At 60.0% G+C, this 57,671-nt stretch carries 47 protein-coding genes, 2 tRNA genes and 1 pseudogene (2 of these 50 only partly in view); 46 read left to right on the top strand and 4 right to left on the bottom strand.

Translation table 11 applies throughout. The features are described 5' to 3' along the window. The 4 genes from GJT30_03355 to GJT30_03340 form a co-directional block, all read left to right on the top strand. Positions 1-217, top strand: the 3' portion of a protein-coding gene (locus GJT30_03355; protein MSM38646.1) for a hypothetical protein. Its footprint begins 14 nt before the window's first position; the window shows 217 of its 231 coding nt (coding positions 15-231); its start codon lies off the left edge, out of view; the stop codon is at positions 215-217. After that, positions 214-870 carry an endonuclease III gene (locus GJT30_03350; protein MSM38645.1) on the top strand — a complete coding sequence of 219 codons (657 nt, stop codon included), beginning with the start codon at positions 214-216 and terminating at the stop codon, positions 868-870. Before GJT30_03355 ends, GJT30_03350 begins: the two co-directional genes overlap by 4 nt. A gap of 110 nt (positions 871-980) precedes the next feature. Then, positions 981-1,847 (top strand): NAD-binding protein, encoded by an 867-nt coding sequence (locus GJT30_03345; protein MSM38644.1) that lies wholly within the window; start codon positions 981-983, stop codon positions 1,845-1,847. Between the two features lie 77 nt (positions 1,848-1,924). Beyond that, positions 1,925-2,257 (top strand): HNH nuclease family protein, encoded by a 333-nt coding sequence (locus GJT30_03340; protein ID MSM38643.1) that lies wholly within the window; start codon positions 1,925-1,927, stop codon positions 2,255-2,257. A gap of 12 nt (positions 2,258-2,269) precedes the next feature. Here GJT30_03340 and rlmD read toward each other — a convergent pair whose 3' ends face one another. Next, positions 2,270-3,670 carry a 23S rRNA (uracil(1939)-C(5))-methyltransferase RlmD gene (gene rlmD / locus GJT30_03335; protein MSM38642.1) on the bottom strand — a complete coding sequence of 467 codons (1,401 nt, stop codon included), beginning with the start codon at positions 3,668-3,670 and terminating at the stop codon, positions 2,270-2,272. Between the two features lie 302 nt (positions 3,671-3,972). Here rlmD and GJT30_03330 point away from each other — a divergent pair, with 302 nt between their 5' ends. After that, on the top strand, positions 3,973-5,322 hold the full coding sequence (locus tag GJT30_03330) for an NADP-specific glutamate dehydrogenase (protein ID MSM38641.1): 1,350 nt from the start codon (positions 3,973-3,975) through the stop codon (positions 5,320-5,322). Between the two features lie 221 nt (positions 5,323-5,543). After that, positions 5,544-5,620, top strand: a tRNA-Met gene (locus GJT30_03325). A 197-nt stretch (positions 5,621-5,817) separates the two neighbouring features. Here the strand turns inward: GJT30_03325 and GJT30_03320 are convergent. Further along, positions 5,818-6,198: a response regulator gene (locus tag GJT30_03320; protein ID MSM38640.1), complete on the bottom strand. Its 381-nt coding sequence runs from the start codon at positions 6,196-6,198 to the stop codon at positions 5,818-5,820. Then, positions 6,188-7,627, bottom strand: a complete 1,440-nt coding sequence (locus tag GJT30_03315) for a sensor histidine kinase (GenBank protein MSM38639.1) — start codon at positions 7,625-7,627, stop codon at positions 6,188-6,190. Before GJT30_03315 ends, GJT30_03320 begins: the two co-directional genes overlap by 11 nt. A 59-nt stretch (positions 7,628-7,686) precedes the next feature. Between GJT30_03315 and GJT30_03310 the strand changes: the two genes are divergently transcribed. The 17 genes from GJT30_03310 (at position 7,687) to pepN (ending at position 35,364) form a co-directional block, all read left to right on the top strand. Next, positions 7,687-8,658: an AAA domain-containing protein gene (locus GJT30_03310; GenBank protein ID MSM38638.1), complete on the top strand. Its 972-nt coding sequence runs from the start codon at positions 7,687-7,689 to the stop codon at positions 8,656-8,658. Further along, on the top strand, positions 8,655-9,563 hold the full coding sequence (locus GJT30_03305) for a DUF58 domain-containing protein (protein MSM38637.1): 909 nt from the start codon (positions 8,655-8,657) through the stop codon (positions 9,561-9,563). Before GJT30_03310 ends, GJT30_03305 begins: the two co-directional genes overlap by 4 nt. Continuing rightward, on the top strand, positions 9,560-10,117 hold the full coding sequence (locus tag GJT30_03300; GenBank protein ID MSM38636.1) for a hypothetical protein: 558 nt from the start codon (positions 9,560-9,562) through the stop codon (positions 10,115-10,117). The genes GJT30_03305 and GJT30_03300 overlap by 4 nt, the downstream gene beginning before the upstream one ends. Then, positions 10,114-11,106, top strand: coding sequence for a VWA domain-containing protein (locus GJT30_03295; GenBank protein ID MSM38635.1), 993 nt, complete (start codon positions 10,114-10,116; stop codon positions 11,104-11,106). The genes GJT30_03300 and GJT30_03295 overlap by 4 nt, the downstream gene beginning before the upstream one ends. A gap of 1 nt (position 11,107) precedes the next feature. Beyond that, positions 11,108-12,085: a VWA domain-containing protein gene (locus GJT30_03290; GenBank protein ID MSM38634.1), complete on the top strand. Its 978-nt coding sequence runs from the start codon at positions 11,108-11,110 to the stop codon at positions 12,083-12,085. Between the two features lie 525 nt (positions 12,086-12,610). Continuing rightward, complete coding sequence (locus tag GJT30_03285; GenBank protein MSM38633.1) at positions 12,611-14,146, top strand: hypothetical protein; 1,536 nt, start codon at positions 12,611-12,613, stop codon at positions 14,144-14,146. A 244-nt stretch (positions 14,147-14,390) separates the two neighbouring features. Beyond that, positions 14,391-24,314: a PKD domain-containing protein gene (locus tag GJT30_03280; GenBank protein MSM38632.1), complete on the top strand. Its 9,924-nt coding sequence runs from the start codon at positions 14,391-14,393 to the stop codon at positions 24,312-24,314. Between the two features lie 54 nt (positions 24,315-24,368). Continuing rightward, positions 24,369-25,052, top strand: coding sequence for a PEP-CTERM sorting domain-containing protein (locus tag GJT30_03275; protein MSM38631.1), 684 nt, complete (start codon positions 24,369-24,371; stop codon positions 25,050-25,052). A gap of 153 nt (positions 25,053-25,205) precedes the next feature. Beyond that, positions 25,206-25,946 carry a hypothetical protein gene (locus GJT30_03270; protein ID MSM38630.1) on the top strand — a complete coding sequence of 247 codons (741 nt, stop codon included), beginning with the start codon at positions 25,206-25,208 and terminating at the stop codon, positions 25,944-25,946. Positions 25,947-25,963: 17 nt separating this feature from the next. Then, positions 25,964-27,133 (top strand): cycloartenol synthase, encoded by a 1,170-nt coding sequence (locus tag GJT30_03265; protein MSM38629.1) that lies wholly within the window; start codon positions 25,964-25,966, stop codon positions 27,131-27,133. Between the two features lie 8 nt (positions 27,134-27,141). Further along, positions 27,142-28,344 (top strand): 3-dehydroquinate synthase, encoded by a 1,203-nt coding sequence (locus GJT30_03260; GenBank protein MSM38628.1) that lies wholly within the window; start codon positions 27,142-27,144, stop codon positions 28,342-28,344. Further along, complete coding sequence (locus tag GJT30_03255) at positions 28,341-28,652, top strand: hypothetical protein (GenBank protein MSM38627.1); 312 nt, start codon at positions 28,341-28,343, stop codon at positions 28,650-28,652. Before GJT30_03260 ends, GJT30_03255 begins: the two co-directional genes overlap by 4 nt. After that, entirely contained in the window at positions 28,639-29,442 is an 804-nt protein-coding gene (locus tag GJT30_03250; protein ID MSM38626.1) for a metal-dependent hydrolase, read from the top strand. Before GJT30_03255 ends, GJT30_03250 begins: the two co-directional genes overlap by 14 nt. Further along, on the top strand, positions 29,418-30,530 hold the full coding sequence (eboE, locus tag GJT30_03245; protein ID MSM38625.1) for a metabolite traffic protein EboE: 1,113 nt from the start codon (positions 29,418-29,420) through the stop codon (positions 30,528-30,530). The genes GJT30_03250 and eboE overlap by 25 nt, the downstream gene beginning before the upstream one ends. Next, the gene (locus tag GJT30_03240) at positions 30,523-31,893 is read left to right on the top strand and encodes an alkaline phosphatase family protein (GenBank protein MSM38624.1); all 1,371 of its coding nucleotides are present in this window, start codon (positions 30,523-30,525) and stop codon (positions 31,891-31,893) included. The genes eboE and GJT30_03240 overlap by 8 nt, the downstream gene beginning before the upstream one ends. Beyond that, complete coding sequence (locus tag GJT30_03235; protein MSM38623.1) at positions 31,893-32,615, top strand: prenyltransferase; 723 nt, start codon at positions 31,893-31,895, stop codon at positions 32,613-32,615. The genes GJT30_03240 and GJT30_03235 overlap by 1 nt, the downstream gene beginning before the upstream one ends. Positions 32,616-32,724: 109 nt before the next feature. Next, positions 32,725-35,364: an aminopeptidase N gene (gene pepN, locus GJT30_03230; protein ID MSM38622.1), complete on the top strand. Its 2,640-nt coding sequence runs from the start codon at positions 32,725-32,727 to the stop codon at positions 35,362-35,364. A 32-nt stretch (positions 35,365-35,396) separates the two neighbouring features. Here the strand turns inward: pepN and GJT30_03225 are convergent, their stop codons facing one another. Next, the gene (locus tag GJT30_03225; protein MSM38621.1) at positions 35,397-36,221 is read right to left on the bottom strand and encodes an RMD1 family protein; all 825 of its coding nucleotides are present in this window, start codon (positions 36,219-36,221) and stop codon (positions 35,397-35,399) included. A gap of 156 nt (positions 36,222-36,377) precedes the next feature. Between GJT30_03225 and GJT30_03220 the strand changes: the two genes are divergently transcribed. The 23 genes and pseudogenes from GJT30_03220 to GJT30_03110 form a co-directional block, all read left to right on the top strand. Next, positions 36,378-36,566, top strand: coding sequence for a hypothetical protein (locus tag GJT30_03220; protein MSM38620.1), 189 nt, complete (start codon positions 36,378-36,380; stop codon positions 36,564-36,566). Between the two features lie 201 nt (positions 36,567-36,767). Continuing rightward, on the top strand, positions 36,768-37,724 hold the full coding sequence (gene corA / locus GJT30_03215; protein MSM38619.1) for a magnesium/cobalt transporter CorA: 957 nt from the start codon (positions 36,768-36,770) through the stop codon (positions 37,722-37,724). A 235-nt stretch (positions 37,725-37,959) separates the two neighbouring features. Beyond that, a complete protein-coding gene (locus GJT30_03210; GenBank protein MSM38618.1) occupies positions 37,960-40,464 on the top strand; it encodes a hypothetical protein in 2,505 nt (834 codons plus the stop codon). Then, the gene (locus GJT30_03205; protein MSM38617.1) at positions 40,415-41,437 is read left to right on the top strand and encodes a phosphatidylserine decarboxylase; all 1,023 of its coding nucleotides are present in this window, start codon (positions 40,415-40,417) and stop codon (positions 41,435-41,437) included. The genes GJT30_03210 and GJT30_03205 overlap by 50 nt, the downstream gene beginning before the upstream one ends. A gap of 48 nt (positions 41,438-41,485) precedes the next feature. Further along, positions 41,486-42,532 (top strand): prolipoprotein diacylglyceryl transferase, encoded by a 1,047-nt coding sequence (locus GJT30_03200; protein MSM38616.1) that lies wholly within the window; start codon positions 41,486-41,488, stop codon positions 42,530-42,532. Between the two features lie 126 nt (positions 42,533-42,658). Continuing rightward, positions 42,659-43,966 carry a YfdX family protein gene (locus GJT30_03195; GenBank protein MSM38615.1) on the top strand — a complete coding sequence of 436 codons (1,308 nt, stop codon included), beginning with the start codon at positions 42,659-42,661 and terminating at the stop codon, positions 43,964-43,966. A gap of 64 nt (positions 43,967-44,030) precedes the next feature. Continuing rightward, the gene (locus GJT30_03190; protein ID MSM38614.1) at positions 44,031-45,176 is read left to right on the top strand and encodes a hypothetical protein; all 1,146 of its coding nucleotides are present in this window, start codon (positions 44,031-44,033) and stop codon (positions 45,174-45,176) included. A 240-nt stretch (positions 45,177-45,416) separates the two neighbouring features. After that, a complete protein-coding gene (gene tilS, locus GJT30_03185) occupies positions 45,417-46,832 on the top strand; it encodes a tRNA lysidine(34) synthetase TilS (protein MSM38613.1) in 1,416 nt (471 codons plus the stop codon). Positions 46,833-46,945: 113 nt separating this feature from the next. After that, positions 46,946-48,796 (top strand): ATP-dependent zinc metalloprotease FtsH, encoded by a 1,851-nt coding sequence (gene hflB / locus GJT30_03180; GenBank protein ID MSM38612.1) that lies wholly within the window; start codon positions 46,946-46,948, stop codon positions 48,794-48,796. Further along, positions 48,796-49,662 (top strand): dihydropteroate synthase, encoded by an 867-nt coding sequence (gene folP / locus GJT30_03175; protein MSM38611.1) that lies wholly within the window; start codon positions 48,796-48,798, stop codon positions 49,660-49,662. Before hflB ends, folP begins: the two co-directional genes overlap by 1 nt. A 58-nt stretch (positions 49,663-49,720) precedes the next feature. Continuing rightward, entirely contained in the window at positions 49,721-50,491 is a 771-nt protein-coding gene (locus GJT30_03170; protein MSM38610.1) for a TIGR00159 family protein, read from the top strand. Next, positions 50,488-50,916 (top strand): hypothetical protein, encoded by a 429-nt coding sequence (locus tag GJT30_03165; protein ID MSM38609.1) that lies wholly within the window; start codon positions 50,488-50,490, stop codon positions 50,914-50,916. The genes GJT30_03170 and GJT30_03165 overlap by 4 nt, the downstream gene beginning before the upstream one ends. After that, the gene (locus GJT30_03160) at positions 50,913-52,268 is read left to right on the top strand and encodes a phosphoglucosamine mutase (GenBank protein ID MSM38608.1); all 1,356 of its coding nucleotides are present in this window, start codon (positions 50,913-50,915) and stop codon (positions 52,266-52,268) included. The genes GJT30_03165 and GJT30_03160 overlap by 4 nt, the downstream gene beginning before the upstream one ends. A 3-nt stretch (positions 52,269-52,271) precedes the next feature. Further along, positions 52,272-52,991, top strand: a complete 720-nt coding sequence (locus GJT30_03155) for a pyridoxine 5'-phosphate synthase (protein MSM38607.1) — start codon at positions 52,272-52,274, stop codon at positions 52,989-52,991. Positions 52,992-53,062: 71 nt separating this feature from the next. Next, entirely contained in the window at positions 53,063-53,809 is a 747-nt protein-coding gene (gene surE, locus GJT30_03150; protein MSM38606.1) for a 5'/3'-nucleotidase SurE, read from the top strand. 118 nt (positions 53,810-53,927) lie between these two features. Next, complete coding sequence (locus tag GJT30_03145) at positions 53,928-54,575, top strand: protein-L-isoaspartate(D-aspartate) O-methyltransferase (protein ID MSM38605.1); 648 nt, start codon at positions 53,928-53,930, stop codon at positions 54,573-54,575. 24 nt (positions 54,576-54,599) lie between these two features. Next, positions 54,600-55,574 (top strand): sigma-70 family RNA polymerase sigma factor, encoded by a 975-nt coding sequence (locus GJT30_03140; GenBank protein ID MSM38604.1) that lies wholly within the window; start codon positions 54,600-54,602, stop codon positions 55,572-55,574. Positions 55,575-55,602: 28 nt separating this feature from the next. After that, a complete protein-coding gene (locus GJT30_03135; protein MSM38603.1) occupies positions 55,603-56,118 on the top strand; it encodes an adenine phosphoribosyltransferase in 516 nt (171 codons plus the stop codon). A gap of 75 nt (positions 56,119-56,193) precedes the next feature. Further along, positions 56,194-56,270: transfer RNA gene (locus GJT30_03130), tRNA-Arg, on the top strand. A 168-nt stretch (positions 56,271-56,438) separates the two neighbouring features. Then, positions 56,439-56,774 (top strand): nucleotidyltransferase domain-containing protein, encoded by a 336-nt coding sequence (locus GJT30_03125; GenBank protein MSM38602.1) that lies wholly within the window; start codon positions 56,439-56,441, stop codon positions 56,772-56,774. 124 nt (positions 56,775-56,898) lie between these two features. Beyond that, a complete protein-coding gene (locus GJT30_03120) occupies positions 56,899-57,177 on the top strand; it encodes a hypothetical protein (GenBank protein MSM38601.1) in 279 nt (92 codons plus the stop codon). 8 nt (positions 57,178-57,185) lie between these two features. Further along, positions 57,186-57,374 (top strand): annotated as a pseudogene (locus GJT30_03115) (hypothetical protein). A 61-nt stretch (positions 57,375-57,435) separates the two neighbouring features. Further along, a protein-coding gene (locus GJT30_03110; GenBank protein ID MSM38600.1) for a hypothetical protein crosses the window boundary here: on the top strand, positions 57,436-57,671 show its 5' portion. 355 nt of this gene lie beyond the right edge of the window; the window shows 236 of its 591 coding nt (coding positions 1-236); the start codon lies at positions 57,436-57,438; its stop codon lies off the right edge, out of view.

Genomic DNA, 57,671 nt, shown 5'->3' with positions numbered 1-57,671 from the left:
GGGAATTGCATTGGCAGTGGTGGCTTTTGCCGTCTATATCCTGGGTGGTATCTCTGCTTTTGGCGGTCTTGCGTTGATTTTTCTCATGAAGGGACGTGACCTGTTCGGTTGGGGAGAAGGGCGGACCATCGGTTATCTCTTTCTCTGTGTCGGGGCCTGCCTGTCGGTGCTGGGTGTGCTGCTCATGAGGATATTCCGCAATAGAGGGCTTGCTTGAGGGATGACGATATCCACGAGGTGGTGAGAATCCTGCGGAGTGATGTGCTCGCTTGGCAGTCACCGGCAGTGACCATCGTTTCCCAGCGGGAAGGCAATCCGTTCAAGGTGCTCATCTCCTGTATCCTTTCTTTGCGCACTCAGGATCAGACAACCGGACCGGCCAGTGAACGGCTCTTTGCCCTGGCCGATACTCCTGAAAAGATGATGGTTCTTGCTCCGGAAGCAATCGAGACTGCTATCTACCCCGTTGGTTTCTATCGCAACAAGACCCGGCAGATCATAGAAATCTGCCGAACCCTGCTGGAGCGATATGGAGGGAAGGTCCCCGGAGATCTTGACGAACTTCTGACCCTGAAGGGAGTGGGGCGCAAAACAGCGAACCTGGTCGTGACATTGGGGTTCGGAAAGCCGGGAATCTGCGTCGATACGCATGTTCACCGCATCTGCAATCGATGGGGATACGTGAAGACAGGGACACCCGAAGCAACCGAAAGTGCCCTGCGACAGAAGCTGCCTACCGAATACTGGATCGAGATCAATGATCTGCTGGTTACCTTCGGCCAGAACCTCTGCCGACCGATCTCTCCGCACTGCAGCATCTGTCATCTGCTGGCCTTCTGCGATCGTTGCGGTGTCAAAACCTCTCGATAGGCGATACATGCGATTTTTTCTCATTCTACGCACTTGTCTTGTTTGAGCTGAGCATGTAATATGAAAAAAACATGGTTTGTTTTATTCTTGAATGATACAGGAGGTCGGGCATGCTGAAGAATATCGGTTTTCTCGGACTGGGTACGGTTGGCCGTCACATGGCTGCCAATCTTACGAAGGGACACTATGATCTGACGGTCTATGATTCAGACCCATCAGTGGTAGCCGAACTGGTGAAACAGGGTGCTTCCGGGGCCGCCACGCCCAGAGAGGCTGCCAAGGGACGGGATATGGTGGTGCTGATACGTCCTGAAAAGGAACGTCTCCGCCCTGATATCTACGGTCCCGATGGACTCTTTTCCGGCATCGACGCCGGTACGATCCTGGTGGATATGGGGACACATTCCCTGCAGAGCACGATGGAAATGGCCGAAGAGGCTGCGAACCATCGCGTGATGTTCCTCGATGCCCCGGTCTGGGGGACCAAAGAGCATGCCGCAAACGGACTCCTGACCATTCTCACCGGTGGGGACCCGGCGCTGGTTGGACGCTGCCGCGAGCTCTTCTCCTTCTTCGGCCTGAATATCATCCATGTCGGCGGCATCGGCGATGCTACCCGCATGAAGTTCATTGTCAACCTGGTCCAGGCCGAACTGATGCAGGCGCTTGCCGAAGGGCTCGTTTTCGGCGAGAAGATGGGCTTTTCCGCGGACAAGATCCTCGAGGTGCTGGATTGCGGCGGGGTAGCTTCTCCGCTCTTCCACTCCAAGGGGCGGACCATGGCACGCGGAGATTTTACCCGCAACCTGGCCCTCAAATACGTTCACGAGCAGTTGGAACTGGTGATGGAAAAGGCCAAAAAGCTGGGACTCACCCTGCCGGGGGCAGAAGCGGTCTGCAAGATCTACGAGCAGGCGGACAAGGATGGCCGCGGGGAAGAGGATTTTTCGGCAATCATCAAGGTGCTGCGCAAGTAGCCCGGTGAAAAATTGTGCATAAAAAGGGCGTCCCTCGTGGGGCGCCCTTTTCATTTCGCACTATCGGAGGAGTGACTATGTCTCCCGTCAACCGGTCGCGAAGACCGCGCCCCATGCCGGCTAAAAGCCAGGAAGAGCTGGACGAACTGGTCAGGCAGCTGAAATCGGAACAGAGGACAACAGGGAACTACCGGGATCGATCTCTCGAACTGCATGGCTGGATCTGCGCAAAGTGCGGGCGGGAGTTTGAACGGAACAACCTGCACCTGCTCACGGTCCATCACCGGGACGGAAACCATCACAACAACCCGTCGGATGGGAGCAATTGGGAGAATCTCTGCGTCTGGTGCCATGATGACGAGCACAGCCGTTCGATCCTTGCCGAGTATCTGCACAATGGCGGGAAGTGATGAGGGCTGAGGTTATTCCCTGATAAGGAGGGCAACGTTCTCCACGTGCGGTGTCTGGGGGAACATGTCCACCGGCTGTATCGTGTCGGTGCGGTAGCCAAGACCAGCGAGGATATCCAGATCGCGCGCCAGGGAGACGGGGGAGCAGGAGACATAGATCAGTTTCGCCGGCCCGAGCGCCGTTACCCGCTCCAGCACTGTCTGTTCGCACCCCTTGCGGGGCGGATTGAGCACTATCACGTCGACCCGTTCATGCTCGTTTTGCAGTTCTGCCAGTAACTCTGCAGCATCACCCGTTTCGAACCGGCAGTTCCGTATGCCGTTGAGGCGGGCATTCCGCACTGCATCCACAACAGCCGCTTCGACCACCTCGATGCCGATCACTTCACCTGCCTTGCCTGCAAGGTAGAGAGAGATCCCGCCAACGCCGCAGTACAGGTCAATAACCAGCTCATTACCGGTCAATCCGGCCCAATCCCTGACCGTATCGTAGAGGATGGCCGCACCGCCGCTGTTCACCTGGAAAAAGGAACGGGGGGAAAGGGTAAAGCGTGTCGTTCCTATGGTGGCAGTCAGAGACCGTTCCCTGGAGAGGAAACGGTCATGGTCGCCCAGGATGACATTTCCCTCCGAACTGTTGCTGTTCTGCGCCGTAACAACGACCTCGGGGACCGCTGACTGGACATGTTTCGCCAGGTGGTGGATCTCGTTGTAGTTTTTCCCGCTGGTAACGAACACCACCATGGCCTGGTTTGCCGTTTCCGAGACCCGTATCACCAGGTAACGGAGCAGACCGTTGCCTGTTCGCGGGCTGTAGATCTCGACCTTGCCCTTTTTTATCCCGGTTCGGACCGCAGCAATGATGCGATTGATGAGTGGGTGGTGCAGCGGGCAGTCTACCATGTCGATGACGTCATGGGTGTTGCGTCGATACATGCCGATGAGAGGCTGCGCATGCTTGCCGGCAACCACCAGTTTGGCCGTGTTCCGGTAGCCGAGCTGGGCGGGCGAGGCGATTACCGGCAGGATACGCGCGGTGGCAAGGGATTCGTAGCCGCTCATCTGCTTGGCTATGAAGGCGCCTTTCCAGGCCAGCTGGGCAGGATAGTTCATAGCAACGAGTGGGCATCCGTCGCAGTCGTGCATTGCGCAGGGCGATTTGACGAGCCGTGCCGGCGAATGCCTGAGGATTTTGACCGTTGTCGCAAAGGAGATACGTCGACCGGAATGGGTGACCCGGCTGCGTGCCGTTTCACCAGGAAACGCTCCGGATACGAGGAACTTTTTCCCCTCGTGATCTGCGATGCCGTAGCCTTCCTCGTCAAGATCCGAGATCACCAGGTCGAGCAGGGTTCCTGCCTTTATGGCTGCATGTGGCGGGGAAGGGTTTGCTGTTTGGGGAGTGCGTCGCATCCTGTCACTAAACAGGAATTCGGCATCCTTGTCAATGAAGAGTTGCGGGCCATCGCACCGCAGAGTTGTTTTGCGTATTAAGAGTGTAGAAATGATAGTCACTGTGGGTGCGGATATGATGAAATGCTGTGCATGCCCGCCCCTGTAACTGCACGTTATTTAACCGCTAGTGCATAAAATAACGGCAGCTGCCTAATTGTGGCGCATATGATGCATTTCAGCTGCTCAATTCTGTGGCCTGTCAAGAGTGATGCCGCATCGCTCAAAATATTGTGCCACTATATTAAGCAATGGAGGGTATCATGACGATGCAGCTCGACGAGAAGTTGGAAGGAGTTTATCAGGATGTCCTGAAGCGAAATCCGGGTGAGGTTGAATTTCACCAGGCTGTCCGTGAGGTTCTCGAATCTTTGGGACCGGTCATGGTGAAACACCCCGAGTACATGGAGCGCAAGATCATCGAGCGGATCTGCGAGCCTGAGCGCCAGATCATCTTCAGAGTGCCCTGGCAGGACGACAAAGGGCGGGTGCACATCAACCGCGGCTTCCGCGTCGAGTTCAACAGTGCCCTTGGACCTTACAAGGGCGGCCTTCGTTTTCACCCCTCCGTCTACCTCGGTATCATCAAATTCCTCGGGTTCGAGCAGATATTCAAGAACTCGCTCACCGGCATGCCCATCGGCGGTGGCAAAGGCGGGTCCGACTTCGATCCCAAGGGGAAGACGGACGACGAAGTGATGCGCTTCTGCCAGAGCTTCATGACGGAACTCTATCGCCACCTGGGCGAGCACACCGACGTACCTGCCGGCGATATCGGCGTGGGTGGCCGGGAAATCGGCTACATGTTCGGCCAGTACAAGCGGATAACCAACCGCTATGAAGCTGGTGTCCTGACCGGTAAAGGCCTCAGCTGGGGCGGTTCTCTCGTTCGTCCCGAAGCGACCGGTTACGGTGCCACCTTTTTCATCAACGAAGCGCTCAAGGTCCGCAAGGAATCCTTTGACGGCAAGGTCTGCCTTGTTTCCGGTTCCGGCAACGTGGCGATCTACACCATCGAGAAGATCCACCAGCTCGGCGGTCTGTGCGTTGCCTGCTCCGACTCCAACGGCGTCATCTATCACGAGAAGGGTCTGGACGTGGAGCTGATCAAGCAGCTGAAAGAGGTCGAGCGTCGTCGTATCCAGGACTACGCTACCTACCACAAGGATGCCAAGTATATCGCCAACGGCAACATCTGGGAGATCCCCTGCCAGGTGGCGATGCCGTCCGCAACCCAGAACGAGATCAATGGCAAGGATGCCAAGACCCTGGTCAAGAACGGCTGCATCGCGGTTGGCGAAGGTGCCAACATGCCGACCACCCCTGAAGGCGTCAAGGTCTTCCTCGATGCCAAAATTTCCTACGGTCCGGGTAAGGCCGCAAATGCCGGCGGGGTTGCAACCTCTGCCCTGGAGATGCAGCAGAACGCCAGCCGCGATTCCTGGAGTTTCGATTTCACCGAAAAGAAACTCGAAAACATCATGGTCGGTATCCACAAGCTCTGTTATGAAATCGCCGAAGAATATGGCGCTCCGGGCAACTACGTACTCGGTGCCAACATTGCCGGCTTTATCAAGGTGGCTGACGCCATGGTCGCCCATGGCCTGATCTGATCGCAACGTCCTGCAGGCACATCAGATGCGGGGTGCCTTAATTGGTACCCCGCATCTTTTTCGCCGGCATGATACCCTTGAGTTTCACACTCTTTTTGCTTGACAGCAACCGGTGCATGAAGTATATAAACAATCCGTTCTGGCGCAGATCCGCAGCACAGATAGGCGCCTCCCTCTTTGGTTCGCCAAGGAGGTTTTTTGTGTCAGTAACAACCAGGTTCGGCGGTGTAGCTCAGCTGGTTAGAGCATACGGCTCATATCCGTAGTGTCCGGGGTTCAAGTCCCTGCACCGCCACCATTTAATATAACTAGCTGAAAATGCTAGTTATTAAGCGCAGACCCCTCATCTGATACACAATCTGATACACAAATCAGAGAGTGCAGATGAGGGGTTTTTTGCGTTTGCGGGGCAACACGTACGATTTCCGTTGCAGGGTTGTCGGCTCTCCGCGATGTGTCGCTGGAGCTTCAGGAGGAGGTGTACCGGCGGGGGGGCTATTTGTGCACACCGGCGAGATAGGCGTTCACCTTGTTGCGGAGCGCGGTGACGTCTCCCTTGCAGATATATCCCTGTGCCCCATGGGCAGCCACGAGTTCGCGCAGGGTCTCTTCGTCATTGGATGAATAGAAGACGATGGGCGTCTGCAATTCCGCACAGAGCGGTTTGATGATGTCGGTGAGGTTTGCCCCGGAGAGCGCCGGCATGTTCACGTCGAGCAGCAGCAGGTCCGGCTTGACAGCCTTTATTCTGGAGGTGGCCCCAAAGGAGCCCTGATGCGTGACTACGTCGATCCGGCTGCTGCTGAGGAGTTCGCTTGTCGTATAGAGGTGGATGTCGTCGTCATCGATTACCATCACGGTCTGTTTATGCTGCATGGCTCTGCTCTCCTTCTGTTTCGATCTGTTTGAGCGGCAGCGACAGGCTGAATGTCGAGCCGCAGCTGTAGGTGCTGCTGACGGAAATGGTCCCGCCGAGGAGTTTTGCGAGGTTCCTGCTGATTGTCAGGCCGAGACCGGTCCCTTCGTGGGTTTTGGTCGAGGCATCCTCGACCTGGCCGAAGGCGCTGAATATCAGGTTGAGGTCCTCTTCCCTGATGCCGATGCCGGTGTCGCGGACCCGGAATTCCATGCCGTTGTCGAGGATGGAGAGACCAATCTCTATGGAGCCGCGATCGGTGAACTTTGCCGCGTTGCTGGTCAGGTTCGTCATGATCTGCCGCAGTTTGATCGGGTCCGTTGAGATCATGACCGGTTCAACGGGCACCACGACATCCACGTTGACCGGTTTGGTCCCAACGAGAATGCGGGTTGTCTCGGCGATCTCGGAGAGCAGCGGTCCCGGATCGACCAGCTGGTGCGCCACTTCCATCTTTCCCGCTTCCATCTTGGAGAGGTCGAGGATATTGGTGATGACCCCCCTGAGGTTCGTTGCCGTTGAAATCATGAAGGTCAGGCGTTCTCGCACTTGTTCCATCGATCCCTGTTCAGAGGCTATCCGCAGCAGTTCGGCCAGGCCGATGATGGCGTTGACCGGCGAGCGGAGTTCGTGGGTGACATTGGCCAAAAACTTCGTTTTTACCTGGTTGATCCTTTCCAGTTCCTGCGCCCGGGCAGTTGCCAGCTCTTCCAGGAGGACGCTCCGGGAGAGGGCGTTACTCTGCTCGATAACGAGCTGTTTGACTGACAGGAGGCCAAGGTACGTCCCGTCTGCGCGTGTGACGATGATCTCGTCATAGGTGTTCTCCGGCGACCTGGCAAAGGCCTTGTCGATTACCTCGTCGAGCTGTTCGTCGTCGAAAACGACCAGAGGGGCGGTGTCGGCTATGGAGATGATCGGCTGCCTGGCATAGAGTTCATTGCCGAATCTGCGGGAGAGGGTGAAGAACAGCTTTGTCCGCGTTATGAGCCCCTGAGGCTTCTTCCCGTCGATCACGGCCAGTGCTTCCAGGTTGGGGGTGCTGAAAAAGAGGTCGGAAACCGCACTCACGACAGTTTGGGGCGCAACCCGTTCGCTGGAGCTGATGAGGCCCCCGACCGGGATCGTGCTGTTCTGGGTAGAATGTTCCTGCACTCTGCTCTCCCGATTTCGATGCTGGTCTGTCGTCCTGCCGGTGCGGCACCTTCTGCCGGGCCGAAAGACCAGCTCCTCGTGCTCTAAGGCGTATCGTCGCTCTGCTTGGGGGCTTGAGTTACAATTGTGTGAATTCTGCAGGCAGGACGGCCTTCTGCATCGAGCAACCATCTGAATCCCGATAATTTCAGAATCTGGTGCGGGCCAATAAATATTCTGATATATATTCTCCATGTGGTGGAGTCTATCCTACGCACACATTGGGGACTGCAGTGAATTCTGAACTCGAAAAAATGGATCGTTTCGTACAAGCCGAAGGTGCGTTGATCCGCAAGGTCGTCTCTGCGGTGGAGACAGTCATTGTCGGCCAGCAGCAGCTTTTGGAGCGCATTCTCGTGGCCATGCTCGCCAATGGGCATATCCTGATCGAGGGAGTGCCCGGACTTGCCAAGACCACGGCGGTCAAGACACTGGCCCGGCTGGTCGATGCCCGTTTCCAGCGGATCCAGTTCACCCCGGATCTCCTCCCTGCCGACCTGGTCGGTACCCTCATCTACAACCCGCGCGAGGGGGTGTTCACGACCAGGAAAGGCCCCATCTTCGCCAACATCGTGCTGGCGGACGAAGTGAACCGGGCGCCGGCCAAGGTCCATAGCGCCCTGCTGGAAGCGATGGAGGAGCGGCAGATAACCATCGGCGAGACCACCTATCCCCTCGATGGCCTGTTCATGGTGCTGGCCACCCAGAACCCGATCGAGCAGGAAGGGACCTATCCGCTCCCTGAGGCCCAGATGGACCGGTTCATGATGAAAACGTCCATTACCTATCCCTCGTGGGACGAGGAGCGGGAGATCATCCGCCGATCGGCCCATGCATCGCCGCTGCCGGACGTGCAGCCGCTGCTCCATCCGCCGGACATCCTCCATTTGCGCTCCGTTGTGGATGCAATCTACCTGGACGAGAAGATCGAGCAGTACATTCTCGACATCGTCTTTGCCACTCGCGACCCCTCCCGGTGCGGGCTTGAACGGTCCGCACACTACGTCGAGTTCGGTGCCTCGCCCCGCGCCAGCATCTATCTGGCCATGGCCTCCCGTGCGCTGGCGCTCATCCGCGGCCGGGCGTATGTGGTGCCCCAGGATATCAAGGATATCGCGCCCGACATCCTCAGGCACCGGATCATCCTCAGCTACGAAGCTGCGGTGGATGCCATTTCCACCGACCATCTGATTGCCGATATCCTGGCGAACATCAGAGTTCCCTGACCGTGCAGCTACCAGACCCTGGACATGCCTGCAGCCAGGGCAAAGAGGTGCGCCGGCTGCAGATAACAGCCTCCCGTCTTGCCACGGCCATCTTCACGGGTGAATACCGCAGCGCCTTCCGCGGACGCGGCATCGAATTCGACCAGGTTCGGGAGTACCAGCCGGGTGACGATGTCCGTTCCATCGACTGGAATGTGACGGCACGCCAGGGGTGCCCGTTCGTCAAGCGGTTTGTGGAAGAGCGTGAACTTACACTCATCATGCTCATCGATCGTTCCCCATCCATGGATTTCGGCACTGTCAGATCCACCAAGCTCCGGACAGCGACAGAGGCGGCTGCTCTCCTGGCATTTGCCGCGCTTCGCTCCAACGACAGAACCGGGCTTCTCTCTTTGGGCGACGGCAGCCTTCGTTATCTGGGCCCCGGAAAGGGGAAACGACACACCCTGCGGCTGGTCAGGGAGGCCATGACGCCGGAAATCGCGCCGCTTGAGGGGCGTGGCCTCATGGAAGCGATCGATCACCTTCATCGTCTGCTCAAGGGGAGGGCTGTTGTCTGCATCTTCTCCGACTTCATCGAACCGCTGCCGTTCCGTTCCCTTGCATCCCTGGCGGCCCGTCACGATGTCATAGCGGTCGCGCTGAGCGATCCGGCGGAACATGAACTGCCGGATGCCGGGCTGGTGATGCTCGGCGACCCGGTGACGGGTACGAGCGTCTGTCTGGATTCCAGCGACCGGGCGACCCGCGAAGGGTACCGTCTTCTGACCGAATCGAGGCGGCTTGCACGAAAGCAGGAGATAGTGCGCGCCGGCGCCGGCTATCTCGACCTCGGCACCCAGGTTTCACCCCTGCATGCACTGATCGGATATTTCCGGGACAGATGCCGCGGGAGGAGGCCATGAGAAGGCTGATGCGTGCTCTTGCCTGCATGTTGACCCTGTTTGTCGCCGCAACAGCCATTGCAACAGCTACGGACGGGCCATCCGCCGATATCCACGACATTCGGGGGCCTGTTCGTCCCTCCGGTCTCCCTCCGTTTGCGGCCTCTGCCGCCATCCTGATCCTGGCTGCAGGGGTACTGCTCTTCCGCCTGCCCGGACGAAAGGGGAGGGATTCCCTGCCCGATGCCGCAGCCGACCCCCTTCTTGCCGAACTGCTTGCCCTGCGGGACGCACATCAGCGCGGGGAACTGACCGATTCTCTGCTGTTCGAGCGGCTTTCCCAACTGCTCCGTTCCCTCTTGCCGGCCGAAAACCGCCCATCGCTGACGGGCCGGGAACTGATCGAGGGGGCGCGGGGGATCGTCCCCGAGGAGGCGCTCGGCACAATGGCACTGCTGTTTGACCGCTGTGACAGGGTCCGCTTCGGCGGCGTTGCGCCGGGGAAGGGTGATGCTGACACTGCCCTCGATGATGCCCTGGGTGTCGCCCAGAACCTGACGGGGGTAGGCCGGTGACCTTCCACGATCCCCACCTGCTCTGGCTGCTGTTCGTCCCGGTGCTGATCCTGGTCGCCGGCAGCGGAAGGCCCCCCCGAGCCATCCGCTTTCCCGCAGCGGAGTCGATGCAGGCGCTCGGCAACTCCCCGCGGGTAAGGCTTTCCCGCCTGCTGCCGCTGCTTCGCGTCCTGTCGCTGTTGATTGCCATTAGTGCCCTTGCCCGCCCGCAACTGCTGAACAGCGTCACCACTGTCACCTCGAAGGGGATCGATATCGCCCTTGCACTGGACCTGTCGACCAGCATGCTGGCCGTCGATCGCGGCACACCGGAGCGGGACGGAAGCCGGCTCGCCATTGCGAAGCGGATCGCCGGTGATTTCGTCTCCCGTCGGCAGGGGGACCGGGTTGCGGTCGTCGCCTTTGCCGCCAGGGCCTATCCGGTTGCGCCCCTTACCCTCGACCATGTCTGGCTTCGCAGCGCAATTGCGCGGCTTGAGGCAGGAAGCGTCGAAGATGGCACCGCGCTGGGCGACGGTCTGCTTGCGGCGATCAACCGTCTCCGCTCTTCCCCGGCCGAAAGCAGGACCGTCATCCTCGTGACCGACGGCAGGTCCAACACCGGCGGTCTGACCCCTTCTGCTGCGGCTTCCGTTGCTGCCGCTCTGGGCATCAAGGTCCATACCATAGGCATCGGTGGGGAAGGGGGGGCGCTCTTCCCGGTGGAAGACCCCCTGGGGGGGCAGGTCTGGCGCAAGATCAGCGCTGACCTGGATGAACCGGTGCTCAGGAAGATTGCATCCGTTACCGGCGGGGAATATTTCCGGGCCGATGGCGCGGAGTCGCTGCAGACGGTATTCCAGGAGATCGACCGCCTGGAAAAGAGGAAGATCGAAGAAAAACAGGGGCAGAGTGTCCGGGAGCTGTTCCCGTATCTGCTCACCGCCGCCCTCTGCCTCATGATGCTCGAACAGCTGCTGCTCTCCGGTCGGCTCGGGAGGTTGCCCTGAGATGGAGTTTGCCGCGCCTCTCTACGGACTGCTCGTTATTCCGGTGCTTCTGGTGTTGCTATTCAGGCTGCGTACCGAGCGGAAACGGACGGAGGACCTTTGCCGGTTTGCCGAGCCGCACCTGTTACCGGGGCTGCTCGGCCGCCAGGGGAGGCCCGGACCGCTTGTCCGCCTGCTGCTGCCGGCCCTGACCATGCTGCTGCTGGTTGCGGCGCTCATGCGCCCGCAATGGGGTATCGTGGAGGAGGAGCATTGCCGGACGGGCATTGATCTGCTCTTTGCCATCGATCTTTCGCGCAGCATGCTTGCGGACGATCTCTCGCCGTCGCGGCTTGCGGTCGCCAAACTGGCCGTTGCCCGGGCAGTGGCGTCGTCTCCCGCGGACAGGATCGGGATCGTGGGATTTGCCGGCAGCGCCTTTACCGTCTGCCCCTTTACCACGGATCAGCAGATGGCCCTCAGGATGCTTGACGAACTCGGCACCGACACGCTCCCCAAGGGGGGGAGTTCGCTGGTCGCGGCGCTCGGCGAGGCGGGGAAGGCTTTCCGCGGCACGCCGCAGGGGGGAAGGCTCCTGGTGCTCATGAGCGATGGCGAAGACCATGCCGGCGGCATCGACCCTGCCCTGGTCGAGCTCCGCCGGCAGGGGGTCGTGACCCTTGCCGCGCTGGTCGGCACACCCGCGGGCGGTCTGATGCCACTGCCCGACGGGACCTTTGTCAAGGGAAGGGATGGGGCGGTTGTGAAGAGCAGGGCGGACCTCGCATCGCTGAAGCTGATCGATCCGTCAGCAGCACCGGTCAACGCGGATGGAAGCGGCCTGAGCGAACGGATGATGCAGCTTCGCGTTACCTTGCGCCATACGGAGCAAAAGCAGCGCAGGCAGAGGCTGGCGGAGCGCTATGCCGTGCCGCTGTCCGCCGCTCTGCTCATCTCCTGCCTGGGTTTGTTCCTTTCGGGCAGAAGGTCAGCGCCATGAAACGATTCCTTGCGGTCATACTCCTTGCCGCCCTGGCCGCGGCGCTCTTTTACGACGGCATGCAATGGCGCCTGCGGCGGGCAGATCGGTTCTTCGCCGCAGGGGATTACCCGGCTGCCCTCGCGATCTGGTCTTCTCTCGTCAGGTCCCCTCTAAAGGGCGAGCCAGCGCTTCTCAACAGCGGCGCAGCCGCCTACCGGATGGACAACTATTCCGCGGCTGCAGGGTATTTCCGCGCCAGCTCCGAAACTGACGACAGGGACCTCCAGTGGATGGCGCTCTACAATCTCGGTACAACCGACATCCGGCTCGCGGAACGGCGAACGGCGAACGGCAGGGCAGAACGCCACCTCGAAGCTGCAGTGACGCATCTGGAGCGTGCCCTGTCGCTGCATCCCGGCGAGGGAGCGGTGCTGGCCAATCTGCAGTCGGCCCGGATGCGCCTGGCCGCCATTCGGCTCCGAACGGAAGAGAAAAAGGGAGACGCCCCTCGTGGCGCCAACGCGCAGCAGCGTGCACCAGAGGATGCTGCAGGAAAGCGGACCGGACAGAGAGACCCGGCCAAGGATGGCGCGCACCCCGGAAAGGCTACCGACATGGACTCCGAGGGAGCAAGGCGGCCGGCTGCCATGGACAGAAACCAGGCGCTCCGGCTGCTCGACGAGGCGAGGGGGAGGGAGTCGCTCCGCTCCGCAACGCCTTCTTCCTCGGACGGGAAAAGTCTGTCCCCCCCAGAAAAGAACTGGTGAGGCGATGCGGGCACTGAACGTCATAAAATCCAGTCTGTTGCGCATGCGGAATTTGTTGATACCGCTGGCCCTTGTGCTGTCAGCCGTTGTGTTGGTTCCGCACGCTCTTGCCGCCGGCAATCCGCAGGATGGGCTCGCACTCGGCCTCGATCTCGCCAGCACGCGGGTCTATGCCGGCGAGACAGTGTCGCTTACGGTCAGGCTCCGGAACTCCGGTCGCACCATCCGCAATGTCGGATATCCGCGCATCGAGACGCACGGGCTCCCTGCCGTTGTGCCGGGGGCTGCCGAACCCCGGCAGGGGGAGGGGGAGAGCGCTCAGGTCTTCGGCTTCAGCGGGACGGTAACCCCGGACAAGGCCGGGACCTTCCTGATCGGGCCTGCCCGCCTGGATTGCGAAGTTATGGAGGCAGCGCAGGGGAGTTCCGCCTTTTTCGGCGGCGTCGAGCCGCGCACGGTTTCGCTGGTTTCCGAACCGGTCAGCCTGACTGTGCTCCCGCTCCCTGCAGCAGGCCGTCCGGACACTTTCAGTGGGGCTGTCGGCAGCTTCACCATGAATGTCGTCGCTAAACCTGACTCTGCCGTGGTTGGCGATCCTCTGACGATCACCGCCGTCATCGGCGGCACGGGCAATCTCACGTCCGCTGCCTGCCCCAGCCTGGCAGGAGGCGGTTTCAGGAGCTACCCCGTGCGGGCTTCACAAACCGATGGCCAGCTCCGTTGCGAACAGGTGCTTGTTCCCGATCACCCCGGCCCGGTCCCTCCGGTCGTCTGGTCTTACTTCGACCCGCAGTCCCAGAGCTACCGCACCCTTACCGCCAGCGTGCCGATTCGTGTCTCACCGCCGCAACGGTCTGCTGCCGGGCTGCCGGATGCGACGTCAAAGGCGCCTCTTTCCCGGTCCCTGGCCCGGCCCGGTCCCGCGTCCGCCTGGTTCATCCTCGTTCCCCTCCTGCTGCTGGCCCCGCTTTCCTTCCTTCTCTGGCGGAAGCGCCGCGCAGTGCCGTCCGCATCCTGCCACCCAGCCGACCTGGCTTCTCTTATGGCCCAGGTCGAGCAGGCGTTTGCGGCTGGAGATGTCGAGAAATTTTACAGTTGCCTCTTCATACTGGTGCAGCATCTGGCTGCAGCGGATTGTGAAGTTGATCCCCAGTCGGTCACCGGTACACACCCTTCAAATGAGAGCCTGAGCAGACTGTTGTCCCACTGCGACGAGGTGAGATACGGTGGTCGCGTCCCTTCATGCCGGCAAATAGAATCTGATTTGAAACAGGTGAAAGACATTTTCGGCTCAAAACAGTCATTTCTGTAAGGTATCCCGTCTTTGATCAACAGCGGCCAATCCGGAAAAGATTAAATGATATAACATTGTTAAAGCATGCGGCCTCCTCCCCCTTGCTCCCCTTCTTGTCGGAAAAATTTACAGATATAAGTAGATATCCAATAAAAGCTTAGTAAAACAAAGGGTTATAGTTGGTATTATTCCTGCTATCTATGCATAACCCTTGGTTTGTTTTCATTTGTCCGGTTGCGACCCGGTTCCTGTTGCAGGATCGATGGTGCGGAAGTGTCGGCAGCAAGGCAGTCGTATCAACGAATATTCCCATGTCATGACTTTCTTTTCACTATTCTTGTGGAGGTTCCCCATGAAGCCGTGCAGATCAAGATGGTTGGCCGTAGTGAGTTTGCTGGTGCTGCTGTTGGCCTGCGTCTCCTCCGTCTCTTACGGGCTCTATACCACCGACTGTTCGGGCAACTTCGAGGTAAAGACCGTCTTTGACAAGAACGATACGGTCTGCGTATCGGGTATGGCGCTATCCAAGATCAACCTGTACGACATTTACCCCTGCACCGATGCCTATATCATGGACAACCGCATCTGGAGCGGCGGCGAAACCCTGGCCGACGTCATGGGATCGGAAAACCGGCTCTGCAATTATATTCAGGGCGGCTTTCTCGATGAGGTCATCGCCCTCCCTCCTCTGAAGGTCGGCAAGTACGACGTGGTTTTCGATAACGGCGACGCAAAGTTCGGCGCCGGGGACCAGGTTGAAAATGCCGGTGCCGGATACCTGTTCGAGGTCGTTGACCTCGGCCACCCGGCTGTGGATTCGTCGGCACTCAAGAGCGCGGCCCAGGGGATATCCCAGGGCTACTCCGATTCCATCGACCAGTGGAATGCAGCCTGCAACATCCTCGACGCCCTCGGCGGTGCGCTCAGCCTCATGTCGGGCGACGTGGTCGGAGCGGCCATCGGCGTTATCGGCAACATCACCGGCATCCCCACCGACTACAACGGTGCGGTAATCGCCCAGGCCACCGCCCTGATCGGCGGGTTCGACAAGAATGCCACGCCGCAGAAGGCATCCGGGATCTACGGCAACATCGCCAAGCACTGGTACGACCTCTATGAAGATCCGCCCGATGCCAACTTTACCGTGCTGGCGCCGCTCGATTTCTCCGCCCTCAATGCCGAACTGGCGGCCCAGTCCGTTGCCGGCTCTTATCCGTTTCAGGTCAAGGGGACCGACCCCCGGGAGGCGGTGCTGATCAAGATTGCCAACCGTTCGGTCGAGCAGGCGGTACTGGTCAAGGCGCTGCGCCAGTCCTACGAGAAGTACCAGGGAGCGGTTGCAGTATCAAATTATGAGTATGCCTTCCGCCAGATAGAGCAGGCACGACAGTACGGCCAATGGCTGGCCGCCAACCTCGACGCCATGAAGGGCGACCTGCAGAACGTGAAAACGGTCTTCGGGTTTTACGGCACAGCGGACAAGATCTACCACGTAGCCGACCTGCAGTCCCTGAAAGACCGTGTCACCGCAACCGGTCTCACTGCCGACGAGATCCAGTCGCTGAAGAATGTTGGTTTCAGCGACAGCCGCATCGATCTCCTTACACAGTATGTCAAGGCAATCAGGGTGCCGGCAGCGGACTTCTCGCTGTCGGGTTCCGTAAACAATCTCACCGCAGGTATCGATACGGCAATTCCGGCGGTTCAGACCTTCAACGCCAATGCACTGGCAACAATGAACAACCTTGTGACCGAATTTACCCCGCACCACCCGGTTGCTGATGCCGGCGGTCCGTACATCGGCGTGACCGGCACCCAGATTACCCTCAATGGTGGCGGCTCTTCCGACCCCGATGTGGGCGATACACTGACCTATGCATGGGACTTGAACGGCGACGGGATCTTCGGTGATGTCGCCGGTGTTACAGCCCTGCACACCTGGACAACGCCGTTCTCCGGTCTCATCGGCCTCCAGGTGACCGATTCCACCGGCAACAGCGCCATCGGTTATGCCCAGGTCGTCATCTCGACTAACAACGCGCCGCCTGCCATCTCAGCATTCGCTCCGGCATCGAGCAGCCCGAGCGCGAGCGTGCTGCAGCCGCTTTTCTTTACGGTATCCGCGTCCGATCCGGACGGCGATCCGCTGACGTATGAGTGGTCCGTGGACGGTACCTTCGTCGCAACCGGCACCAGCTTCACCCTGACCCCCGGCGCAACGGAAAGCGGCACCAAGGTCGTGCTGGTAACGGTGCGCGACAACAACCCCGCCAGCCGCGACACAATAGAAGGCAGGGTCGTGAGGATCTATTCCGATGCGGACAGCGACGGCTATGATTCCTCCGTGGACTGCAACGACAACGACTCTACCGTCCATCCGGGAGCCGTCGAGATCCTCGGCAACGGCAAGGACGACGACTGCAACCCGGCGACACCCGACATCCTCTGCGGCGGCCTGCCGCCGACGGCTTTCTACCTCGATGCGGACGGCGACGGCTATGGCAACCCGGCAGCGGTCGTCTATGCCTGCTCCGCACCGGACGGTTACGTCGTTGACGGCACCGACTGCAACGACGCCGACCCGGCCGTCCACCCCGGTGTCACCGAGGTCTGCAATGGCAAGGACGACAATTGCAGCGGCCAGATTGACGAAGGGGTGAGCCTCACCTTCTACCGCGACGCCGACAGCGACGGCTATGGCGATCCGCTGGCAGCGCTGCAGGCCTGTTCGGCGCCGGTGGGGTACGTGACGAATAATACCGACTGCCTCGATACCAATGCCGCTGTCAACCCAGGCGCTGCGGAGATCACCTACGACGGCATAGACAACGACTGCAACCCGCTCACCTTCGATACGGTCGATGCCGACGGCGACGGCTACCCGAGCAGCGTCGACTGCAACGACAGCGATCCGCTGGTCAACCCCGGCCGGCGCGAAGTGCTCCACAACGGCAAGGACGACGACTGCAACCCGGCCACCATGGACAACTGGTCGAAGAGCTTTGTCCTCGGCATCGACGACGCCTCATGGATCTATTACGCCAAAAGCAATGGCGACGGCACCTTCAGCAATTACCGGACCCTCGATTATCTCGGCAGCGGGACCTCGCGCGGCATTGCCATCGAAGACTTCAACAACGACGGATTCCTCGATTTCGTTGCCGGTCGCGGCAACGGTTCCATCTATCTCTTTCTCAATGATGGTACAGATACCTTTACCAACAGCGGCGTTGTCGGCACCCATCCGAACCCGAGCGGCTATATCATGGACATGGCGGCCGGCGATTTCAACAACGACGGGTTACCGGACTTCATCGCCAACGGCAACACCAACGTCCTTGCTCTGTTCCTGAACGACGGCAAGGGCGGGACCACCCGGTCGACCATAACCCTTCCCAACACCGGCCGCGGGCTCGACGTTGCCGACTTCAACGGCGACGGCAACCTCGACTTCGCCGTCTCCTTCTACGGCACCAACAATGTCTGGGTCTACCGCGGCAACGGAGCGGGCGGATTCACCGGCGGCGTGGTCGGCACCGCCACAACCTCGGCAAACGACAACTACGCCCTGGCAGCCGCGGATTTTGACAACGACGGCAAGACGGACATCATCGTCGGCGGCAGCTCCAATGGCGATACCTATTTCTTCAAGGGGAACGGCGACGGCACCTTCCTGGCCGGCGTCCTGGTACCGACCCTGGATACGGACAACTACCACAATGCGATAGATGCCTACGACCTGAACAATGACGGCAAGGTGGACATCGTCATGGGGAATTACAACTCCAACAACAGGCTCTGGTTCTATCCCGGCAACGGCGATGGCACCTTTGGCACCCGGACCGCGATCAGCCCCGGCGGCACCCGCTCAAGCCTCTTGTCGGCAGCGGCGCCGCCGGTTGCCACCAAGGTGGCGGGGGCTCCCTTCGCGGTCGTCAACCCGAAGGCTCAGTCGGTGGCCGTCGGCTCGCCGGCATCGCTCGACGGTCTCTTCTCTTACGATCCCGACGGCTCCATCGCAGCCTATGCCTGGAAATTCGGTGACGGCGGGACCGCTGCCAATGCGACGGTCTCCCATCCCTTCGCCACCGAAGATCGTTACCTGACCAGCCTGGTGGTGACCGACAATGACGGCCACGCAGCAACCGATACTGCGATAGTGAAGGCGCTCGGCGCGCTGCCGGTGGTCAATGCCGGCGGACCCTACTCGGTCGGCGAGGCCCAGGCGAGCAGCGGCCGCTATTCGGTCGTGCTCGACGGCTCCGCATCCAGCGACGATGGCGGTATCGCCAGCTACGAGTGGGATTTCGGCGATGGCCTTACCGACGATTTCAACGACGGCAATACCATTGGCTGGAACCCGCTCCAGGGGACCTGGACGGTCGATAACGGCAGCTACCGGCAGACCAACGCCACTATCGACCGCTCCGACACCTTGACCGGCAATGTCAAATCGGGCGATTACACGGTGGAGGCCGATGTGATGCTTCTGGCCGGTACCGGTCAGGAAGCCCAGCTCATCTTCCGCGGCATTGACCAGAACAACCACTACGAACTGATCTTCAGGGGGAGGGGCTATAATGACATGCTCTTCTACCGCTGGATCAACGGCGGCGCGTCAAACCTCGCCTCAGTGGGGCTCGGTTTCGTTCCACAACTGAACACCTGGTACCACCTCAAGGTTGAGGCCTACGGCAGCAGCTTCCGCTGCTACCTGGACGGTTCGCTGATGCTCGTAGTCAACGATTCCAGCCTGCCCACCGGCAGAGTCGGCTTCTCCACGTACTATTCGGACGCCCGGTTCGACAATCTCAAGGTGACATCACGGGGGACCGGTGCGAACCCGACCCACCTCTATGCCGAGGGGAGCTACACGGCAACCCTGAAGGTGACCGACAAGGTCGGGCAGACCGCCACGGCCACTGCCCCGGTGACTGCGGCCAAGGGTACCCCGCCGGTGGCCGATCCGGGCGGTCCGTATCTCCTGGATGAGACCCTGGCCAACCAGAACAGGTGGACCGTTTACTTTGACGGTTCCGGCACCACCGACGACACGGGAATCGAATCGTATTCATGGAACTTCGGCGATGGCAGCGCCCTCGGGACCGGTCAGAAGCCGAGCCACGTCTATACCGGCGTCGGCACCTACACTGTCACACTGACCGTCATCGACCGTGCCGGCCAGAGCAATACGGCGTCGACTACCGTTACCACCTCGGGGAATGCTCTGCCGGTAGCGAATCCCGGCGGTCCCTACACCGTGAACGAAGACCAGGTCGTCAACAAACACTGGACCATCAACGTGGATGCCGCTACGTCCACGGATGATGTCGGCATCTGGAAATACGAATGGAACTTCGGCGATGGCACGGCCGTGGTAACGACCGCGACCGCCACCCACACCTATGCCGTTCCCGGCACCTTTACCGTGACCCTGAAGGTCACGGACCACGCCAACCAGTCCCATACCGCCACAACCACGGCATCGGTGGTGACGACCGGCGCACCGACTGCCAATGCCGGCGGACCCTATGTCACCGAGCCGAACATGCCGGTTGTCTTCGACGGCACGGCGTCCACCGACAATACCGGCATCTTCTCCTACGCGTGGAACTTCGGTGACGGCACCACCGGCAAAGGGGCGCAACCGATCCATACCTATTCTTCGACGGGCAGCTATCCCATCACCCTGACGGTGCAGGATGCAGCACTGCAGACCGCAACCGCAACCGCGACGGTAACGGTGGTGGTCGGAAATCCGCCGGTTGCCAATGCCGGCGGTCCGTATACTGCCAATGTGGGTGCGCCTGTACGCCTCAACGGTTCGGCATCGACGGACGATTACGGCATCGCCTCCTACCAGTGGACTGTCGGCTCTTCCAGCGTCCTGATCGAGGACGCCTTTACCGGCACGGTCATCGATACGGGGAAATGGCTCTTCCCCACCTCCGGGGTAACCCAGAACAATGCCGTCACCCTGACCGGAAGCAGCGGCTGGGGGTCTCGCTACCTGTTCAGCAATACCGATTTCACCCTTGACGGGACAGCCGTCCTGGCGGGCCAGATCACGCAAACCGCTGGCGGCTACCTGATGTTCGGTTTCAAGAATACCACCACCAACTTCAGCTATGAACAGATGCCGTATGCCCTTTATTTCAACAACGGCGGGCTGTATGTCTACGAAAACGGCTCCAACCGCGGCCAGTTCGGGTCCTATGCCTCCAACACCGCCTACGATGCAAGGATCGAGCTGAAGACCTCAGTAACTGGTGGGGTCAATGGGGCACGCTATTACTACAAGCCTGCTTCCTCAACGGTCTGGACTCTGCTGTACGACTCTTCTTTTGTCCCCTCGTCCATGTCGTTCAAGGTAGGGGCTTCCTATTACAGCGGTACTTTTGTCATCGACAACATCGTTCTCTCTGCCGGCACCCAGACGCTGTCGGGTGAAAAGCCGATCATCATACCGATTGCTGCCGGGACTCTGCCTGTGCAGCTGACCGTTACTGATGGCGCTGGTCAGACCAGCACGGCATCGTCCACTCTGACAGTCAGCAGCGATCCGCTGGTCATCACAGCCCCCTGGCAGTTCACCGGCGGGATAGAGGTGCCGCACGACACCTGGAGCGGCGAAGAGGTGATCCTCAAGGCGGTGGTGAAGTCGGGCAAGACGCCGATCACCTATGTGTGGGATTTCGGCGACGGTACCTCTTCCACTCCGGCAACGGTGACCGACAGCTACAACCTCTCTGCAAAGCATACCTATACCGCTGCCGAGGGGACGCCGATCACGGCCCGCATAACCGTGACCGATGCCGACGGCAGGAGTTCCTCTGACCTCTATCCGATCATCATCCGCGCCAAGACGCTCAGCGTGGAGGTGAACAAGGCGGTCGACGATGGGCTCTGGTATGTGCACACGACGCAGAACCGCAGCAACGGCAGCTGGCAGAGCAGCGGCTATACCACTGGGTACTATTCTTCGCCGACCGCCTCTGCCATCCATTCCATGGAGATCAACGGGCATCTCGAAGTGGGCGATTTCAGCAACGACCCCTATGTTGAGGATGTCTGGCGCGGCATGCAGTATGTCCTGACCACCCTCAACACGGCAGCCATCGGCGATCAGGCCTATGGCGACCCCGATGCCAACGGTAACGGCTACGGCATCCAGGTCAATTCCGGCAGCCCCATTTACGAGGGCGGGCAGGTGATGATGGCCCTGGTGGCTTCCGGTACACCGACCCTGAAGGCATCGGCAGGAGGGTCCGGCATTATCGGCAGGAGCTACCGCGAGATCGTCGAGGACATGGCCGAGATGTACTACTGGGGCCAGGGTGACGACGTGTCGGGCTATGGTGCCGGCGGCTGGCGCTACGGCTGGCAGGGGCAGGCTGACAACTCCGCCAGCCAGTGGGCGGCACTCGGCTTCGAGGCTGCCGAGGAGCAGGGATGGATCAAGGTTCCCCAGTGGGTCCGTGACAGGAACACCGTCTGGCTCGCCTACAGCAGAAGCGCTGACGGCAACGGCTACGGGTATACCAGCGCGGGCAATGACGTTGCAACGACACCGTCCGGTCTTGCCCAGGTGGCGTTCGACAAGATCTCGACGACCGATATGCGCTGGAAACAGGTCGAGAACTTCCTCGCCTCCTACTGGGACAGATGGTACAACGGCTCCGGCAATTACTATGCGCTCTATGCCCTGGCCAAGGCCATGCGCACTGCCAAGCCGCAGGAGATTACCATTCTGGGCGAGGGGACGCAATATGCCCTCGACTGGTACAACGACCCGACCCGTGGGATGGCGCGCACCATCGTCAACCAGCAGGATGCCAACGGCATGTTCACCGGAGGCAGAACCGATACCGGCACCCATTGGGTTGAAGGCCCGTTCCGGACCGCCTGGGGGGTCATCATCCTGACCAAGACCCTGTTTGTGCTGCCGCCGGTGGCGGTTGCCGGCGAAAACAAGGTCTGGGGGATCGACTGGCCGCTGACCCTTGACGGTTCCAAATCCTACCACCTCGATCCGTTCCGCAAGATCGTCAAGTACGAATGGGACGTCAATGGCGATGGCGTCTACGAGTACAGCAGTGATCAGCCGACCGCAACCCATACCTATACCCAGTTGGGGACTTATAAGGTCACCCTCCGGGTAACCGACAACAACGATCCGCCCAAGTACGACACCAACTCGATCACGGTCGTGGTCGCAGTGCCGCCGCACCCGCCGGTGGCCAATCCGGGTGGGCCGTATGTCGGTTTCGTCGGCGTACCGCTGCAACTCGATGGGAGCGGATCGTACGACATCGACCCGACCGACTTCATAACGGCCTATGAATGGGAACTGGATGGGGCATACCCCTATAACTTTGCCGACGCCACCGGGGCCACGCCGACCTTTGCCTGGAATACCCCCGGCACGTACAACATCGGCCTCAAGGTGACCGACAATGGCGTTTTGAGTCCGAACAGCGAGAAACTCTCCGATACCAAATGGACGACGATCACCATCAGGCAGAACAATCCGCCGGTGGCCAATGCCGCTGGCCCCTACACTGTCAACGAGGGAGAGACGGTCGAGCTCAATGGCAGCGCGTCGTCCGACCCGGACGGCAATCCGCTTACCTACGCCTGGGATCTGGACAACGACGGCTCCTTTGAGACTGCTGGCGTCAATCCGCAGTTCAGCCGTCCCGACAACGGCACCTTCACCGTTCGGCTCAAGGTGTCAGACGGCGCCCTCGAATCGGTTGCCACGGCCACGGTAGAGGTGCTGAACGTGGCACCTGCGGTCAGCGGGCCGGCACCTGCAACCTTCAATGAGGGTGGCAGCTATGCATCGGCCGGTTCCTTCAGCGATCCGGGTGCGGACACCTGGACGGCGACCGTCGATTACGGCGACGGCACCGGCGTGCAGCCGCTGACGCTTTCCAGCAAGAGTTTCAGCCTGAACCATCCCTATCCGCAGAACGGCTCCTATACCGTGACCGTGACCGTAACGGACAAGGACGGCGCCAGCGGATCGGCAACCGCCCTGGTGACGGTGAATAACGTTGCCCCGTCGGTCAATGCCGGGCCTGATGCGACCTTGAACGATACCCGCTCCTATGCCGGCTCTGGCTCGTTTGCCGATCCGGGCGCCGACTCCTGGACGGCCACGGTGAACTACGGCGACGGAACCGGGCCGCAGCCGCTCCTGCTCAACCCGGACAAGACCTTTGCTCTTGCCCATACCTACAGCACCAACGGCAGTTTCACGGTGACGGTGACGGTGAGCGATGCCGACGGCGGCAGCGGTTCGGACACGGTCGTGGTGCTGGTCAACAACGCAGCACCGATCGTCAATGCCGGCCCCGATGCGGCGCTGCCCGAGGGGAGCCAGTTTACCAGCAGCGGTTCATTCACCGACAGCAGCTCCACCAGCTGGACTGCCACGGTTGACTACGGCGACGGTTCGGGGGTCCAGCCCCTCACCCTCAACCCTGACAAGACCTTTGCCCTGAACCACCTCTACCCGCAGAACGGGGCCTACACCGTGACGGTTGCCGTCACGGACAACGACAACGGCACGGGCAGCGACACCGCCCTGGTAACGGTCGGCAACCTGGCCCCGACGGTCAATGCCGGACCGGACGCTGCCATCGCCAGCGGCGGGACATTCACTTCAGCTGGTTCGTTCTCCGATCCGGGGGCCGATACCTGGAGTGCAACCGTCGATTACGGGGACGGATCGGGTCTGCAGCCCCTGGCTCTCAATCCCGACAAGACCTTCAACCTGGGCCATCTCTATGCCGTGCCGGGGAGCTTCCAGGTGACGGTGACGGTGCGCGACAACGACGGTTCCACCGGTTCCGATACCGCCATCGTGTCGGTCAGCACTCCGCTCTGCCTGACCACGCTCGTTGCCAGGGCCAAGACCGGCCTGGTCCAGCTTACCTGGTCGGTGACCGAGCATACGCCGACCACACAGTACGATATCTACCGGAGCACCACAGGCCCGACCTCCGGCTTCACCAAGATCCGTACCGGTTACACCAACACCTATCCGGTCTTTGTCGATTCCGGTCTGACAAACGGCATCACCTATTACTACCGGATGGAGAAGTCGCTGGCTCCGGCAGCCTCCGGGTATTGCAGCTCACGGGTTGTATCCGCGACACCAGTCGCGTTGACGAAATGATTTTTGCATGGAGACGATGGAACCATTCCCGTCTCGAACATTCCGGAGGTTGTCATGGAAAAGAATAGGTGTATTGGAATTGTTGCAGGGTTGGTCTTGTTGCTGAGCGCCGTGACTGCACAGGCACTCCCCACGAATACCCAGACGGAATTTCTGGTAAACGGTGCGAGTGCGCTTGCCGATGGCATAGATTCCGGCACCGGGCTCGGTACGCGATCGTTTACCTTTACCCAGGCAGGAAGCTACAATGTCAGGGCTTTTTTCGACCTTGATCTTTCCCTGTATACTACCGGGTTTTCGAACGAGTACGGACAGCTTTTCAATGGCAGCTCGATCAAGTCAGGACAGAGTTGGGAGGTTGACGAACCAGGTTATTGGATCGGGGATCTCTATTCCAATTTCAACGGTGCCGGGTTCGACAATACCCTCGGGACCGGAGGGGTAACGACCGACCAGTTCCCCGATGACGTGGCAGTTGGTCTGGGGTGGCAGTTCACCCTTGCAGAGGGGGAAATGGCATCACTCTATTTTACTGCGAGCGACATGGCACCGACTGCCGATCTCCTCTATCTGGCGCAGTTAGAGGCATGGGGATTGAATGATCCCGTCTACTTCTATACCGATCTGGTAATCGAGCCCGCCGGTCCGGCCCCGATCCCCGAACCCTCGACCTTTGTCCTGCTCGGTTCGGCTCTGGCCGGCCTCGGGCTGTATGCGCGGAGACGACGCGCCAACTGATCTTCATTCCCGTTCGTTTGCTCCATGAAACGGATGCACGGGGCTCCAGAAGGGCGTAGGCAGCTGCTCCCCCCTTTTGGAGCCCCTTTTGACAATTGCCTGTGCTATGCAACAATGGTACAAGTTTCCATGCCCTGTCCCGAAGGAGCTGCCATGACAAAAACCGTCGCCGCATTGCTGCTGGCCCTGATCTTCGGCCTGTCCACCCTGCTGTATGCGGAGTCTCCCCCGCAGGTTGCCGCACCGCCACCTGGCATGATGCCCCCGCCGCCGCTGCCGGGCGAACTGCCGGACCGGCACACCTTCCGGGTCTCCCCGGTGGAACAGGTGGCGCCCGGCCTCTACCGGGTGGGCGACATCCTCATCGACAAGAAGGAGCGGACGGTCTCCTTCCCTGCCGAAGTCAACATGGACAAGGGGCTCCTGGAATACGTCCTGGTCCGGACCGGCGGCAAGACCCACGAGAGCCTGCTTCGCACCAGGATAGAGCCGTACAATCTGCAGGTCGCCTGCCTGTTGCTCGGCATCGAAGGGACCGCGACGCCGTTGGCGTTCCAGGGGGCGCCTGAGACCCCCAAGGGCGATCCGGTCGCACTTTCCATCCACCTGCCAACCGGAGCCCCAATCAAACCTGAACAGTGGATGGTCAGGACCGTTGACGGCGTGAACCGCGACCTGTCGGACCTGCGCTGGGTCTTTACCGGCTCCGTGGTCACGAGCGGCCGTTTCGCGGCCCAGGCCGAAGGGTCGATCATTGCCGTGTTCCACGATCCCGTCGCCATGGTCGACAATGCCTCTGCCGGTGGTGAGAGCGACAAGATCTGGTTCGTAAAGGAAGGAACGGTCCCGCCGGTCGGAACGCCGATTACTCTGGTGATCAGGGCGATCAAATAACGATGGGAGCCTCTGCCATGAAAAAAGTGACGATCTTCTGTATTGTATCCATGCTCTGTCTCCTTCCCCTGGCTTCCGTCGCTGCCGACAAGGTGGTGGCCCGGTCGAAACCCGACATCTCCCTGAAGCTGGAGCTGGAAAACGCCATCGGCCGGGGGCTCGGCTGGCTGGCCGCGAAACAGCAGCCCGGTGGGTACTGGGCACAGCCGGAATACCCTGCATTGACCGCCCTGGCGCTGACCGCCTTCCAGGGCGACCCTTCCCGCTACTATCTGAAGAAATACGAGCCCCAGGTGAAGTCGGGCTATGCCTACCTCGTCTCCTGCGCCAGGCCGGACGGCGGCATCTACGGGAAGGACCTTGCCAATTACAATACCTCCATCTCCATGATGGCGTTGCTGGTTGCCAACAACCCGGACTACGAGCCGCTGCTCAAGAAGGGGCGGAAGTTTCTCATCGGCCTGCAGGACGATTATGGCGTGAAGGGGGTGGGGGACGATCCGCTCGACGGCGGCATCGGCTACGGCGGCACCTACAAGCATTCGGATCTCGCCAATACCACCTTTGCCCTGGAAGCGCTCTATTACAGCCGCTACCTGAAGAGCGACCTGGCCAACGATCCGGATGCCAAGGACCTGAACTGGAAGGCAGCCGTACAGTTTATCAGCCGGACCCAGAATCTCCCCGGCTCCAACGATCAGGCATGGGCCAGCGACGATCCGGCCAACAGGGGAGGATTCGTCTATTTCCCAGAAAACAGCAAGGCAGGGGAGCAGAAACTGGAGAGCGGCAGGACCGCGCTCCGTTCCTATGGCAGCATGAGCTATGCAGGGCTTCTGAGCTTCATCTATGCCCAGGTCGACCGGAACGATCCGCGGGTCAAGGCGGTCATCGAATGGCTCGGTAGGAACTATACCCTGGACGAGAATCCGGGTATGAAGAAGGAAGGGCTTTACTATTACTACCATACCATGGCCAAGGCGCTCTCCGCCGCCGGGATCGAAACCCTGACCCTCAAGGACGGCACCAGGGTCAACTGGCGTCAGGACCTTGCGCGCAGGCTCCTCGACCTCCAGCGGGAAGACGGTTCCTGGGTGAACGACAGCGGCCGCTTCTGGGAAAAGGACCCGAACCTCGTCACCAGCTATGTGACCATCGCCCTGGAGATCATCCACCGCGGACTGTAGGGACGACCATGCAGACCATCACCCAGCAGTTCAGCGTCAGTTATTCGTACCCGGTCGTTTTTTCGCGCAATGTGTTCGACCGGGAGAACCCGCTGCTCGCCGACCTGGTCGGGCAGGGGGGGTGCGGGCACAACCGCGCCCTGGTGGTGATCGATTCGGAGGTGGCGCGTCTGCAGCCCGAGCTCCTGGAACTGATCTGCCGCTATGGCGAACGGCATCTTCCGGGGCTTTCGTTCGTTGCCCCTCCCTTCGTTGTCCGGGGGGGCGAGATCTGCAAGCGCGAACCGATCGAAGTGGAGCGGATACACGCTCTGGTGGAGCGGCACGGCCTCTGCCGCCATTCGTTCATCATCGCCATTGGCGGCGGAGCGGTGCTGGATGCCGCCGGATTTGCGGCAGCCACCGCGCACCGCGGGGTCCGGCTCATCCGGATGCCGACCACCGTGCTTGCCCAGAACGATGCGGGCGTCGGGGTGAAAAACGGCGTCAACGCCTTTGGCCGGAAGAATTTTCTCGGCACCTTCGCTCCCCCCTTTGCCGTGGTCAACGATTTCGAGTTCCTCCGCACCCTGCCGGCCCGCGAACTGAGGGCCGGGATGGCCGAGGCGGTGAAGGTGGCGCTGATCCGTGACCGGCCGTTTTTCGATGCGCTCTTTGCCTCCCGTCACGAGCTGGCGCGGGCTGCCTCCGAGCCGATGGAGCGGATGATCGTGCGCTGCGCCGAGCTCCATCTCGAACATATCCGCGGTGGCGACCCCTTCGAGAGCGGCTCGTCCCGGCCGCTGGATTTCGGACACTGGAATGCCCACAAGCTGGAAGAGTTGACCGACGGCGCCCTCAGGCATGGTGAGGCGGTGGCGATCGGGGTCGCCCTGGATTCCCTCTACTCAAGGCAGTGCGGGTTGCTGTCCGAAATCGACCTGCACCGGATTCTCTTGTTGCTGGAGGATCTCGGCTTTGCCCTCTACCATCCATCGCTCGCCTGGCTGGATGTGGAAAAAGCCCTGTGCGATTTCCGGGAGCATCTTGGCGGGGAGCTCACCATACCCCTCCTGGAGGGGATCGGCCGGAAGGTGGAGGTTCACGGGGTCGATACGCAGCTGATGAAGCGCTGCATGGCGCTTCTGGCCGAGCGTTCAGCCAGAAGCGGCCTTGCCCCTGACGAACGCCCCGGCACCTTCATTTCCACCGACACGGGAGAATGCCCATGACCGCCCCATACCGGCCGCTCGACGCGAGCGCCATCATCGACCTCTACTTCATCGAAAACCGTGCGCGGCTGCTGGATATCGCCTCGTTCCTCGACCGGATCGACCGCCATGAAGGGGCACAGGAGGCACGGCAGGATTTCCGTTATCAGGCCTTTGCCAAAGCCCTTGCACTCCTGGACGGCAGCAGCGGGAACCGCGCCGCGGCAATCCAGATGGCATTCAGCGATCTCTCCACCGAACCGCTGGAGAGCGCCGTCGGCCTGAAGGCGGTCGGCGCCTGGAAAGGGGAACCCGATGCAGGCGATTGATCCCCATATCCATATGGTCTCACGGACCACCGACGACTATCTCAAGCTTGCCATCGGCGGTATCCACACGGTCAGCGAGCCGGCGTTCTGGGCCGGTTTCGACCGGAGTTGCGCGGCAAGCTTCCGCGATTATTTCCATCAGCTGACAGTCACCGAACCGGCACGGGCCGCCCGTTTCGGCATTGCCCACTACTGCTGGATCGGGTTGAATGCCAAGGAGGCGGAGAATCTCTCCCTGGCCGAAGAGGTGCTGGCCATCATGCCGGAATTTCTCGATGCACCCACAGCCATCGGCATCGGCGAGGTGGGGCTGAACAAAAACAGCCGCAACGAGATCCGGGTGCTGGAGCAGCATCTGGAGATGGTTGCAGAGCGGAACGAGCTGCTGCTGATTCACACCCCGCACCTAGAGGACAAGTTGAAGGGGACCCGGATCATTATGGACATGATCCGCTGTGAGCCGCGGATCGACCCTTGTCGGGTGCTGATCGACCATGCCGAGGAGCATACCATCAGGGAGATCAAGGATAACGGTTTCTGGTTCGGGCTTACCCTCTATCCGAATTCGAAGGGGAGCCCGGAACGGGCCATCGATGCGGTGGAGATTTACGGCACCGAGCGGATCTGCATCAACTCCTCTGCCGACTGGAGCGTCAGCGATCCGCTCTCGGTCCTGAAATGCGCCAACGAGATGCGCCGGCGCGGACACCCGGCCGACGCGATTACCACGGTCTTTTACGACAACCCCAAAACATTCCTTTCCCAATGTCCCAAATTCCGGATCGGCTGATCACCTATTGCACCAATATCCATCCCGGCGAGACGTGGGAAGAGACCTTTGCCGCGCTCAAGGCGCACGTCCCGGCGATCAAGGCAACGTGCTCGCCGCGCCGCCCGTTTCCCGTCGGCCTGCGGCTTTCGAACCGCGCAGCAGCGGATCTGACCACGAACGGGTTGAGCGCCTTTGCGGACTGGCTCGCCGAAGAGGACTGCTTTGTCCCGACCATCAACGGCTTTCCCTTTGGAGCGTTCCACGGCGCCAGGATCAAGGAGGGTGTCTATCTCCCGGACTGGCGCAGCCCGGAGCGGGTCGCCTACACCATCCGCCTGGCCGACCTGCTCGCAGCCCTACTGCCGGCGGGCAGTGCCGGCTCCATCTCCACCGTACCCCTTGCCTTCAAGAAGGGGATCGCTACGAGCGATCTGCCGACGATCCGGAAACAGCTGAAATCGGTCCTGACCCATCTCTCCGTGATTGCGGACAGGCAGGGGAAGGATATCCTGCTGGCGCTGGAACCCGAGCCGGGCTGCCTGCTGGAGACCACCGACGAGGTCTGCCGGTTCTTCGAAAGCATCGCCTTTTCCCCGCGGCTTCGCAGGCATCTCGCCATCTGCTACGACTGCTGCCATCAGGCTGTCGGCTTCGAAGAGCCGTCGGAATCGCTGCGCCGGCTCGCTCAAGCGGAGGTTCCGCTGGCAAAGGTCCAGGTTTCTTCGGCACTAAAGCTGAACGGGGCTGATGCCGCGCTGCTGAAGGGCTTCGACGATCCGTGCTATCTGCATCAGGTGGTGGTGAAAGGGGATGACGGCCGGCTGTCGCGCTATGCCGATATCGGAGAGGCCCTTGCCGGTCACGCCGCCCGGAGAGAAGGCGAATGGCGCTGTCATTTTCACCTGCCGATCCATCTGGCCGGTTCTGGCCCGTTCGGCACGACCCAGGGGTTCCTGGCCGATTTCCTCCCCCTGATCGGGCGGGATCTGCTCCTGGAGGTCGAGACCTACACCTGGAGCGTGTTGCCGGACTTTCTTCGCGAAGAATCAGTGACAGACTCCATCATCCGGGAAATCAGCTGGCTGGAGGCGCAACTCCATGCATAGAACGGTCGTCCTCAATGTCGTCGGTCTCACCCGCGCGCTGCTCGGCACTCCCCGTACCCCGCGTCTGAACAGCTTCGGCACTGCCTGCGCTACGGTCGATTCGATGATCCCGGCCGTCACCTGTCCGGTTCAGGCGACCTACCTGACCGGCAGGCTTCCCTCGGAGCATGGGATCGTCGGCAATGGCTGGTACGACAGGGATCTGGGGGAGGTCCTGTTCTGGAAGCAGTCGAACCGGCTGGTTCGGGGAGAGAAGATCTGGCACGAGGCGCAGCGCCGGAACCCTGCATTCACCGTCGCCAACAGCTTCTGGTGGTTTGCCATGAACAGCGACGTCGACTGGTCCGTGACGCCGCGTCCCCTTTATTGCGCCGATGGCCGCAAGCTCCCGGACTGCTACACCATGCCGCTGGAGCTGCGCGAGAGCTTCACCCGCGAGTTCGGCCAGTTCCCCTTGTTCCAATTCTGGGGGCCGGCAACCTCCATCCGTGCCAGCCAGTGGATCGGCGCTGCCGCCATGGCCATCGAGGAGCGCTTTGCGCCGTCGCTCCACCTGGTCTACCTCCCGCATCTCGACTATTGCCTGCAGCGGCTCGGTCCCGCAGGGGAGATCGGCTCGGATCTGCAGGAGATCGATGCGCTCTGCGGGAAGCTCATCGATTTCTTCATGAACCGGGGCTGCCGGGTGATCGTGCTCTCGGAGTACGGCATTGCCCCGGTTTCCCGGCCGGTCCACCCGAACAGGATACTGCGGGAGGCGGGATTTCTCTCCCTGAAGGTCGATCTCGGGCGGGAATACCTCGAACCATACACCAGCAAGGCCTTTGCCGTGGCCGATCACCAGGTAGCCCATCTCTACGTCAGGGAAGAGAGGGACATCCCGGCGGTGAAGGAGCTGTTCTCCCGCGTCGAGGGGATCGGCCAGGTCTGGGGGAGGGAAGATCAGCGCCTCGCCGGTCTGGACCACGAGCGATCGGGCGACTTGGTGCTGGTTTCGGCTCCGGGAAGCTGGTTTACCTACTACTGGTGGATCGATGACGCCAGGGCCCCTGACTATGCCCGGACCGTGAACATCCATGCCAAGCCGGGCTACGACCCGTGCGAGCTCTTCATCGATCCCGCCATTTCCCTGCCCAAGGCACGGATCGCCTGGACCCTGGCGAAGAAGCTCCTCGGCTTTCGCTACCTGATGGATGTGATACCTCTGGATGCTTCACTGGTAAAGGGATCGCACGGGATACCCCCTGAACATCCCGATCAGGGGCCGCTGTTCATGACCAGTGAATCTCGGTTGCTCGACAGAGGGACCATGCCGGCTACCGGCGTCTACCCGCTGCTGCTCGACCACCTCTTCAGGGAGTAATCGTGGCGTTTCGCACCACCGTCAAGGGGTACCTGGACCTCTGCCGGATCACCAACCTGCCGAGCGTCTGGACCAATGTTCTCTGTGCCTTTCTGCTTGCTGTGGGCGGCCGGTTTTCATGGCAGGGCTACCTGCTCCCGGCGTTCGCGCTCTCCTGCTACTATCTGGCCGGCATCTGCCTGAACGACCTCTGTGACGCCGCGCACGACAGGGTCAGCCGCCCCTGTCGCCCCATCCCGTCCGGAACGGTGCCGCTGCGCGGGGCCCAGGCCCTCACGGCGTTCTTCTTCCTGGCCGGGACGGCCACCGTGCTGGCAACTCCTCATCTGGCAGGGCTTTTGGCTGCGATCCTCCTGATGGCCGTCATCGTCTGGTACGACTGCAGGCACAAACAGAACCCCCTCAGTGTCCTCCTGATGGCGCTCTGCCGTTTTCTCGTCTTTGCCGTGACCGCCCTGGCCGCAACCGGCCGGTTATCAGCGCTTCCGGCGCTTGCCGGCGCTCTCCAGTTCGCCTATGTCGTCTGCATCAGCCTTGTTGCCCGCCACGAGAACGCCCGAACGACTCCCTTTCCCTTCCCGGTGATCCCCCTGATGCTTGCCGGCATCCCCCTGCTGGATGGCGTCATGCTGGCACTGCTCATAAGCCCGAACTGGTTCCTGGCCGGCCTGGCCGGGTCAACCCTGATGCTGATCGGGCAACGGTTCGTCAGAGGCGACTGATTGACCGCACAGCTCGACACCAGAAGAATATGCTTGAACATTCGAGACGATTTATGGGACAGAGATGTGACAGCAGTACTCACCTTCACCAGCCGGATAAGGAGATGGCATGACTGACGTCAACCACCGCACCGTGTACCGCCGGGACTACACTCCCCCCGATTATCTGGTCGACAGCATCGAGATCAGCTTCGAGCTGGGAGAGGAGACAACCACGGTGATCTCCCGCCTTACGCTGCGGGCAAACTACGACCGGACGGCCGGTCAGCGGCCCCTGGTGCTGGATGGCCATCGCTTCGTCCTGCAGCGGTTGAGCCTCGACGGCGTCTTGCTGGCGGCGGAGCAGTATACGGTCAGTGCCGAACAGCTGACAATTGCGCAGGTGCCGGATGCGTTCACCCTGGGGGTGGTGACCGAGCTTCGTCCCCAGGACAACACCTTTCTGGAGGGGCTCTACCGCTCCAACGGCATGTTTTGCACCCAGTGCGAGGCCGAGGGGTTCCGATCGATCACCTATTACCCGGACCGCCCCGACGTGCTGGCGGTATTCACCACCACCATCGTTGCCGATCAGACCCGCTACCCGGTCCTGCTCTCCAATGGCAACCGTATCGACCAGGGTGAACTCCCGGATGGCCGCCACTATGCGACCTGGCACGACCCGTTCAGGAAGCCGGGGTACCTGTTCGCCCTGGTTGCCGGCGATCTGGCCCGTATCGAGGATGGCTTCACCACCCGCTCCGGCCGGCAGGTGGCCCTGCATCTCTATCTACAGGAGCAGAACCGCCACAAGGGGGCGCATGCCCTGCAGTCGCTCCGCCGTGCCATGGCCTGGGACGAAGAGACCTTCGGCCGGGAGTACGACCTGGATATCTACATGATCGTGGCGGTGGACGACTTCAACATGGGAGCCATGGAGAACAAGGGGCTCAACATCTTCAACTCCCGCTATGTGCTGGCCAGCTCGAAGACCGCGACCGACGACGACTTCCAGGCGATCGAGGAGGTGGTGGGGCACGAATACTTTCACAACTGGAGCGGGAACCGGGTCACCTGCCGCGACTGGTTCCAGCTCTCCCTCAAGGAGGGTCTGACCATCTTCCGTGATCAGGAGTTTTCGGCCGACATGGAGTCCCGCGGGGTGAAGCGGATCGCCGATGTCCGCTACCTGAGAACCATCCAGTTCCCCGAGGATGCCGGCCCCCTGGCCCACCCGGTCCGTCCCGACTCCTACATGGAGATCAACAACTTTTACACTGCCACCGTTTACAACAAGGGTGCCGAGGTGATCCGGATGCTCCGGACCCTGCTTGGCCCCGAGCAGTTCAGAAAGGGGATGGATCTCTATTTCGAACGCTTCGACGGCCAGGCCGTGACCGTCGATGACTTTGTCCGGGCGATGGCCGATGCCAGCGGCCGCGATCTCGGGCAGTTTACCCTCTGGTACAGCCAGGCAGGCACCCCCAGGATCGAGGCGAGCGGCAACTTTGACCCTCTTGTCGGGACCTTCACCCTGACGGTCCGCCAATCGACTCCGCCGACACCGGGGCAACCGGAAAAGAAGCCGCTCCAGATCCCGCTCCTCATGGGGCTTCTCAGCCGGGAAGGCCGGCAATTGGCAGTAGGCGAGGAGTCGGGACAGACCACTCGGCTCCTGGAGCTTCTGTCCGACGAGCAGAGTTTCGTTTTCACCGGTCTGGCTTCGGAGCCGGTGCCGGCCCTGCTGCGGAATTTTTCCGCGCCAGTGCATCTCTCCTATCCATACCGGTACGACGACCTGGTGCTGCTCATGGCCCACGAACCAGACCCCTTCTGCCGCTGGGAGGCGGGGCAGCAGTTGGCGGCAGACCTGCTCCTCACCCTGGTGGCAGACTGGCAGGCAGGCCGGGAACTTCGCCTCGATCCCGGCTTTCTGACGGCCTTCCGGGCTCTTTTGACCGGCAACCTGGCGGACCGGGCGTTTCAGGCAGAAGCCCTCACCCTGCCTGCAGAGGCTTACCTGGCAGAACTTCTGCCTGTGTGCGATCCGGATGCGATTCATGCGGTTCGCCAGTTTGTGCGTCGTGCCCTGGCAACGGAGCTGCGGGAGGAATTCCTCGCGCTTCGGGCCGCATGCCGCCCGGAGGCGCACTATGGTGTGAGCGATGGCCGGGCCGGCGAGCGGCGGCTGGCAAACCTCTGCCTCGCCTACCTCATGACCTTGGAGGAGCAGCAGATCATCGACCTCTGCATTGCCCAATACCTGGGAAGCGACAACATGAGCGATACCATGGGGGCGTTGGTGCCGCTCTGCTCCTGCAACTGCCCCGAACGGCTCGATATCCTCGCCGGCTTCTACGACTGCTGGCAGGATGACCGGCTGGTGGTCGACAAATGGTTCTCCCTCCAGGCGACCGCAACCCATCCCGACACCCTGAAAGAGGTGACCGGGCTGCTGGCGCATCCAGCCTTCGAGTTGACCAATCCCAACCGCTTTCGGGCATTGGTCGGCGCCTTCAGCCAGGGGAACCAGGTCCGGTTCCACGACCGCTCCGGCGCCGGCTATCGTCTTCTGGGCGAACAGCTTGGCCGCCTCATCCCGGTGAATCCGCAGGTGGCGGCACGGCTTCTCACCCCCCTGACCCGTTGGCACCGCTTCGACAGCGATCGCCAGGCCCTCATGCGTGCCGAGCTGGAGCGGATTCTCGCGTTGCCGGCACTGCCGCGCGATGTCTACGAGGTTGTGTCGAAGAGTCTCGTGAAAGGGTGATAACGGAGGGATTCTGCCGCCTTGGCGACCGGTCAGCCGCGAGCCATCTCCAGCAGGAACAGGGCGATCTCTATGGCGATCAGGATGATGATGATCCATTCCAGGCGGGCTGAGCGACGGGCATGGGAAAGCCCGGTAAAGACCTCGGTGATGTCGAGCAGGGTGTCTGATTTGTGCTTGATCTGGCTGTACCGCTGACTCAGCTCGAAGAAATTGGCCAGGGTGGAATAGAACCGGTCTGCCTCCTCGATGTCCCAGGTTATGTCGGGCTTGTCGAGGATCATGATGTGGGAGAGCGAACGGTACTTGAAGTTGAGGATCGTCGCGGCAGTGCGTGCCAGTTCGCTGTCCGGGACTGCCAGCTGGCCCCGGTCAAGTTTGGCGATGATCTCCTCCATCTTGTCGAACACGATCTCGACCCGCGCCTCGACCTGTTCCAGGGCGACCGACTTGGCGAGGGTGTAGGCGATGATGTCCACATAGACGGCCTCTTCTTTTTGCATGATGGCGCAGTCGTTCGTCACCGCGGTCTTCTCGCCTTCGCTGACCTGGAGGGAGTAGTTTTCCCGGTATGTCTGGCTTCTGGGGGTTCTGAACGAGTCGGTGGCCTTGGCGATGTTCCTGTAGAACAGGGCGATCAGGTCGTCGGGGCAATTGAAAAAGACGGCAGCTCCGAAGTAGTAGAGATAGACCCGCTGGGCAGCGAATGTTTTTCCGTCATACAATTCAAGGGTCAGGGGGCTCAGGACCAGGGGGTCTTCCCACTTGTATTTTTTGCCGGCCTTCAGGCTGGCAGCTATCCTGTTCAGGTCGATCTCGCCTTCATGGGCGTAGGCATTGAAAACATAATCGTTCATGCAGGTCATCCTTGCGGGCTGTCAGTGCTTTTCCGGGAATTGTACCACATCGTGAGAGCGATAAGCGGCTGTGACGAAATTGTTGCTTGCAATAGTCATCCGAAGTTGCTAAGGGAGTCACAGACTCAAGAACCGTGAAGCGGGAAAGGAGTAAGCATGTTCATTGCCAGAGACAAGAACAACGACCTGTACCTGTTTGCCGAAGCTCCCCTGAGAGGTGCCGAATGCTGGTGGGCAGAGGCCGGTATCGACGGTACCTATCTCCGGCTGGATAAATCCCTCTACCCCGAAGTCACCTGGGATTCCGAACCGCTGCCCGTCCGCCTGGAATTACTCCATCACTGAAATCACCCTTTACTGACCGTTCCCTGTCGATCAGGCAGGGGACGTTTCCTCTCATTTTTACCGTTCGCCATCTTGCTCCGACAGCAGAGGGATAGTGCGGTTCTGTTTTTTCAATCTGCCGGTGATGTACTGCATGGTTGCGTGTATCTGCCGGTGCTGGTATGCTCACCCGAAATGACATGACCCTGGAAGTGGTGCCCGATGATCAAGGTATATTCCCGCGCAGACGGCCGCATCAAGCCGGCAACAATCGACACGGACACATTCCTCTCGGCCAATTTCGACAATGTTGTCTGGATAGACATGATCTCTCCGTCTGCGGCGGAGATCGCCGCAGTCGAGACGACCCTCGGCCTGGAACTCCCGACCAGGCAGGAGACCGAAGAGATCGAGTACAGCGCCCGGTACTGGGAAGACGACCAGAGTATCACCATCAATACCTATTTCCTGCTCAAACAGGACAACAACACCTATATCAACGAAACGGTCTCCTTTACCCTCTGCAAACAATACCTGGTTTCCATCCGTTTCAGCGAACTCCGCCTCTTTACCGAATTTGCCCGCAAGGTGGTCCTGACCCCCAGCGCCTTCAGGGACGGGGTCTATGTCCTTGCAGGCATCATCGAGCAGCGGGTCGAACTGGATGCCGACATCCTGGAGGCACTTGCCAAGGAGATCGTCAGTGCGAGCCGCCATAATCTCAAGTCCATTGCCGATCGTGATTCGTTCCTCGAATACATCACCTCTTTCGAGGACATGAACATGACCATCCGGGAAAACCTGATCGACAAGCAGCGGATACTGTCTGCCCTGCTCAAGAGTCGACGGATTCCGGAAGAACTGCGGCGGGAGTTCACCACCATGATCAAGGACGTGAATTCCCTGGTGATGACCGCCAACTTCAATTTCGAACGGCTCGATTTCCTGCAGGACCTGTTTCTCAACCACCTGAGCGTCGAACAGAACAAGGTGATCAAGATCTTCACCGTCATGTCGGTCATCTTCCTGCCGCCGACCCTCATCGCCAGCATCTACGGCATGAACTTCCGAATTCTGCCGGAGCTGGAGTGGCAACTGGGTTACCCGCTGGCAATCTGCCTGATGGTGCTGTCCGGCGTGCTCCCCATCTATATCTTCAAGAAAAAGGGGTGGTTCTGACAGAAACATTGCTGTCGCCGCACCTGATGAAATGACGCCCCGGGGTACCCTCGGGGCTTTTTCTTTTCAGGAGGGCAGGGAAACGGCGGCATGTCACGCAATCGCAACAATCAACGGCAACATCTCAAAGGTTTACGCATCGGTTGAGCTCTTCGCGGGCAACCCTTTGTGTAACCATAATTTTCATATTCGTAACATGACGTTGACAGAGGGGTGCTACGATGATGCTCATCCAATGAGGAAAGAGAGCGAGATCATCCCGGTGTCAAGACAAAAGCCATTGGTGCTGGTTACCCCTGACGCCGCTCCCCACGCAGGTGGGCGCGGCATTTCGATGCATGGCACTCGTGAACTGCTGGCCCGCCTTGGCTGGAGTTGCGAAGGGGGGAGGGCAAACCTGGCGAATCTGCCGTTTTCGCTCGACGATGCCACGGCTGGCAGCGAGACCGAGCTGCAGGTCGCCGTGGCCGGGCGGCGACAGGATGTGGATCTGCCGCGGCTCATCGAACAGTCGGATTACTTTGCCAATATGGCGAAACGGGTGGTGGCCGGGGATTCGCCGCGCCGCCTGGTAACCGAACTGGAGCGGTTCCTGGAGGAGAACCCTTCGGGGGTCTGGGAAAACAGCTGGGTGCGGTTCCCCGCGCGTCTTCTCTCCCCCTATGCCAGGGAGATCCTGGAGCAGGACCTGCAGGCAGACCGAACCGATCCCTCGGCGGGCCGGCGCAGCGATGTCTCCCGATTTCTCGCTCTCGATGCCGCTGGCGAGGAGCAGGTGCGCCTGCCGGTGAGTTATCTTCTCAAGATCGCCCTTGCCGATCTCCTCGGCACGCAGGCTACCATGCCGTCACGGGTACGTGAAACCGGCCGGCGCCTTATGACGCATTACCTGAACGACAACACCTCTCCCGAAACCTTTTCCTTTCATGTGGTGCCTCTGCGCAAAGAGGCGGGAACCGGCAGGGCGCTCGCCAGGGAAACGGGGAAGCGCTTCCTTTTGACCCAGTTTCTGCTGATGTATGCCAATGAGCGCTTTGCCCTCAAGGAGAGCGGCCAGCACGCGTTGATCTATTTCGCTCCCCATCCCCCCATCCGTCAGAAGGAGCTGAACGGACTGATCTCCGACAGCTTTTATCGCGAGCTGTTCATGAGCCCCTGTCTTTCCGGCTGGGACCGGGGGGAAGAGAAATACCGCTACATGCAGCTCTGCCACCAGGTTCTGTCGCGCAGCCAGCTCAACGCCGTTGCCAAGCTGCGCGAAGCAGGGATCATCGTCAACAACCTGGTGGTGCTCCCCACGGTATCCAATGTCAGCCTGGCCAACAACGGCACCCATGTCAGCCTCGGCAGCAGGCGCATGGCTGCCCTGTTGTCCGACGCACGATCAGGTTTCACCCCCCTGCACGAAAAGCAGCTGGGTGACCTGGTCATCAAGATGGTGGAGCATTTTCTCCCCCTGTTCGTCGGCACCTACAGTGCCGCTCCCTATCGCCTCGCCTTTACCGATTTCCATCCCGAGCTGGCCCTGGGCTTTCTCCCCCATGAACTCGACTACACGCACCTTCGGATGATCTGGCGGCGCTGGAAGAAGAAGGCAAGCCTCTCGGTCTTCGGCCAGCCAGTCACCCCGTTCGGCCCTCCCTGGATCGATCGGCTCGTCAGTACGGTTTTCGGCCTGAAGGGGGATTTTGTCGCCGATTACCGGCTCATGGACTACCTGGTCTGCCTCCTCAGCACCTCGCGCAGCCCGGCCCTGGACGGCCGACCGGGGAACGGGGACAAGCTGCGGCGGGACCTGGCTTCGCTGGGGGTGTTCGACGACCAGATGTCGGTCTATCTCCTCTACAAGCTCCGGGAATTCGACAAAATGGGGTTCACCGGCTTCGAGGGGCGCTACTACAGCCTGTTTCCGAGCCTGGGCACCGATATGGCCAATGCCGTCGACCTGCAGCTGCTGCTGACGGCCCTGGCCTTCAAGCTGATCGCCCAGGGAGACCTGCACCATGCCATGATCCCCGACGACCCCTCGCTGGAGAGCGAGCGGCGGCAGGTCTTTTTTGCCTCGGCCATCGGCATCCCCACCTTTTTCGTCCGACGGCAGACCGGCAACCTCTTTCTCCGCCGCATCATCGAGCGCGTCAAGGGAACCCGCCCCAGCAGGCGCTATCCCGGATACATCCGCGTTCCGGTTGCCGCATACCGGCTCGCCCTTGTCGAATTCATCAGCGAACAAGGGGCCGATCTGGTGGAGATGCTCGGTCTGGGCGAGACGATCCGGGACCTGCGGGAGCGCCTCGTGAACCCCGGCGAAATGTCGGCTGCGGGACGCCTGACCAGGGGGATTCTCAACGGCATGGGGGGGAAAGACCCGCTCAGGGTGGATGCCTCAGAATTCAATGCGGGTGCGGAGCACCATTACCGCGATACCCTGCGGCTGAGCCACCTGGAAGAAGCCTATGCATCCCTGTTGGACGACTGTTCGCAGCTGGAGCTTTCGGCCAGGGAAGGGGATGGGCCTGCCAGATCCCTGCTCGGCTCACTTCCGCTTGGTAACGGGGCCTGTTCCTTTCTCCGTGCCATCCACGCCGACCTGATGCAGGAACGGCTCGATGCGGCAACACTTCGGCAACTGATCGTACTAACCCTTTCCACGGTGCACCATGACACAGACAGCGCAGCACGTTTCATCAATGAAAGGCCGGCCGACGGGGCAGTTCCCCCATCAGTATGTCGATCGTAGCACCGGCCGGGTTCAGACCGAGCGGCTCTTCGCGGACAGGCTGGTGCACCTCCTCTACCACGGTGTCAGGGAGAACGCCCCGGCTCTTTTTCGGCTGCTGACCACGGAGCGGATGTCGGAGATCCTGGCATTCATCAACTACGATCTTCCTTTCGGCAGCGGCATTGGCGGCCAGGATGCCTTTCTCCGTTCGTGCGGGGTGGATCTCGACGAATGCGTGGCCGGGCCTGCCGGGTTGAATACGCCGCGCAAGGTGTTCGAACGCCAGATCCGCTTCTGGGAATGTCGTCCCATGCCCGACGACCCGCGCGTGGCGGTCTCTCCGGCCGATGCCCGCTGTCTGGTGGGGTCGCTGGAGGAGACATCCGACCTGCGTATCAAGGACAAGTTCTTCAGTTTTGCGGAGCTTTTGGGTTATGACAGCCCCGAGTGGCTGCACGCCTTTGCCGGCGGGGATTTTGCCGTGTTCCGGCTCACCCCGGACAAGTATCACTACAACCATGCGCCGGTATCGGGAGCCGTGGTGGATTATTACGAACTGGACGGGGCGCACCATGCCTGCAACCCCGGCGCCGTGGTTGCCGAGGCGACACCCTATTCGAAAAACCGGCGGGTGGTGACGATTATCGACAGCGACGTCAGAGGGGGCACCGGTGTCGGTCTGGTTGCCATGGTCGAGGTCGTGGCACTCATGATCGGTGACATCGTCCAGTGTTGCAGCGAGGAGGAGTACCGGGACCCCGTGCCGCTCCGGCAGGGGATGTTCCTCAGCCGGGGCCAGACCAAAAGCCTCTATCGCCCCGGCAGCAGCACGGATATCCTGCTGTTCCAGAAAGGGCGCATCTCGTTCAGCGAAGACCTTGTCCGGAACCGCTTCCGCGCCGACGTCTCCAGCCGCTTCTCCCTCGGTTTCGGCAGGCCCCTGGTGGAGACGGACGTCCAGGTGCGCTCCCTTATCGCATCCGCACGGTAACCGTGTGACGATGCTGAATGACGATGCTGCATGGCAAAGGAGCCGACGATGACAGAATACGCTTTTCTCGCACTGTTCACCCTCTCGTGCCTGGCGTATGTCCGGTGGGGAGCGCGGACCCTGCCTCGTGAACAGTGGCAGTTCGCCGCCGCTCTCCCCATTGCCAAGGGTGCCGACGGTGCCTGGCAAGGCATAAACCTCACCTGGTATGGCCTCCTGACGGCCAACGCCTACCTGATTGCCGTGAGCGTGCTGTTGCTGCTCCTGGGGGGGCTGGCAGTGCCACCGTCCGCCATCGTGGCGCTCGCAACGATCATGCTGCTGGCCTGCGTCCCCGCTTCCCGGATAGTGGCAGGGCTGGTCGAGAAAAAGGCCCATACCTTCACGGTGGGTGGGGCGGTCTTTGTCGGCACCGTCCTTGCCCCCTGGGTCATTATGGCCATGAACCGGCTAGGGGGCGATGCCGGCCGGCAGCTGCCGCCGCTCGCCACGCTGGCCGCCTTTTCCATAGCCTATACCTTCGGTGAAGGGCTGGGCCGACTGGCCTGTCTCAGTTTCGGCTGCTGTTACGGCAAACCGATCGATGCCTGCAGTCCGGCGATGCGCCGCCTGTTTGCCCCCATCGCCCTGGTATTCTCCGGGGAGACGAAAAAGATCGCCTATGCAGGGGAGATGGCAGGGGTTGCGGTTGTCCCGGTCCAGCTTCTCACCTCGCTGGTCCATGTCGCCGGTGGCGTGGCTGCCATCCTCCTGTTCCTGCAGGGCGCCTTTGGCGCGAGCTTTGCCCTCTCCATAACTGTTACCCAGGGGTGGCGGTTCGCCTCGGAACTGCTCAGGGCGGATTACCGGGGGACTGGCTTGCTATCCGCCTACCAGGTCATGGGGATTGTGGCGATCGCCTATTCCTGGGGGGCCATGCTGTTTCTGCCGGACATTCCGGCACGTTTTTCCCTGGCCGCCGGCCTGGCCATCTTCTGGTCCCCGGCGATCATCATCAGCCTGCAGATTATCTGGCTGTCGATCCTCCTCTATACCGGCCTGAGCCGTGTCACCACTGCAGAGTTGCGCTTTTCCGTCCGCCGCGACCGGATCTGAGGCTCTGTATCCCACAAGATCTGTGAATCTACCGTAGTGCAACGGTCCTTACGCTTTTTCCCATGGCTGATGCAGCAAGCGAAAAGTTTGATAGATTTATAGGTAGTGTCCATCCGGAAACACCGGATGAGACTGCACTCATGCAGGAACCGTGTGATGCCCGCGCGGCACCGAGAGGAGGAGCGTATGCTGAAACGTATCGTGATCGGGATTATCGTCTTCTGCTGTTCTTGCGTCTTGGGCTCAATGGCACTGGCAGCCCCCAATGTCTCGCCGCGCGAACTCTACCGGGAGGTGCCGGACGATGAGGAATCGACCATCATCCGGACTTCGGTCGTGGCCGTGTATCACATTGCAACGGCCCGGGGTCTTCTTCATGAAAATCGCTCAGCTGCAGCCAAGGAAAAGATCGATGCTTCCCTGGTGCTGCTCAAGACCGTCAGCAACCGCTTGAGTACCGGTGTTGCCTCCCAGCAGATACAGATTGCCCTCAAGCATCTCGAATATGACACTCCGAAAGATGTCCTTGGCGACCTGCCGCCACTTTTTTATACCCTCAACCGGATTGCCGACTACGTCCCGGTGGACAAGACGCAACGACATCTGCAGGAGGCCGGGCGTTACCTGAATGAAGGAAAGAAGGTCGAGGCATTGCGCGAATTGAAGCTTGCCGATGATTCGCTGGCACATCTGGACATCGAAGCGGAACGGGTGATTCCGTACCTGGAAAAGGCACGGGAGTATGTGGACAGGCAGGAGTACGGGCAGGCTGAACGGTTGCTCAAGAGAGCAGAATCGATGTTGCAGGCAGGGATCGTTACCATGCAGTCCCCTCTGCAGCATGCGAAAAAAGATTTCTGGCGGGCTTACTGGCGGTATTCCGAGGGAGAGTTCAACAGCGCCAGGGAGTATCTTGCCCGGGCCAGGGCGAGTCTGCTCAGGGCGAAACAGAGTCTTGACGTCAGAGGAAAAGGGGTTGTCGACCAGCTCGAAAAGAATATCGACCATCTCGATGCGAAGGCCTCTGAGAAAAGGGTGGAGACCGAATCTTTGCTGAAGGCAACGTGGCAAAGGGTGGTTGCGCTTTCAGAGCGGTCGTATGATTATCTCACCGCCAATTGGCATGAGGCAGAGACAACCATCGGCAGCGATCAGGACTTGATTGAGGCCAAATTGCACATTGCCGATGCAGAGATTGCCGCCCGGACGTTGCGGGACCCTGCCGGTGCGGACAAAGCCCTGGCTCAGGCAGAACTGGATCTGCAAAAGGTGCTGACGTCTCCATTGACGGACGACAAATCCGGCAAGGAGGTGCAAACGCTGATCGACAGGATTTCCCGGTTGAGAAAGCAGCTTTCCACGGGAGAGATGGGCAATGAGCAGGATTATGAAGGCTTGCGGACAGATATATCGGCATTGCTCAGAAAGATCTAGGTGCCCGCTGTCCTGGATGCCTCTGTTCATATACGTATGTTGGCACACAGTGAGGAGCGACGAAATGTCGGGTAAAATATCTAGCTTGGTGAAACGTTGCGTGCTCGGAGTTTTTGTGTGTGTCCTGCAGAGTGGCTGTGTGACAAATCCTCTCAGCTATGATGCTGCTGTCCCGGTTCCGCGCGAGCCCCTGTTTTCCTATCCCTATTTCCACGATCAGGTGACAGGAATCGCCATCTCCCGAACAGGGAGAATCTTTGTCAATTTCCCCCGCTGGGATAAGGATCCGCTCTATTCCGTGGCTGAGTTGCTGCAGGATGGTTCCCTGCGCCCGTATCCGGGAAACGATTGGAATCGCTGGGGCAGGGACGAGACGGATCATCCAGAGGCCCACTTTATCTGCGTGCAGAGTGTTGTTGTCGATGACGATGATTCTCTGTGGGTTCTCGATCCGGCATCTCCCGGATTCAAGGGGGTCGTGCCTGGCGGTGCGAAGCTGGTCAAGATCGATCTCGCAACGGATACGGTGGAGCGCGTCATTCCTTTCGATGCCTCTGTCACGCCGCGCAACAGCTACCTGAACGATGTACGCTTCGACCCTGTGGAGGATTTTGCCTATATCACCGAGTCGGGCACTGGCGCTATCGTGGTTGTCGACCTCGAAACCGGTTCGAGCCGGAGACGGCTGGCAGACCATCCCTCCACCAAGGCCGAGGCAGGCTATGTCCCGGTGATAGACGGTCGGGAGCTCCGTGATGAAAACGGCCGGGTGCCACAGATCCATGCCGACGGAATAGCGATAGACATGGAAGGGGAGTACCTGTACTACCATGCCTTGACTGCCCGGACCCTCTATCGCATCAGGACTTCCGCCTTGAGGGATTACAGCCTTGCTGAAGAACAGCTGGCAGGATATGTGGAAAGGGTGGCTGCAACCGGAGCGACTGACGGCATGGTGATGGACGGCAATGACAACCTCTATCTCACCGCATTGGAAGATAATGCCATCAAGCGCTACAGCAGCGACGGATCGATCACCACCATTGTCAAGGATGACCAGATGCAATGGCCGGACAGCATGGATATCTCTCCTGACGACTATCTCTATGTGACGGCTTCACAGATTCACCGGATGCCGCGATTCAATGACGGCAAAGATCTTCGAGTTATCCCCTACAAGGTCTTCAAGATATGGCTGGCCACGTATTGATCAATCTCTGCCAGGGTGATGCTGTGCAGATTGGCAGTGGCATTAAAAATGACTTTACTTGAAACTGCTTTTCATCCAAAATCTCACATGCAGTCGGCTGGTTGTGAGCGTTTTGCAGCACTGAGTCGTAAAAATTCCAGTTTATTATGATTTGCGACACATCCCGGTCTGGACTCGACACCGCAAACCTTGGATCGAACGCCCTGTCACCAGTGCCAGGGCGTTCATGTTTTGGGCACCATGAACCCATTTCGCAACATACTGTCCGAGATCGCCGGGCACACAATCAGCGAGCAGGGACTGCTGCCCCAGGGCAGCACGGTTGTTGTCGCCGTCTCCGGGGGGATCGACTCGGTAGTGCTCCTCGATTATCTCGTCTCGCGCACCGATCTGGGGCTGTCGCTCGTGGTTGCCCATCTGAATCACTGTCTGCGTGGTGAGGAATCCGACGGCGATGAGGCGTTCGTGCGCCAGCTTGCCGCCTCTCATGGGCTGGCAATCGAGGTCGACCGCGTTGATGTCCGCCAGCTCGCCGCAGCGCAGAGACTTTCGCTGGAGGAGGCGGGCAGGGAGGAACGCTACCGTTTTTTTGCCGGGGTTGCAAAGCGATATGGTGCTGCGGCCGTTGCCCTGGCGCACCATCGCGACGATCAGGCTGAAACCGTCCTGCTCAGGCTCCTGAGGGGGAGTGGCACGGCAGGGCTTGCCGCCATGCTCCCTCGTTCGACAAATGGGGACTGCATCCGACCACTGCTGCATGTGGGGCGTGCGGAGATCGAGGCCTATGCTCGGGAGAAAGGGCTCTCCTTCAGAACCGACAGCAGCAACAGCGATACCGGTTTTCTTCGCAACCGGGTCCGGCATTCCCTCATCCCCGACCTGGAGACTTACAATCCGGCCATTTCCCGGCGCCTTGCCGATACTGCCGCACTCCTGGCGGCTGACGAAGAGCTGCTGAACGCCGTTGTCGCGCTCCGCTGGCCGACCGTGGCGCATTGGCGGGAGGGAGCCATTGCCCTGTCGCGGGCTGTTCTGCTCGCCGAGGTCGCTGGCATGCGATTCCGCATCTATCGCCGTGCCCTTGCCGAGGTGAAGGGCGACCTGCGGAGGATTGCGTTCTGCCATCTCCAGGCAATCGACCGGCTGCTGGCCGGCGGTCCGCCCAATGGGACGCTCGACCTGCCGGGAGGCATCCAGGTGACGCGCTGCTACGATGAACTCTTCGTCGGCCGGAGCGGGAAGTCGGATGGCGTGGCTGACTATGCAGTCACCATCGCTGGAGGTGGATGCTATCGGCTCCCTCTCGGTGGGCGTATCGAGGTCAGCACGGAAGCGACCGAAGGGCAGCCCGGCCGAAACAGTATCCTCGTCGATCTCGATGCGGTTCCCTTTCCCTGGCTGGTTCGTTCCTTCCGCCCCGGAGATCGTCTGGTCCCGGTCGGGATGTCCGGGCAGCGCAAGGTGAAGGAGCTTTTCATCGATGAAAAGATCCCCCGTGGTTTGCGCTGCAGAATCCCACTGGTTTTCTCCGGAACGACCCTGTTCTGGGTTGCCGGCCTGCGAATGGCTGCTTCCGCTCGTCCAGTTGCAGCAGATTCCCGAATTGCGCGGGTTGAGCTTCTTGATTTTGTATCCGATCCTGTTATCCTTGCCTAAATGCTTGTCAAGCCACAGCTGTTGTGATAATTTTCCACATTCTTTTAAATCCAGTATTCACGGTATTTCAGCTCACTAATCCTAGCTGCGCTGCATGAAATCGGGGGGTGCAATTGAACCAGTTTTACAAGAACCTCGCGCTCTGGTTGGTCATCAGTCTCATGATGATCCTGCTCTTCAACCTCTTCAACAAGCCGAAGCCTACCTCGGAGCGCCTTAACTACAGCGAGTTCATAACCGCTGTGGATACGGGGAAGGTCTCTTCGGTAACGATCCAGGGGAACGACATCATCGGCAAGTTCTCCGACGGCAAGGAGTTCAGAAGCTTCAAGCCGGGTGATGCCAACCTCACCACCATGCTGCTGGAGAAGAAGATTGCGGTCACTGCCCGGCCCGAGGAGGAGAAGGTTTCCTGGTTCTCCATCTTCATATCCTGGTTCCCGCTCATCCTGCTGGTAGGGGTCTGGATATTCTTCATGCGGCAGATGCAGGCGGGTGGCGGCAAGGCCATGTCATTCGGCAAGAGCCGCGCCAAACTGCTCACCGAGGCCCAGGGGAAGATCACCTTTGAGGATGTGGCAGGGATCGAAGAGGCGAAAGAGGAGCTGGAAGAGATCATCTCTTTTCTCAAGGATCCGAAGAAGTTCACCAAGCTTGGCGGGAGAATCCCCAAGGGGGTGCTCCTGATGGGACCTCCGGGTACCGGCAAGACTCTCTTGGCACGTGCGATTGCCGGTGAGGCGGGCGTGCCGTTCTTCTCCATTTCCGGTTCGGATTTCGTGGAGATGTTTGTCGGCGTCGGCGCGAGCCGGGTCCGCGACCTGTTTGTCCAGGGCAAAAAGAGCGCGCCATGCATCATCTTCATCGACGAGATCGATGCCGTGGGGCGGCATCGCGGTGCCGGCCTGGGTGGCGGTCATGACGAGCGGGAGCAGACGCTCAACCAGCTCCTGGTCGAGATGGACGGCTTCGAGTCCAATGAAGGGGTCATCCTTATCGCTGCAACCAACCGTCCCGACGTCCTTGATCCGGCGCTGCTCCGCCCTGGCCGTTTCGACCGCCAGGTCGTGGTGCCGCGACCCGATGTCAAGGGTCGGGAGATGATCCTGAAGGTCCATGCCAAGAAGGTTCCCCTGTCGCCCGAGGTTGACCTTGGGGTCATTGCCCGTGGAACGCCCGGCTTCTCTGGTGCCGACCTCTCCAACGTGGTGAACGAGGCTGCGCTTCTGGCTGCAAGAAAGAACAAGACCGTCGTGGAGATGATCGACTTCGACGATGCCAAGGACAAGGTTCTCATGGGGGTCGAGCGTCGGAGCATGGTCATCTCCGATGACGAAAAGAAGAATACTGCCTACCACGAGGCCGGTCATACCCTGGTTGCCAGGCTGATCCCCGGCACCGACCCGGTCCACAAGGTTTCCATCATCCCCCGCGGTCGCGCCCTCGGGGTGACCATGCAGCTCCCCATCGAGGACAAGCACAGCTACACCAAGGAGTCCCTGCTTGATCGCATTGCCGTCCTGATGGGTGGCCGTGCCGCAGAGGAGATCATCTTCAACTCCATGACCACCGGTGCCGGCAACGACATCGAGCGGGCCACGGAGATCGCCCGCAAGATGGTCTGCGAATGGGGCATGAGCGAAAAGATGGGGCCGGTCACCTTTGGCAAGAAGGACGAGTCGATCTTCCTCGGCCGCGACATGGCCATGCACAAGAACTACAGTGAAGCGACGGCAGTGGAGATCGACAACGAGATCCGGCGGATCGTGGACGAGAATTATACCAGGGTGGTGAAACTGCTGACATCCCACGTCGAGTTGCTGCATAAGCTCGCACTGGAACTCGTCGAGAAGGAAAACCTGACCGGGGAAGAGGTGGAGCGGATCATCAAGGGTGAGGGTCTGCCGGTTCCTTCCGTTCCGGTTGCAGATGCAGCTGCCGCAGGTGAAACACCGACAAGCTGATGTCCCTCCACGGTTCCATCTGGCGATGTGGGGATCGGACCCTGGATCTGGGGCGCCGCCCCTGCATCATGGGGATACTCAACGTCACCCCTGATTCCTTTTCAGATGGCGGCAGCTTTCTCGATCTGGATCGGGCAGTCGATCACGCCCTGTTGCTGGAAGAGGAGGGAGCCGGCATCATCGATGTCGGTGGGGAAAGCACCCGCCCCTTTGCCGAGCCCCTGTCCGAGGATGACGAGCTGCGGCGGGTGATCCCGGTGGTGGAACGCCTGGCCGGGCGACTTTCCATCCCGATCTCGGTGGATACATACAAGGCTTCCGTTGCCAGGGCGGCGATCGCTGCCGGGGCCGAGATCATCAACGACATCAGTGCCTTCACGTTTGACCCCCGTATGGCAGAGGCAGTGTCCGCATCGCGCGCCGGAGTCGTCCTCATGCATACCCGTGGACGACCGGGCGAGATGCAAGTCAATACGGAGTATCGCAACCTCATTCCCGAGGTCGTCGCGTTTCTCGATGATGCCCTGGCCCGTGCGGAATTGGCCGGGATCGACCGGGACCGGGTGGTCGTAGATCCGGGGATCGGTTTTGGCAAGGACCTTCGGGGCAATCTGGAAATCCTGCGCCGCCTCAACGAATTTTCGGTACTGGACCGGCCGATCCTTATAGGCACCTCGCGCAAGGGGTTCATCGGCAAGCTCCTCAATCGCGACGTTGGTGAAAGGCAGTTCGGCACGGCTGCCACGGTTGCTTCTGCCTTTTTGCAGGGAGCTTCCATCTTCAGGGTTCACGATGTCGGTGCCATGCGCGACGTGGTGCTGATGATGCAGGCCATACGGGACGGTCTTCCCGAGCCCGCTCCATAACGATTCCGCCTATGGGATATCTGCTGTCCCAGCCAATGCCCGCCTTTTGGAAAGCTCAATGACCGATGCTCCGGGACAATTCAGCTGGCTCTTAAGCCTCCTCGACATCGTACTCGTTTCGGTGGTCATCTATCATTTTCTCCTGCTTCTCAAGGGGGGTGGCGTTGCCCTGCACCTGCTCTTCTGGCTTACGATCGGCTGTATCGTTTTCCTGGGCGCGCGTTTTACCGGGCTGGAAACGCTCGGCTGGCTGCTGAACGCAGTCTTGTCCGCAAGCCTGCTGATTGTGGCCATTATCTTCCAGCACGATATCAGGCGCGCACTGCTGAACTTCAGCCGGCAGCGGCAGCGGCTCTCCGGCCTGAACGAGGATACCGGTGAACTGATCGACGAACTGCTCACGGCTGTCGAGTCGCTCTCTCAAAAACAGATCGGCGCCCTGATCGTCATCGAGCGGGGAATGCCCCTGGACAGCTTCCTGGCGGTGGGGACCGTCATCGACGCAAAGGTGACCAGCGAGCTGATTTCATCCATATTTCTCCCGTATTCGCCCATTCACGATGGCGCCGTCATTATCCAGGGTGACAAGCTGACCAGGGCAGGGTGTTTCCTCCCCCTGACCGAAAATCCTGAAATTGGCAAACATTTCGGCACCCGGCACCGGGCCGCGATCGGCCTGACCGAGGTGGTCGATGCGCTGGTGGTCGTCGTATCCGAGGAGACGGGGCGGATAGCACTCGTCTGCAGCGGCAAGATTCTGGAAAACCTTGAGATACCCTTTTTGCGCAAGGAGTTGAAACGCCAACTGTCCGGAGGGCGAAAGCGATGACCTTCCCGGCATTGATAACGAACAATCTGGAACTCAAGATCGTTGCGGTGGTCATGGCATCGCTGTTCTGGCTCTATGTGACTGCTGGCCGTGAGGCAGAGACACGTGTGCAGGTGCCGGTGCATCTCGTCAATCTCGCGGATGGTCTGACATGTGCCGACAAGGTGCCCAATCATCTGGACCTGGACGTGAAGGGGAGCCGATTCGCCCTTATGGCACTCCGGCCCGATACGTTGCGGGTGGCGCTTGACATGAACGGTGTCGGTGAGGGGAGTGTCGCCTTCACCAACCTGGAGCAGGTGGTACGCATGGGCAGCGGGATCCGTATTACCCGGGTTTACCCCGGTCGAATCGAGCTTGTCGTAGTCAGGAAGCCGTTGCCTGGCGGACAGGGTCACAAGGAACGCAAGGAGGTCGGACGATGAAAAAACTTTTCGGCACCGATGGCGTCAGGGGGGTGGCTAACGTCTATCCCATGACCACGGAGATGGCCATGCAACTCGGCAGGGCTGCTGCCTATATCTTCAGGGACGGCTCACGTCGCCACCGGATCGTTATCGGCAAGGATACCCGGCTTTCGGGGTACATGATCGAGAATGCCCTGGTGGCCGGCATCTGTTCCATGGGGGTCGATGTACTGCAGGTGGGGCCGCTGCCTACACCGGGGATTGCCTATATCACCTCTTCCATGCGGGCGGATGCCGGGGTGGTGATCTCCGCTTCGCACAACCCGTTCCAGGACAATGGGATCAAGTTCTTCTTCAAGGATGGGTTCAAGCTTCCCGACGAGATGGAACTGCGGATGGAAGAGCTGATCTTCTCGAAAAAGATCGACTCGCTGCGACCCATTGCCACGGAGGTGGGCAAGGCCTACCGGATCGACGATGCGGTCGGCCGCTACGTGGTCTTTCTCAAAAGCACCTTTCCCAAGGATCTGGATCTGGCCGGAATGAAGATCGTCCTCGACTGCGCCAACGGAGCAGCCTACAAAGTCGCGCCGGCGGTTCTGGAAGAACTGGGAGCCGAGGTGATCGCCATCGGAGTGAAACCCTCAGGGACCAACATCAATGCCGGATGCGGCTCACTCCATCCCGAGGTGATCAGCGAGGCAGTGAAAGAACACCGGGCAGACCTGGGTATCGCCCTCGACGGTGACGCCGACCGGGTGATCTTTGTGGACGAATTCGGCAATGAGGTGGACGGCGATCATATCATGGCCATCTGCGCCACTGACCTTCTGAAGCAGAAGAGACTCCGCAAGGGGACGGTGGTTGCCACGGTGATGAGCAACATGGGGCTCGACATCGCCGTCAAGAGGGGAGGGGGCAAGGTCGTCAAGACCGCAGTCGGCGACCGCTACGTGGTGGAGGAGATGCGGCGCGGCGGCTATAATCTCGGCGGCGAACAGTCGGGGCACATGATCTTCCTCGATCACAACACGACCGGTGACGGTACTCTTACCGCCCTGCAGATTCTGGCCATCATGCGTCGTACCGGCAAACCGCTTTCCGAACTGGCTGAGGTGATGATTCCATTGCCGCAGGTGCTGGTCAACGTGCGCGTGGCAGACCGGAAGGATATCATGACCGTCCCCGAGGTTGCCCGGCTGGTCAATGAAATAGAAGGGAAACTCGGTGACGAAGGGCGCATTCTGATCCGGTATTCGGGAACCGAGCCGCTCCTGCGTATCATGCTGGAGGGGCAGGATAAATACCAGATCACCACCTGGGCAAAGGAGATTGCCGAGATGGTGGAGAAAACCATGGGAGGGAAGTAAGGGATGGCTCGTCTGGGAGTGAACATCGATCATGTGGCTACCATTCGCCAGGCACGGGGTGGCGCGGAGCCTGATCCGGTTGCGGCGGCGGTCATGGCCGAACTGGCCGGTGCCGACGGCATTACCATCCATCTGCGCGAGGACCGGCGCCACATCCAGGACCGGGACCTGAAACTCCTGCGCCAGACCATACAGACGCGCCTCAACCTGGAGATGGCGGTCACCCAGGAGATGATCGGCATCGCCTCGACCGTGAAACCGGATATCTGTACCCTTGTCCCGGAAAAACGGCAGGAGTTGACGACCGAAGGTGGGCTGGACGTGCGCCTTGCCTTGGAACAGGTGGGAGAGGCAGTGGACCGGCTGCACGATGGCGGCATCATGGTGAGCCTGTTCATCGATCCCGACTCCGACCAGGTCAAGGCGGCGAGCAAAAGCGGCGCCGATTATATCGAGATCCACACCGGCAGTTTTGCCGAGGCTAAAAGCCCGAAAACCGAAAATCAGGAGCTGGTCCGGATAGAAAATGCCATCAAGCTCGCCCAGAAACTCGGGCTGGGCATCAATGCCGGGCACGGGCTCAACTACGCGAACATCAAAAAGATCGCTGCCTTGGGAGGCATCGAGGAGTTCAATATCGGGCATTCGATCATCTCCCGAGCCGTGCTGGTAGGTCTTGATCGTGCGGTCCGCGATATGATCGAGCTGATCAAGTATGCCTGACAGGGCAGGGCGGTTTTCGTTGGGTTGCAGTTATCCCTGAGGGTTACGGACGATATCCTGGACTGGTCAAAATGAAAATTCTGGTAACCAACGATGACGGTATCAATGCGGCAGGTCTTCTGGCCCTGGCCGAGGCGATGGCTGAGCTGGGGGAGGTGGCGGTAGTCGCCCCTGACCGAGAGCGGAGTGCCATCGGCCATGCCCTTACCCTGCACCATCCGCTCAGGGCCGAATCCAGGGGGGTGGGGCGTTTTGCCGTGGATGGAACCCCTACCGATTGTGTGAACCTGGGGATTCACAGCCTGCTCGATTTCAAGCCAGACCTGGTGGTTTCGGGGATCAACCGTGGCGCTAATCTTGGCGACGATGTCACCTATTCGGGCACGGTCTCTGCGGCCCTGGAAGCAACCCTCATGGGCATTCCCGCCCTGGCCGTCTCCCTGGTCACCGACGGCCCCGGTGTTCATTATGCCGCTGCCGCCGAGGTAGCGCTCCGGATCGCCCGGCAGGTGCTCCGCCAGGGGCTGCCTGCCGATACCTTCCTGAATATCAATATCCCGGACTTGACTCCCGACGCCGTGCAGCCGCCGCTCATCACCAGCCAGGGAAAGCGTCGCTATGACGGAATGATCGTCGACAAGGTCGATCCCCGGGGGCGGAATTATTACTGGATCGGCACAGCGGATCTGAAATTCCACGATCTCCCCGGCAGCGATTATCATGCCGTCTCCCGCGGGCATGTCTCCATCACTCCTCTCCATCTTGACCTGACCAACTATGCCTCCATGTCGGCACTGGCCAAGTGGGACCTGAGCTGAAGACAACCAAAATCATCAATCAGATAGAGGCATGTCGTTCCAACCGCTTCTGTGTGGGATGCTGGACTTTTTACCCTGCTTCTGCTATATATTTCCCCCGATTGGAGCCGACGAACCGATGAATTTTGAAATTGCCAGAAAGAGGATGGTCGACTCACAACTCGTTGCCCGGGGGGTCAAGGATAAACGGGTGATAGACGCAATGCTGAAGGTTCCCCGGCACCTCTTTGTCGAAGAGGCCATGGCTGCCCAGGCCTACAGCGATTCCCCCTTGCCAATCGGCGATAAGCAGACCATTTCCCAACCGTATATGGTTGCTCTGATGACCGAACTCATGGAACTCACGGGGTCGGAAAGGGTTCTCGAAATCGGCACCGGTTCGGGCTATCAGGCTGCCATTCTTGCGACGCTCGCCAACCGCGTCTACACGGTGGAACGTTTTCGCAGCCTTGCCATGCGTGCCCGCAAGGTGCTCGACAGTCTTGGCCTGCTCAACATAAGCCTGAAGATCGGCGATGGCAGCGAAGGATGGGAGGAAGAGGCCCCTTTTGACGCCATCATGGTCACCGCCGGCGCTCCGGAAATACCGCAGTCCCTGCTGAAACAGCTTGCCATCGGAGGCCGTCTGGTGATACCGGTAGGGAACCAATATGAACAAGTGCTGTTACGGGTGACCAGAACAGTCGATAGTTTTATTACAGAACAGTCTGTGGGGTGCCGATTCGTAAAACTGGTCGGGAAGTCCGGCTGGAGCATTGACGATTGATTCTGCACCACAGGAGAATGTGCCATGGCGAGTGATGATCTGATCAAGGATTTCGAGGAGGAGCCGAGCGGCCCCTCCGAGATCTTCCTTGATGCTGAGCCGGACTCTCTAGAGTTCGAGGCTGAAGAAGAAGCTGAAGAAGCAGAAGAAGAGGAGATCAAGGTCCCGGAAGTTGAGCATTTTGACGATGCCATCAAGCTGTACCTCCGGGAGATCCAGAAAACGAAGCTGCTTACTGCCGACGAAGAGAAAGAGCTTGCCGCACGGATCTCGCGGGGGGACAAGGCTGCCCGTGACCGGATGATCGAATCGAACCTGCGGCTGGTAGTCAAGATCGCCAAACGGTATATCAATCGCGGACTTCCCTTTCTCGATCTGATCGAGGAAGGAAACATGGGGCTCATCAAGGCCGTCGAGCGGTTCAAGCTGTCCAAGGAGTGCCGTTTTTCCACCTATGCCACCTGGTGGATCAGGCAATCGATCGAGCGGGCCCTGGTCAACCAGTCGCGCACCATCAGGCTGCCGGTTCACGTTTCCGACGACATCAACAAGATGCTTCGACTCACCCGCGAACTGATGCAGAAGATGAACCGTGAGCCGTCGGTAAAGGAAGTGGCTGCGGCCATGGAGGTAAACTCCGCCTATGTCCGGAGACTGATGGTCCTTTTGAAAAAGACCTATTCCATCGAGCGGCCGATGGGGGAGAATAACGACTATTTCCTCATCGACACCATCGAGGACACCTCGACCGTGTCGCCGGCGACCCTCCTGGAGGACCAGAACAAGCATCACCTGGTTCTGGAGTGGTTCGAGACCCTCTCCGAGAACGAAAAGAGCATACTGACAAAACGTTTCGGGCTGGACGACAAAGAGCCCGAGACCCTCGACACCATCGGTCGCAGTGTCGGGGTAACCCGCGAGCGTATCCGCCAGATCGAGGCAAAGTCCTTGGAAAAGCTGCGCAAGCTGGCTGAGGCGACTGAGCTCAAATTACCGTAATCTACCCATGTCCCAAGGAGCGTCTGCAATGGATGAATTGAAGAACATCATCAGGGATATCCCTGATTTCCCTAAAAAGGGGATTATTTTCAAGGACATCACGACCCTTTTGGCTGATGCCAAATCGTACCAGCGGATGATCGACCTGCTGGCACACCGCTATATCGGCCAGCGGATCGACAAGGTAGTCGGTGTCGAGGCCCGTGGATTCCTGATCGGTGCTGCCCTGGCCTATAAGCTCGGTGCCGGCATCGTGCTGGTCCGCAAGCCGGGCAAGCTCCCCTCGGAAACCTTCAAGAAGAGTTACGACCTGGAATATGGCACCGATACCCTGGAGATCCACACCGACGCCATTACGCGCGGCGAGCGGATCCTCATTGCCGATGACCTCCTGGCAACCGGCGGCACCATGGGCGCCGTGGTGGACATGGTGAGCAGCCTGGGTGGGGAACTGGTGGAATGCTGCTTCATGGCTGAGCTGGAATTCCTCCATGGCAGGAAGAAGCTCCCTGAAGGGAAGGTCTTTTCCCTGTTGCAGTTCTGAACCGTCAGGGCAAGATGTGCGACCTTGCTACGCAGGTCTTGCATTCACACGCCTAGTGCGTTATAACAGCCTCACGTCCCCGTAGCTCAGCAGGATAGAGCATCTCCCTCCTAAGGAGAGGGTCGGACGTTCGAATCGTCTCGGGGACGCCATTTTTCAAAAGGTCACTTTTCATAGGGAAAGTGGCCTTTTCTTTTGTTGCTCAGCGTTGCTCTCTGCATAATTCCTTTGGGAGCTGCTGGAATGTAATTGACACTCGGTAATAATATTTGCAAAATGCCCTGGCTTACGGGAATGTCCCGGAAAATTGCGAGGTTACTATGGTTACCATTAGCGACAGCATTATCAACCAGATGACCGAATGTATTGTCAAGGAGGTCAATCCCGTGCGGATTATTCTTTTTGGCTCAATAGCCCGTGGTCAAGCTCACGAAGGTTCAGATGTCGATCTGCTGGTTATCGAAGATGCTCCGTTTGGAGAAGGGAGAAGCCGTTTCCGCGAGACAGGCCGTATCAACAGGGCGCTTGCCGGTTTCGGCGTTGCCAAGGACATTCTGGTCTACTCGATTGATGAGATTGAACGCTGGCGCAATTCCCTGAACCATGTGGTGGCCCATGCATTGCGGGAAGGGAGGGATTTGTATGTCCGACCTTGACCATGCGCGGCAGATGCTTGCCATTGCCCGTCGTGACTTGAAGGCGCTTGGCGGAATGCTGGACGCGGAAATCTTTGCCTATGAAATCTTTGGCTTTCATGCCCAGTAAGCAGCCGAAAAAGCGCTGAAAGCCTGGATTTCCGTCCTGGGAGCAAGTTACGGCATTACTCATGATCTCGGTTTGCTACTGGATATCTTGAAAGACCTTGCAGCAGATTGCACCGATTTTTCTGATCTTCCTGACTTGACCATATTTGCCGTTCATTTCAGATATGACGATGCAGGAGACGATTGTGGTTTTCCTGAACGGGATGAAGTGCTTGAAAAGGTTGCCGGTCTTGTGGCCCATGTCGAGCAGGTTTTGAGCGCATTTCGGCAAGAGAACCAATCAACTGGCGAATGAGAAAACCCCTCAACACACTGCACGCGATGGGGCATGTCAGCATCAACGCCCTGGCAAAGAAGCTTCACCGGCAGTACCGCAACGTCTTCGACGACGTGAAAACCCTGGAGCGGCTGGGACTGGTCTAAAAAGACGAGGAGAGCCGGTACTTCGTGCCCTGGGACGAGATCGATGCGACCTTGCGGCTGGCGGCGTGAGGGAATTAAGTAAGGTGTCACCCGAATTTGCGGTGTCACCCGAATTTGCGGGGAGTAATTGATGACCGAAGAAACGTCGCGCGGGCACATCATCGACACGGCGCGCTTACCCAAGCAGTTCCCGACCCACAGGCATGAGGAAACCTTCTGGGCGCACTTGGGCCGCGCCGTTGCAACATTCGGGTTTCTGGAGGAAGTGCTGGCGAAGGCGATCTTTGCTTTCACTGCCACGCGTCCATACAACCAGTCGGAAATCGATGAGGCGTTCGAGCAGTGGCTACCCAAGCTTGAGCGCGC

This window comes from Geobacter sp. (assembly GCA_009684525.1).
In the GTDB taxonomy this organism is placed as follows: domain Bacteria; phylum Desulfobacterota; class Desulfuromonadia; order Geobacterales; family DSM-12255; genus Geoanaerobacter.
The sequence above is the reverse complement of the archived record's forward strand: the minus strand, read 5'-3'. Positions and strand labels throughout refer to the sequence as shown.

Coding starts and splice junctions, on each gene's coding strand:
- GJT30_03345 (MSM38644.1), top strand. CDS start 981: ATGCTGAAGAATATCGGTTTTCTCGGACTGGGTACGGTTGGCCGTCAC.
- GJT30_03340 (MSM38643.1), top strand. CDS start 1,925: ATGTCTCCCGTCAACCGGTCGCGAAGACCGCGCCCCATGCCGGCTAAA.
- rlmD (MSM38642.1), bottom strand. CDS start 3,670: ATGCGACGCACTCCCCAAACAGCAAACCCTTCCCCGCCACATGCAGCC.
- GJT30_03330 (MSM38641.1), top strand. CDS start 3,973: ATGACGATGCAGCTCGACGAGAAGTTGGAAGGAGTTTATCAGGATGTC.
- GJT30_03320 (MSM38640.1), bottom strand. CDS start 6,198: ATGCAGCATAAACAGACCGTGATGGTAATCGATGACGACGACATCCAC.
- GJT30_03315 (MSM38639.1), bottom strand. CDS start 7,627: ATGGAGAATATATATCAGAATATTTATTGGCCCGCACCAGATTCTGAA.
- GJT30_03310 (MSM38638.1), top strand. CDS start 7,687: ATGGATCGTTTCGTACAAGCCGAAGGTGCGTTGATCCGCAAGGTCGTC.
- GJT30_03300 (MSM38636.1), top strand. CDS start 9,560: ATGAGAAGGCTGATGCGTGCTCTTGCCTGCATGTTGACCCTGTTTGTC.
- GJT30_03290 (MSM38634.1), top strand. CDS start 11,108: ATGGAGTTTGCCGCGCCTCTCTACGGACTGCTCGTTATTCCGGTGCTT.
- GJT30_03285 (MSM38633.1), top strand. CDS start 12,611: ATGCTGCAGGAAAGCGGACCGGACAGAGAGACCCGGCCAAGGATGGCG.
- GJT30_03280 (MSM38632.1), top strand. CDS start 14,391: ATGGTGCGGAAGTGTCGGCAGCAAGGCAGTCGTATCAACGAATATTCC.
- GJT30_03275 (MSM38631.1), top strand. CDS start 24,369: ATGGAAAAGAATAGGTGTATTGGAATTGTTGCAGGGTTGGTCTTGTTG.
- GJT30_03270 (MSM38630.1), top strand. CDS start 25,206: ATGACAAAAACCGTCGCCGCATTGCTGCTGGCCCTGATCTTCGGCCTG.
- GJT30_03265 (MSM38629.1), top strand. CDS start 25,964: ATGAAAAAAGTGACGATCTTCTGTATTGTATCCATGCTCTGTCTCCTT.
- GJT30_03260 (MSM38628.1), top strand. CDS start 27,142: ATGCAGACCATCACCCAGCAGTTCAGCGTCAGTTATTCGTACCCGGTC.
- GJT30_03255 (MSM38627.1), top strand. CDS start 28,341: ATGACCGCCCCATACCGGCCGCTCGACGCGAGCGCCATCATCGACCTC.
- GJT30_03250 (MSM38626.1), top strand. CDS start 28,639: ATGCAGGCGATTGATCCCCATATCCATATGGTCTCACGGACCACCGAC.
- eboE (MSM38625.1), top strand. CDS start 29,418: ATGTCCCAAATTCCGGATCGGCTGATCACCTATTGCACCAATATCCAT.
- GJT30_03240 (MSM38624.1), top strand. CDS start 30,523: ATGCATAGAACGGTCGTCCTCAATGTCGTCGGTCTCACCCGCGCGCTG.
- pepN (MSM38622.1), top strand. CDS start 32,725: ATGACTGACGTCAACCACCGCACCGTGTACCGCCGGGACTACACTCCC.
- GJT30_03225 (MSM38621.1), bottom strand. CDS start 36,221: ATGAACGATTATGTTTTCAATGCCTACGCCCATGAAGGCGAGATCGAC.
- GJT30_03220 (MSM38620.1), top strand. CDS start 36,378: ATGTTCATTGCCAGAGACAAGAACAACGACCTGTACCTGTTTGCCGAA.
- corA (MSM38619.1), top strand. CDS start 36,768: ATGATCAAGGTATATTCCCGCGCAGACGGCCGCATCAAGCCGGCAACA.
- GJT30_03210 (MSM38618.1), top strand. CDS start 37,960: ATGAGGAAAGAGAGCGAGATCATCCCGGTGTCAAGACAAAAGCCATTG.
- GJT30_03205 (MSM38617.1), top strand. CDS start 40,415: ATGAAAGGCCGGCCGACGGGGCAGTTCCCCCATCAGTATGTCGATCGT.
- GJT30_03200 (MSM38616.1), top strand. CDS start 41,486: ATGACAGAATACGCTTTTCTCGCACTGTTCACCCTCTCGTGCCTGGCG.
- GJT30_03195 (MSM38615.1), top strand. CDS start 42,659: ATGAGACTGCACTCATGCAGGAACCGTGTGATGCCCGCGCGGCACCGA.
- GJT30_03190 (MSM38614.1), top strand. CDS start 44,031: ATGTCGGGTAAAATATCTAGCTTGGTGAAACGTTGCGTGCTCGGAGTT.
- tilS (MSM38613.1), top strand. CDS start 45,417: ATGAACCCATTTCGCAACATACTGTCCGAGATCGCCGGGCACACAATC.
- folP (MSM38611.1), top strand. CDS start 48,796: ATGTCCCTCCACGGTTCCATCTGGCGATGTGGGGATCGGACCCTGGAT.
- GJT30_03170 (MSM38610.1), top strand. CDS start 49,721: ATGACCGATGCTCCGGGACAATTCAGCTGGCTCTTAAGCCTCCTCGAC.
- GJT30_03165 (MSM38609.1), top strand. CDS start 50,488: ATGACCTTCCCGGCATTGATAACGAACAATCTGGAACTCAAGATCGTT.
- GJT30_03160 (MSM38608.1), top strand. CDS start 50,913: ATGAAAAAACTTTTCGGCACCGATGGCGTCAGGGGGGTGGCTAACGTC.
- GJT30_03155 (MSM38607.1), top strand. CDS start 52,272: ATGGCTCGTCTGGGAGTGAACATCGATCATGTGGCTACCATTCGCCAG.
- surE (MSM38606.1), top strand. CDS start 53,063: ATGAAAATTCTGGTAACCAACGATGACGGTATCAATGCGGCAGGTCTT.
- GJT30_03145 (MSM38605.1), top strand. CDS start 53,928: ATGAATTTTGAAATTGCCAGAAAGAGGATGGTCGACTCACAACTCGTT.
- GJT30_03140 (MSM38604.1), top strand. CDS start 54,600: ATGGCGAGTGATGATCTGATCAAGGATTTCGAGGAGGAGCCGAGCGGC.
- GJT30_03135 (MSM38603.1), top strand. CDS start 55,603: ATGGATGAATTGAAGAACATCATCAGGGATATCCCTGATTTCCCTAAA.
- GJT30_03125 (MSM38602.1), top strand. CDS start 56,439: ATGGTTACCATTAGCGACAGCATTATCAACCAGATGACCGAATGTATT.